55 protein-coding genes, 1 other RNA gene and 1 riboswitch (1 of these 57 cut by a window edge) are annotated in these 56,317 nt (G+C 64.3%); of the genes, 28 read left to right on the top strand and 28 right to left on the bottom strand.

Annotated features, from left to right (window positions below):
* The 5 genes from JJT62_RS15115 to JJT62_RS15095 all read left to right on the top strand — a co-directional run.
* Nucleotides 1–156 carry the final stretch of a class I SAM-dependent methyltransferase gene (locus tag JJT62_RS15115; RefSeq protein ID WP_246744928.1) on the top strand. 567 nt of this gene lie to the left of the window's left edge, so the window shows 156 of its 723 coding nt (coding positions 568–723); its start codon lies off the left edge, out of view; it ends in the stop codon at nt 154–156.
* Nucleotides 157–401: 245 nt separating this feature from the next.
* Entirely contained in the window at nt 402–1,001 is a 600-nt protein-coding gene (locus JJT62_RS15110; protein ID WP_202073611.1) for a LysE family translocator, read from the top strand.
* A 43-nt stretch (nt 1,002–1,044) separates the two neighbouring features.
* Nucleotides 1,045–1,623, top strand: a complete 579-nt coding sequence (locus JJT62_RS15105) for a GNAT family N-acetyltransferase (protein WP_202073610.1) — start codon at nt 1,045–1,047, stop codon at nt 1,621–1,623.
* A 58-nt stretch (nt 1,624–1,681) separates the two neighbouring features.
* Nucleotides 1,682–2,458, top strand: a complete 777-nt coding sequence (locus tag JJT62_RS15100; RefSeq protein ID WP_202073609.1) for an esterase family protein — start codon at nt 1,682–1,684, stop codon at nt 2,456–2,458.
* A gap of 278 nt (nt 2,459–2,736) precedes the next feature.
* Nucleotides 2,737–3,546 (top strand): hypothetical protein, encoded by an 810-nt coding sequence (locus tag JJT62_RS15095; RefSeq protein ID WP_202073608.1) that lies wholly within the window; start codon nt 2,737–2,739, stop codon nt 3,544–3,546.
* Nucleotides 3,547–3,727: 181 nt separating this feature from the next.
* Here JJT62_RS15095 and JJT62_RS15090 read toward each other — a convergent pair whose 3' ends face one another.
* The 3 genes from JJT62_RS15090 to JJT62_RS15080 are packed head-to-tail and all read right to left on the bottom strand — an operon-like array spanning nt 3,728 to nt 6,151.
* A complete protein-coding gene (locus JJT62_RS15090; protein WP_202073607.1) occupies nt 3,728–4,225 on the bottom strand; it encodes a Rab family GTPase in 498 nt (165 codons plus the stop codon).
* Nucleotides 4,222–5,820, bottom strand: a complete 1,599-nt coding sequence (locus tag JJT62_RS15085) for an OmpA family protein (RefSeq protein ID WP_202073606.1) — start codon at nt 5,818–5,820, stop codon at nt 4,222–4,224. Before JJT62_RS15085 ends, JJT62_RS15090 begins: the two co-directional genes overlap by 4 nt.
* A gap of 4 nt (nt 5,821–5,824) precedes the next feature.
* Nucleotides 5,825–6,151 carry a hypothetical protein gene (locus tag JJT62_RS15080; protein ID WP_202073605.1) on the bottom strand — a complete coding sequence of 109 codons (327 nt, stop codon included), beginning with the start codon at nt 6,149–6,151 and terminating at the stop codon, nt 5,825–5,827.
* A 184-nt stretch (nt 6,152–6,335) separates the two neighbouring features.
* Here JJT62_RS15080 and JJT62_RS15075 point away from each other — a divergent pair, with 184 nt between their 5' ends.
* Nucleotides 6,336–6,854: an integration host factor subunit alpha gene (locus JJT62_RS15075; RefSeq protein WP_246744926.1), complete on the top strand. Its 519-nt coding sequence runs from the start codon at nt 6,336–6,338 to the stop codon at nt 6,852–6,854.
* Nucleotides 6,855–6,960: 106 nt separating this feature from the next.
* Here JJT62_RS15075 and JJT62_RS15070 read toward each other — a convergent pair whose 3' ends face one another.
* A complete protein-coding gene (locus JJT62_RS15070; RefSeq protein WP_202073604.1) occupies nt 6,961–8,487 on the bottom strand; it encodes an acyl-CoA synthetase in 1,527 nt (508 codons plus the stop codon).
* Nucleotides 8,484–8,681, bottom strand: coding sequence for a hypothetical protein (locus JJT62_RS15065; protein WP_202073603.1), 198 nt, complete (start codon nt 8,679–8,681; stop codon nt 8,484–8,486). Before JJT62_RS15065 ends, JJT62_RS15070 begins: the two co-directional genes overlap by 4 nt.
* Here JJT62_RS15065 and JJT62_RS15060 point away from each other — a divergent pair.
* The gene (locus tag JJT62_RS15060) at nt 8,669–9,706 is read left to right on the top strand and encodes an acyltransferase family protein (RefSeq protein ID WP_370568566.1); all 1,038 of its coding nucleotides are present in this window, start codon (nt 8,669–8,671) and stop codon (nt 9,704–9,706) included. The two genes, JJT62_RS15065 and JJT62_RS15060, sit on opposite strands and share 13 nt — an antisense overlap.
* Nucleotides 9,707–9,811: 105 nt before the next feature.
* Complete coding sequence (locus JJT62_RS15055) at nt 9,812–10,405, top strand: hypothetical protein (protein WP_202073601.1); 594 nt, start codon at nt 9,812–9,814, stop codon at nt 10,403–10,405.
* A gap of 170 nt (nt 10,406–10,575) precedes the next feature.
* On the opposite strand, the gene JJT62_RS15050 is transcribed toward JJT62_RS15055, so the two are convergent.
* The gene (locus JJT62_RS15050; RefSeq protein WP_202073600.1) at nt 10,576–11,517 is read right to left on the bottom strand and encodes a ribose-phosphate pyrophosphokinase; all 942 of its coding nucleotides are present in this window, start codon (nt 11,515–11,517) and stop codon (nt 10,576–10,578) included.
* Nucleotides 11,518–11,721: 204 nt separating this feature from the next.
* Between JJT62_RS15050 and mnmA the strand changes: the two genes are divergently transcribed.
* The 4 genes from mnmA (at nt 11,722) to JJT62_RS15030 (ending at nt 14,501) form a co-directional block, all read left to right on the top strand.
* Nucleotides 11,722–12,969, top strand: coding sequence for a tRNA 2-thiouridine(34) synthase MnmA (gene mnmA, locus JJT62_RS15045; protein ID WP_202073599.1), 1,248 nt, complete (start codon nt 11,722–11,724; stop codon nt 12,967–12,969).
* On the top strand, nt 12,966–13,688 hold the full coding sequence (locus tag JJT62_RS15040) for a class I SAM-dependent methyltransferase (protein WP_202073598.1): 723 nt from the start codon (nt 12,966–12,968) through the stop codon (nt 13,686–13,688). The genes mnmA and JJT62_RS15040 overlap by 4 nt, the downstream gene beginning before the upstream one ends.
* A 39-nt stretch (nt 13,689–13,727) precedes the next feature.
* Nucleotides 13,728–13,882: non-coding RNA, 6S RNA (ssrS, locus tag JJT62_RS15035), on the top strand.
* A 31-nt stretch (nt 13,883–13,913) separates the two neighbouring features.
* Complete coding sequence (locus tag JJT62_RS15030) at nt 13,914–14,501, top strand: 5-formyltetrahydrofolate cyclo-ligase (RefSeq protein WP_202073597.1); 588 nt, start codon at nt 13,914–13,916, stop codon at nt 14,499–14,501.
* Between the two features lie 117 nt (nt 14,502–14,618).
* Here the strand turns inward: JJT62_RS15030 and JJT62_RS15025 are convergent, their stop codons facing one another.
* From JJT62_RS15025 to cobT, 3 genes are all read right to left on the bottom strand, one after another.
* A complete protein-coding gene (locus JJT62_RS15025; RefSeq protein WP_246744925.1) occupies nt 14,619–15,299 on the bottom strand; it encodes a hypothetical protein in 681 nt (226 codons plus the stop codon).
* 210 nt (nt 15,300–15,509) lie between these two features.
* The gene (locus JJT62_RS15020) at nt 15,510–16,439 is read right to left on the bottom strand and encodes a LysM domain-containing protein (protein WP_202073596.1); all 930 of its coding nucleotides are present in this window, start codon (nt 16,437–16,439) and stop codon (nt 15,510–15,512) included.
* Nucleotides 16,440–16,505: 66 nt separating this feature from the next.
* Entirely contained in the window at nt 16,506–17,528 is a 1,023-nt protein-coding gene (cobT, locus tag JJT62_RS15015; protein WP_202073595.1) for a nicotinate-nucleotide--dimethylbenzimidazole phosphoribosyltransferase, read from the bottom strand.
* 201 nt (nt 17,529–17,729) lie between these two features.
* Here cobT and JJT62_RS15010 point away from each other — a divergent pair, with 201 nt between their 5' ends.
* Nucleotides 17,730–19,091, top strand: coding sequence for an MFS transporter (locus tag JJT62_RS15010; protein WP_210340687.1), 1,362 nt, complete (start codon nt 17,730–17,732; stop codon nt 19,089–19,091).
* A 15-nt stretch (nt 19,092–19,106) separates the two neighbouring features.
* Here the strand turns inward: JJT62_RS15010 and JJT62_RS15005 are convergent, their stop codons facing one another.
* The 18 genes from JJT62_RS15005 to JJT62_RS14920 all read right to left on the bottom strand — a co-directional run bounded on the left by JJT62_RS15005 (nt 19,107) and on the right by JJT62_RS14920 (nt 39,701).
* Nucleotides 19,107–20,543, bottom strand: a complete 1,437-nt coding sequence (locus JJT62_RS15005; RefSeq protein ID WP_202073594.1) for a deoxyribodipyrimidine photo-lyase — start codon at nt 20,541–20,543, stop codon at nt 19,107–19,109.
* Between the two features lie 10 nt (nt 20,544–20,553).
* The gene (locus JJT62_RS15000; RefSeq protein ID WP_202073593.1) at nt 20,554–21,999 is read right to left on the bottom strand and encodes an amino acid permease; all 1,446 of its coding nucleotides are present in this window, start codon (nt 21,997–21,999) and stop codon (nt 20,554–20,556) included.
* A 128-nt stretch (nt 22,000–22,127) separates the two neighbouring features.
* The gene (lpxB, locus tag JJT62_RS14995; protein ID WP_202073592.1) at nt 22,128–23,273 is read right to left on the bottom strand and encodes a lipid-A-disaccharide synthase; all 1,146 of its coding nucleotides are present in this window, start codon (nt 23,271–23,273) and stop codon (nt 22,128–22,130) included.
* On the bottom strand, nt 23,270–24,076 hold the full coding sequence (gene lpxA, locus JJT62_RS14990; RefSeq protein WP_202073591.1) for an acyl-ACP--UDP-N-acetylglucosamine O-acyltransferase: 807 nt from the start codon (nt 24,074–24,076) through the stop codon (nt 23,270–23,272). The genes lpxB and lpxA overlap by 4 nt, the downstream gene beginning before the upstream one ends.
* Before the next feature lie 22 nt (nt 24,077–24,098).
* A complete protein-coding gene (gene fabZ / locus JJT62_RS14985; protein ID WP_202073590.1) occupies nt 24,099–24,563 on the bottom strand; it encodes a 3-hydroxyacyl-ACP dehydratase FabZ in 465 nt (154 codons plus the stop codon).
* Between the two features lie 49 nt (nt 24,564–24,612).
* Nucleotides 24,613–25,674, bottom strand: a complete 1,062-nt coding sequence (lpxD, locus tag JJT62_RS14980) for a UDP-3-O-(3-hydroxymyristoyl)glucosamine N-acyltransferase (RefSeq protein ID WP_202073589.1) — start codon at nt 25,672–25,674, stop codon at nt 24,613–24,615.
* 82 nt (nt 25,675–25,756) lie between these two features.
* Nucleotides 25,757–28,252: an outer membrane protein assembly factor BamA gene (gene bamA / locus JJT62_RS14975; RefSeq protein WP_202073588.1), complete on the bottom strand. Its 2,496-nt coding sequence runs from the start codon at nt 28,250–28,252 to the stop codon at nt 25,757–25,759.
* 292 nt (nt 28,253–28,544) lie between these two features.
* Nucleotides 28,545–29,696: an RIP metalloprotease RseP gene (gene rseP, locus JJT62_RS14970; protein ID WP_202073587.1), complete on the bottom strand. Its 1,152-nt coding sequence runs from the start codon at nt 29,694–29,696 to the stop codon at nt 28,545–28,547.
* A 65-nt stretch (nt 29,697–29,761) separates the two neighbouring features.
* Complete coding sequence (gene dxr, locus JJT62_RS14965; protein ID WP_202073586.1) at nt 29,762–30,994, bottom strand: 1-deoxy-D-xylulose-5-phosphate reductoisomerase; 1,233 nt, start codon at nt 30,992–30,994, stop codon at nt 29,762–29,764.
* Between the two features lie 7 nt (nt 30,995–31,001).
* On the bottom strand, nt 31,002–31,850 hold the full coding sequence (locus JJT62_RS14960) for a CDP-archaeol synthase (RefSeq protein WP_202073585.1): 849 nt from the start codon (nt 31,848–31,850) through the stop codon (nt 31,002–31,004).
* On the bottom strand, nt 31,847–32,623 hold the full coding sequence (locus JJT62_RS14955) for an isoprenyl transferase (protein WP_246744924.1): 777 nt from the start codon (nt 32,621–32,623) through the stop codon (nt 31,847–31,849). Before JJT62_RS14955 ends, JJT62_RS14960 begins: the two co-directional genes overlap by 4 nt.
* A gap of 78 nt (nt 32,624–32,701) precedes the next feature.
* On the bottom strand, nt 32,702–33,262 hold the full coding sequence (gene frr, locus JJT62_RS14950) for a ribosome recycling factor (RefSeq protein ID WP_202073584.1): 561 nt from the start codon (nt 33,260–33,262) through the stop codon (nt 32,702–32,704).
* Between the two features lie 151 nt (nt 33,263–33,413).
* Nucleotides 33,414–34,139, bottom strand: a complete 726-nt coding sequence (pyrH, locus tag JJT62_RS14945) for a UMP kinase (RefSeq protein ID WP_202073583.1) — start codon at nt 34,137–34,139, stop codon at nt 33,414–33,416.
* A gap of 96 nt (nt 34,140–34,235) precedes the next feature.
* Entirely contained in the window at nt 34,236–35,132 is an 897-nt protein-coding gene (locus JJT62_RS14940; RefSeq protein ID WP_246744943.1) for an SDR family oxidoreductase, read from the bottom strand.
* A 143-nt stretch (nt 35,133–35,275) separates the two neighbouring features.
* Nucleotides 35,276–35,938: a hypothetical protein gene (locus tag JJT62_RS14935; RefSeq protein ID WP_202073581.1), complete on the bottom strand. Its 663-nt coding sequence runs from the start codon at nt 35,936–35,938 to the stop codon at nt 35,276–35,278.
* A gap of 2 nt (nt 35,939–35,940) precedes the next feature.
* Nucleotides 35,941–37,341 carry a selenium-binding protein SBP56-related protein gene (locus tag JJT62_RS14930; protein WP_202073580.1) on the bottom strand — a complete coding sequence of 467 codons (1,401 nt, stop codon included), beginning with the start codon at nt 37,339–37,341 and terminating at the stop codon, nt 35,941–35,943.
* A 281-nt stretch (nt 37,342–37,622) separates the two neighbouring features.
* Nucleotides 37,623–38,549: a translation elongation factor Ts gene (tsf, locus tag JJT62_RS14925; protein ID WP_202073579.1), complete on the bottom strand. Its 927-nt coding sequence runs from the start codon at nt 38,547–38,549 to the stop codon at nt 37,623–37,625.
* Nucleotides 38,550–38,684: 135 nt separating this feature from the next.
* Nucleotides 38,685–39,701: a 30S ribosomal protein S2 gene (locus JJT62_RS14920; protein ID WP_202073578.1), complete on the bottom strand. Its 1,017-nt coding sequence runs from the start codon at nt 39,699–39,701 to the stop codon at nt 38,685–38,687.
* Nucleotides 39,702–40,163: 462 nt separating this feature from the next.
* On the opposite strand from JJT62_RS14920, the gene JJT62_RS14915 reads away from it, so the two are divergent.
* The 3 genes from JJT62_RS14915 to JJT62_RS14905 all read left to right on the top strand — a co-directional run bounded on the left by JJT62_RS14915 (nt 40,164) and on the right by JJT62_RS14905 (nt 42,630).
* The gene (locus JJT62_RS14915) at nt 40,164–40,358 is read left to right on the top strand and encodes a hypothetical protein (protein ID WP_202073577.1); all 195 of its coding nucleotides are present in this window, start codon (nt 40,164–40,166) and stop codon (nt 40,356–40,358) included.
* A 242-nt stretch (nt 40,359–40,600) separates the two neighbouring features.
* On the top strand, nt 40,601–41,584 hold the full coding sequence (locus JJT62_RS14910) for a DMT family transporter (protein ID WP_202073576.1): 984 nt from the start codon (nt 40,601–40,603) through the stop codon (nt 41,582–41,584).
* A gap of 5 nt (nt 41,585–41,589) precedes the next feature.
* Nucleotides 41,590–42,630 (top strand): sterol desaturase family protein, encoded by a 1,041-nt coding sequence (locus tag JJT62_RS14905; protein ID WP_202073575.1) that lies wholly within the window; start codon nt 41,590–41,592, stop codon nt 42,628–42,630.
* A gap of 165 nt (nt 42,631–42,795) precedes the next feature.
* Here JJT62_RS14905 and cobO read toward each other — a convergent pair whose 3' ends face one another.
* Complete coding sequence (gene cobO / locus JJT62_RS14900) at nt 42,796–43,413, bottom strand: cob(I)yrinic acid a,c-diamide adenosyltransferase (RefSeq protein WP_202073574.1); 618 nt, start codon at nt 43,411–43,413, stop codon at nt 42,796–42,798.
* Between the two features lie 38 nt (nt 43,414–43,451).
* Nucleotides 43,452–43,643: riboswitch (cobalamin riboswitch) on the top strand.
* A gap of 31 nt (nt 43,644–43,674) precedes the next feature.
* Here cobO and JJT62_RS14895 point away from each other — a divergent pair.
* The 12 genes from JJT62_RS14895 to JJT62_RS14840 are packed head-to-tail and all read left to right on the top strand — an operon-like array spanning nt 43,675 to nt 56,028.
* Nucleotides 43,675–43,857: a CbtB domain-containing protein gene (locus tag JJT62_RS14895; protein ID WP_202073573.1), complete on the top strand. Its 183-nt coding sequence runs from the start codon at nt 43,675–43,677 to the stop codon at nt 43,855–43,857.
* Between the two features lie 18 nt (nt 43,858–43,875).
* A complete protein-coding gene (locus JJT62_RS14890; protein WP_202073572.1) occupies nt 43,876–44,544 on the top strand; it encodes a CbtA family protein in 669 nt (222 codons plus the stop codon).
* Nucleotides 44,541–45,575 (top strand): cobalamin biosynthesis protein CobW, encoded by a 1,035-nt coding sequence (cobW, locus tag JJT62_RS14885; RefSeq protein WP_202073571.1) that lies wholly within the window; start codon nt 44,541–44,543, stop codon nt 45,573–45,575. The genes JJT62_RS14890 and cobW overlap by 4 nt, the downstream gene beginning before the upstream one ends.
* Before the next feature lie 6 nt (nt 45,576–45,581).
* Nucleotides 45,582–49,010: a cobaltochelatase subunit CobN gene (gene cobN / locus JJT62_RS14880; RefSeq protein WP_202073570.1), complete on the top strand. Its 3,429-nt coding sequence runs from the start codon at nt 45,582–45,584 to the stop codon at nt 49,008–49,010.
* Complete coding sequence (gene cobG / locus JJT62_RS14875) at nt 48,994–50,253, top strand: precorrin-3B synthase (protein WP_202073569.1); 1,260 nt, start codon at nt 48,994–48,996, stop codon at nt 50,251–50,253. The genes cobN and cobG overlap by 17 nt, the downstream gene beginning before the upstream one ends.
* Nucleotides 50,238–50,870 (top strand): precorrin-8X methylmutase, encoded by a 633-nt coding sequence (locus JJT62_RS14870; RefSeq protein ID WP_202073568.1) that lies wholly within the window; start codon nt 50,238–50,240, stop codon nt 50,868–50,870. The genes cobG and JJT62_RS14870 overlap by 16 nt, the downstream gene beginning before the upstream one ends.
* Nucleotides 50,867–51,631 carry a precorrin-2 C(20)-methyltransferase gene (locus JJT62_RS14865; protein ID WP_202073567.1) on the top strand — a complete coding sequence of 255 codons (765 nt, stop codon included), beginning with the start codon at nt 50,867–50,869 and terminating at the stop codon, nt 51,629–51,631. Before JJT62_RS14870 ends, JJT62_RS14865 begins: the two co-directional genes overlap by 4 nt.
* Complete coding sequence (gene cobJ / locus JJT62_RS14860; protein WP_202073566.1) at nt 51,628–52,380, top strand: precorrin-3B C(17)-methyltransferase; 753 nt, start codon at nt 51,628–51,630, stop codon at nt 52,378–52,380. Before JJT62_RS14865 ends, cobJ begins: the two co-directional genes overlap by 4 nt.
* On the top strand, nt 52,381–53,583 hold the full coding sequence (gene cbiE / locus JJT62_RS14855; protein WP_202073565.1) for a precorrin-6y C5,15-methyltransferase (decarboxylating) subunit CbiE: 1,203 nt from the start codon (nt 52,381–52,383) through the stop codon (nt 53,581–53,583).
* Nucleotides 53,562–53,969, top strand: a complete 408-nt coding sequence (locus JJT62_RS14850; protein ID WP_202073564.1) for a cobalamin biosynthesis protein — start codon at nt 53,562–53,564, stop codon at nt 53,967–53,969. The genes cbiE and JJT62_RS14850 overlap by 22 nt, the downstream gene beginning before the upstream one ends.
* On the top strand, nt 53,966–54,730 hold the full coding sequence (cobM, locus tag JJT62_RS14845) for a precorrin-4 C(11)-methyltransferase (protein ID WP_202073563.1): 765 nt from the start codon (nt 53,966–53,968) through the stop codon (nt 54,728–54,730). The genes JJT62_RS14850 and cobM overlap by 4 nt, the downstream gene beginning before the upstream one ends.
* On the top strand, nt 54,727–56,028 hold the full coding sequence (locus JJT62_RS14840) for a cobyrinate a,c-diamide synthase (RefSeq protein ID WP_202073562.1): 1,302 nt from the start codon (nt 54,727–54,729) through the stop codon (nt 56,026–56,028). Before cobM ends, JJT62_RS14840 begins: the two co-directional genes overlap by 4 nt.
* Nucleotides 56,029–56,317: the final 289 nt, after the last annotated feature.

Below are 56,317 nucleotides of genomic sequence, written 5' to 3'. Positions count from 1 at the left end.
TCGTATATGAAAGAACTGCTTGCGCAGGGCCTTACGCTGACTTTCTTCGATGAACCGCAGCCGCAGTCGGGAGACGACCCTGAACGGGAGGCAAGATATCGCCGCGCTCCTTGGTTTCTCGTCATGGAATGGCGGCTTCCGCAAAACTCCCCTTAGGGTCCTGTGGGGGATCGGATGCACGAGCGCGGCGACTTACCGTGCAGGAGCTTGCCAATCTTACGTGATCTAGTGATTTTAATTGGGTAGCGCTCCGATACAGTTCGGTTTTCTGACATTCAGGCGCATCGGAAGCTCCCTTGGATCGTGCTTTCCCTCGGCCTCATAAAGCCACTATCTTGCGGCGCGCTTGCATTTGCGCACCCGGACAGAGCGGGCGATACAGGCGCTATCGCAACGGTAATATGCAAATCAAAATGGATATAACCGGTTTCATGGCTGCGATTTTACCAATCGCTTTGTCCCCCGGAGCCAGCTTTGCGATGGCCATGAGCAACGCGGCGCGCTCTGGCATTCGCGGTGTAGCGCCAGTAATAGCGGGGACGGCGACCGGCATCTACATTCACGCGACATTGGCAGGTTTGAGCGTCTCGAATCTCTTGGCCCGATCATCAGCTGCGATGTGGACCCTCAAAATCGGCGGAACAATCTATCTGGTGTGGTTGGCGCTCCGCATGATCGGAGAGGGGCTGTCTAGAGTGACGCGCGTTGAAGTGACCCGCCTCGACTCTGTAAAGATGACGAGCGCTATCACCGCCAATCTGCTAAACGTAAAGCCGCTCCTTCTTTATTTGACGGTTGTCCCTCTTTTTGCGGGCGTGAATTTGAGTTCCTATTTCCTCGCCGCTTCGATCCACGTCTCGATTATGGCGCTATTCCTGACGCTTTGCGGTGCGGCTTTCGCGACGGCCGCGAAAACCGCGAGAAGCAGCGATGTGATGGCCGCTTTCAATATCATTGCGGGCATTTTCTTGCTGACGCTCGCTGCGAAAGCGGCGTGGTAATCGAAGCGGCAGACTGCCTACGCGCGCAGGATCAGCGCCTGCGATGTCGATCTGTGGTATCTGTCAAAGTATGGAAAGCGACCCATTTCAACCATTGGAGACGACCCGACTCCTCCTACGCTGTGTCGACGCCGAAGATGCGGCAGCGACCGCCACGATGATGACGCCGGACGTCAGCCGACGGGTGGCTTATTGGCCCGTCCCTTTTACCTATGAAATGGCTGTCGCGTGTATCGACGCCGCCTGTGAACGGGCGCACCGGGGCGATGCACTACCTTTCGCCGTGATCGAAAAAGCCAGCGGCGAGCTGACCGGGTGGGTTATGCTCCTCCGCGACGAAGACAACCGCCGGCGCGGTTCTCTTGGTTATTGGCTCGGCGAGAAGCACCATGGCAAGGGTTACATGAGGGAGCTTGCCCCGGTAGCATTGGCGACCGGTTTCGACCTGCTCGACCTCGACGTGATCGAGGCGGCGGTTCAACCGGGAAATGCAGCGTCGATTGCCGTTCTGAGAGCTTGTGGAATGAAGCCAACTGGGGAGGGCATGGTCTACGCACCCGCCCGTGAGCGTTACGAGCTTTGCCACTTTTTCGAGATTCAGCGGCCTCACTCCCTGGCTTGAAGATCCGATATCCGTTTCAGTTCGCGGCAATCCCGGATTTTAACCGTCGGGTCGTGTAATGAAAGAAACAGAGCATACTTTAAAGAGCATCCACCTTGCGAATGAGCGGACGGTATGGGTGCGTGAGCCGGAGCATAGGGCCACGAACGTGACTGTGTTTCTGGATGCGGAGCTTTACCGAGACCGTGTTGGCGCAACGTCGATCATCGACGCCCTCGATTCCAAGGGCGACATCGCTAATTCACTTTTTGTCTTTGTCTCGATGGAAAGCGCCGCATCCAGATGGGTGGAGTGCCCCTGCTATTCTCCGTTCGCTCGGTTCATCGAAGAAGAGTTATTCCCGTGGCTGGAGAGCGCCTATCCTAGCGCACTCGAGGCCCAGGAGCGCGTGATCGCGGGTCTTAGCTATACCGGTTTGGCCGCAGCTTATGTCTCGATGGTGAATCCATCCCGATTCACAAAAGTGATCGCCCAGTCTGGCTCATTCTGGTCGAACGATTGTTGGATTATCGATTATTTTGAGAAACTGGATCCCAAGCCAAAAACAGAATTTTACCTGGATGTGGGTCTTCAAGAAACGCAGGAAGGCGTCCTGCACAAAGAGGATGTTTTGCAGGCAGTCTCCCAGATTGAAGCCGTGAGGAGATTTCGAGATGCATTGCTGCGACACGGCTACAGACCTCATTATGTCGAATTCGATGGAGGTCACGATTTCACAGCATGGAGCCTTACGCTGCCAGATGCACTGCGATGGGCGCTGCCTTCTACAAGGAACAAGGCCGACCATGCCGCCCAGCGAATGCAACAGAGCTGCATCACTGACGGCCGCCGCTGAAGGGATGCTTTCGGCAAGCCATCAACGATCGCAGAAAATCAGAAGCAGACATTCCCTTCCGTCATGGACGGGCAGCCGGTCTGGCGGCCATGCGCGCGCCCATCGCCGCCTATGTGAACTAAGTTCTTGATTTACATGCTTTTAATTGAATAGCGCTCCGGTATAGTTCGCTTGCGACGTCGATTCGAAAGCTTCAAACCCCGCCCATCCTGTCTCGCGCTTGTTTCCCACGAGCGCGCAAAGCCGCCATAGCGCCCTGGCGTTTCCGAAGGTGTGATATGAGCAAAATCGTCCGGGTTCTCTCCAGAATCGTCTGCTGCTTCTCTGTAACGACATCCTCCGCCGTCTTTGCGCAAGGACCGGATCAATTTATCGCCTCGCAGGTGAAGCCGCATTTTGCGGCTTATGCCGACTGCGCCAAGCAATATCTGAGACAGGCCGCCAAAAAAGACCCTGCGGCGACCTTCGACCACATCGAGAGCTCGCTTCGCCCCGCTTGCGGCAATCACATCGATCTGGCGCGCGACGCGCTTTTCCGTGGCGATTTTGGTCGTAGCGAAGCGAACGCGATCATTCGATCCGCCTATGCTTCCATGCAGCCCGGGCTCCGTTCTTTGTTCGACCAAGCCGCCTCCTCCGAAAGGCAACGCCATCAAGTCGAAAAAGAGCAAGCCGCTCAAGCGCCACGCGGCGACGAGGCGGCGAGCGTTGCGCAAGATCGGATCAAAGCGGTGGAGTTCGAACGCACGAAGCTTTTGAGCGAAGCGTCGAGCGCCTTCGATAGCTGTCTCGTCTCGGAGTCGAAGAGCCTTGTGCCGTTATCGAATGAGCCAGCCGAAACACTGGTGAAAGTCATCGAGATAAAATGCGGTGAGCTGGAAAAAAGAGTCGCGAGCCTCGGCGTCGCCTTCTATGGCGCGTCGAAAGATGATTACCAAAAAATCGTCAAGGAGCCGCTCGACGAAAGAAAGAAGCGGCTCGTCGCCGATATCGTGACGCTCAGAGCCGATCTCGCGAAGGAAGCGGCAAAGCAACAAAAGGACGTTCCGGAGGCGGCTGCGGGCTCCAAGCCAGCCAACGGCAATTGATGCGCGATCCACTCGGTTGATTTGGTCGTCACTCGCGCAGCGCTCGATCACCAGCGATTGTGGCTCTGGATTCCCGGTCGGGCTTTCAGCCCGCCGAGAATGACAAGGCCCGACGCGAGCTGCTCAAACGGAAATGGAACGGTCACTGAAAAGCTTCGGGCGATCATTTGCGCCCCATGCGCTACATCGCGCGCCGCCAGATCGCACGGCCGAGCGAGAGAAACATCTCCGCCACCCCCTGCCCCGTCTTGGCGCTCGTATAAACGACGTCGTGTCGCGACGGCGACGCGTCGCTTGCGAGCTCGGGGGCGAGGTCGATTTTATTGACGATCGCCGCCACCGGGCGGCCGGGAAATCTTTCTTCGAAATGCGTGGCGAGGCCTGCCATTTTCACGAGCGTCGCCGGCCGCGTCGCATCGGCGACGATGATCGCAGCAGAAGCGCCCGCGAGATAGACCGTCTCGAAAATGCGCAGGCCGAAATCCCCGTCCGTATCCCATAAGACAAAACGTAAGGTTTCATGGTTGGCGTCGGGCCCGAGGGCGACGTCATGCGTGAGCACATCGACGCCGATCGTCGTCTTGTAATCGCTCTCGAAGCGATCGAAGACGAAACGGCGCGCCAGCGACGATTTCCCGACGCCGATGTCCCCGAGCAGCATGACTTTCGCCGAGATCACTTCGCGAACTCCCCGGCGAAGGGCATTTCGAACGACACGCGGCGGCTGTGCAGCTCCGCATTGGGATCGCCGATGGGATTATATGTCGAGCGCCAAACGAGCGCGAGACGGTTGCGCGCGACGCCGCGCTCGACGAGCATCGCGATGACCCTCTCGGCGCGCTTGCGCGAAACGAATCTATTTCGCCCCGTCGTACCCACCTCGTCGGCATAGCCGACGACGCGCACGCCCTCGCCGCTCGCTTTGAGAAGCGACGCCAGCTCGTCGAGGCCGGCCGCGGCGGCGGCGGGATCGAGAAAGGTGTCGAGCTCTGTGAAGAAGACCGCGAAACTGTCGGTGAAACGCCGGAGCTTGGCGCGCGGCTCTTCCTGTTCGGCCTTGAGGCGCTGCAAGGCCGCGTGCGCTTCGCCGAGCGCGTCGCGCAGCGCCTCCATCTGCGCGACAGGCGCAACCGCGGTGACGTCGCTGGCGACGCGATAGGGTTCGGCCGCTTCGATGAGTTCCGCGGCGAGCGTCCGAGGTTCTGTTTCGTCAGCGGCGAGCCCGCGCAGAACGACGATTTCCGCTTGATGGTCGACCTCGAGACGGAGCGGATATTTGCCCAAGGCGGGATGGCCGGCCATCGCCACGACATAGGCCTCGCGGATGCGCCTTTCGCGCCATCCGTGCAGCATCGAGTCCCAGGCGAGCCAGGCGCCGAGAAACGCCAGCGCGGCGCTGAAAATCATCAAAGGCGCTTTGCTCCGCCTCGATTTCTCTGCGGCGAGCGCTTCATTCAACATATCGCCCAAAGCGGTGGACGTGCAGGAAGCTTCGTCCGCCTCGTGCCGCTCGACAATCGTGAGAAAGGTGTCGTCGAGACGGCGCTCCATCCGGCGCGACAATTGGCCGCCGAATTCGCCCGCCACGATCACGCGCGGAGAGGCGCGCAAGAACACGATGCCCGAGCCGATGTCGAGCATGCGCAATTCGCCGCCTCGATAGGCGTAAACATTCGCGGCGAATTCGGTGATGGCGGCAATCAGCCCGCTTTGCAGATCGGCGTTGCCGGCCTCTCCGTTTTCTTCCGCCGGCCATATCGCGAGCAGGCGGCCGCTGCCCCGCTCGAGCAGCAGCGCGCGCTTCAAACGGCCTGCCTCGGCTTCGGCGAGCGCGACTTCGGCCATCGAGCGGCCGGTCAGCAGAGCGCGCAGCCGCATACGCCACGAGTTCGCGGAAATGAGCGCTTCGATGCGCGCGTTGAGGCTCTCGACGAGGTCACGGAAAGCGCTGGCGACGGTCACCGTCACGAGACGGCCCATGATCGGGTACAAGGCCTCGATCATCATATCCTTGGAGCTGCGAATCTCGGCGCGGACGATCGAGACGACCGAAGGCGCCAGCGCGGCGGTAAGGTCACGCGGGCGTTTATGTTCCGCGCGCTTGAACGCCTCGACCATGACGTCGCCTGACGAAATGGCGAATTTCTCCTCGTCTCCGACGCGCGCGTCGATCCTGTCGAGACGTGCGTCTGTCTCGTCGAGGCGACGGACGGTCTCTCCAAGTAAAAGCGACTTTACTTTCTCGAAGGCCTCGATCCCACTTGGCGCAGACATCGCGTCAAGCCTTCCGCTTCTCGCTCATCGCCTTGATGATGTAGCCCAATTCGACGATCGCGCCGCCGATGGCCTCTATCGTCTCCAGCCGGTTTTTCTCGGTCTCCTGAGACAGTTCCAGGATACGGGAGTCGAGTTCTTCGAAGCGCGTCAGGAATTCCCTACGCGTCTCTTCCAACTTGGCTTCCAGAATGTTGAATTGACGCTCGGTCTCTCGCTTCGTGGCGCCGAAGAGCAGCTCGCGCATCTGCTCCATCGGATCGAACATCAGTCCGATGGGGAGATTATCGGGAAGCTGCTGCGGTTTGTCGTCGTTAATGCCGTTATCCATTGTATTTCTTGAGACTCCCTGCACGCAACGCAAATAATTCGAGACTCCGGATGAGAGCCCTCTACAGCCATGTTTGTATCACGCAACTTGTAAAATGCGACATACCCTGACGAAAGTCATGGAGTCATGGTGACCAACAGCACTGTTGGGAGGCGCCGAAAGCGCTCTAATGCGCTCCAAGTCAATGTCGCTGCTTGTTTATGGACCTGTGGCGCAAGACGCTGGAGAAGGCGCCATGCTGATGTCGACAGCAGACGAACCCATCAAAACGCGGCTGAAAGCCGCGGCAAGCTCCTCCGAAGAGCAGGAAGAAAGCCAGCGCGGCGCGCTCACGCGACAAGACATCGCCCTGGCGATCTTCGAGCGCGTGAAGGGGATCTCGCGGCGCGAGGCAAAGCGCCTCACGGATTGCGTCATCGACGAGATGGTCTCGACGCTGGTTTCGGGCGAAACCCTCAAGCTGCACGACTTTGGCTCTTTCGTCGTGCGCGAGAAGCACAAGCGCTCGGGCCGCAATCCGCGCACGGGCGCGCCTGTGCCGATCGACGCGCGCCGGGTCGTCATCTTCAAAGCCTCGCCGACGATCAAAGCCGCGATCAGCGGTTCGACGCCGCGCCAAGGCGCGAAGCCGTCGCGACGGCAGCCGCTGGCGCATAGCGCCGGCGACATGCCGTCCTGCGCGCCGACACTGGAAAAAGAGTGATCCATCCGATCGCATTGCCCCGCGACGGATGAGCGCCCGACCACGCCGACTTGCCCCCGGCGCGGTCGGGCCATTTTTCTTTGCTGAGGCTATTCAGGCCAACGCCTCAAACGGGCAAGGCTTTCCGATTCAACTTGCCGTTGGCGTTACGCGGCAAGGCCTCCAGAAAGACGACGGCGCGCGGCCGCTTGTAAGCAGCAAGATGTTCGTGGCAATGCGCCAGGATCGCCGCTTCGTCGCAGGGCGCATTGTCGCGCATCACCACATAGGCCTTGATGATCGACGTATCGGCGTCGCGGCCGGGGCGCTCCGCCGCGGCGGCTTCCGCGACATGGGGAAAGGCGAGAAGGCATTTCTCCACTTCCGCCGGGGAAACGCGATAGCCGCCGGCGTTCATGACCTCATCGGCGCGGCCGTGATGGTGCATGTAGCCCTCCGCGTCAAATTCGACGAGGTCGCCGGAGACAAACCAGTCGCCGCGAAACGCCTCGCCCTCTTCATCCGGGCGGTTCCAATAACCGAGCATCAGGCCCGGCTCGTCGCGGCGCACGGCGAGCACGCCGGTCTCGCCCGCCGGCAGCGGCGTTTCGCCGCCCTCATGCGGCAGCGCCGCCACCACCCGGCCCGGTTGCGGACGGCCGGGCGAGCCCGGATGCACCGGGGTCGTCGGGCCGCTCGAAATGAAGGTCGAGCATTCGCTCATGCCGAAAGCTTCGTAAATGTCCTTGCCGGTGCGCGCCCGCCATTCCGCCAACAGGCTCGGCGGCAGCGCGGCGCCGGCCGAGAGACAATGGCGCAGGCTGGCAAGATCGGCGATCTCCGGCGCAGCGTATTTCAGCATCTGCCGGTAAACGCCCGGCACGGCCGCGAAAACTGTGGCGCGGTGCTCGGCGATGAGCCGCGGCCAAACGGCGGGGTCCGGGTGGCCGTTGTAGAGGACGGCGGAGCCCCCCGCCGACAAGGGATCGACGATCCCGACGCCCAGCGTATAGGTCCAGTTGATCGCGCCGGCGTGTAGCATGACGTCGCCGGGCCCGAGCCCCGTCCAATGCGCCCGCATGGGGCGGCGGCCCCAGGCGGCGCGATGGGCGTGGAGCACGCCTTTCGGCCGGCTCGTCGTGCCGGAGGTGTAGACGAGATAAGCGGGGTCATCCGCGCCCGTGTCGGCGTAATCCTCTAACGGCGCGCTTTCGGCGAGCTGCGCGAGATCGGCGCCGCGCAGCACGATGGCGTTCCCCTCATGCGCCTCCCCTTCAAAGGCGGCGCCAAGCGCCAATACGGCGGCGCCACAATCCTTCAGCAGGAAATCCGCTTCCTCGAAGGTGAGCTGCGAGGACGCGAGCAACGGCACATAGCCTGCGGCGATCGCCGCGAAATAGGCGAGCGCCGCATTGGCTTCATTGCCCATGCGGATCATGACGCGGGCGCCGGGCGCGAGCCCCAGCGCGCAAAAGCCCGCCGCGAGCCGGCGCACTTTCAGATCGAGCTCCGCATGGGTCCAGCGCAACGCGCCTGCGTCGCCGACGACCGTGATCGCGGTGGCGTCCGGCCGGAGGCGGGCGTTTTCCGCCAGGCAGTAGCGGGCGAGATTGAAACGGGCGGGAACGGGTTCTCGAACGAAGGTCTGCGTCATCGGCGCCTTTTCGCACCAGCCGAGCCGCCTTCGCAAGCCTTGCGCGTTTCGGCTGTGATCGCGCGCGGGCGCGCCATTGCTGCTTGGCTCAATAATTCTTTTTTAGCGAAGCCCAATTCAAACTGGATCAACGGCAGCCTTTCGCCCGTCTTAATGCATTTCTTCAGGACATATCTTAACCATGACTGGATCATTGCGGTTTTTCCTCGCCCTCAGTGTCGTCATTTCCCACCTTTCTGGCTCAACTTATTGTGAGCACATCGGATATTACTCCGTCCGCAGCTTTTTTATATTGTCGAGCTACGCCATGACGGCGGCGCTTCACGAGCACTATCGCTTCGACGCCAAGAGCTTCTGGCTCAACCGGTTTTTGAGGCTGGGGCCGACATATCTGGCGGCCTGCCTGTTAACCTTCCTCGCCGTCGAGATTTTTCCCCTCCAATCGGCGAGCTTCATGCCACGGTGGGGGTTTCCGGCAACCTTCGCCGACATCGTGCAAAACCTTCTCGTGATCCCGATCGTATTTTTCAGGGCCGATCAGTTCATCTTCATCGAGCCAGCCTGGTCGCTCTCGATCGAGATCATGATGTACGGGGCTCTGTTTCTCCTCCTCGCGCGAGGCCCCGCTTTTGCGTTCTTCGGCTTTGCGCTCGGCTTTTATTTGCATCTCGTCGCGACGCTGAACGACGTGCCCTTCGACCGAATCTATTTTTCAGTTAACGGCCCGATCATGAGTTTCTCGGTCGGCGCCCTCGCCTATTTCTGGCGCCGCCAAAGCACGCTGCGCATCCCGCCCATCGCCGCCGTCCTTGCGCTTGGCCTATGGATGACCAATTTCTTCGCGGAAGCCGCCCTGGCCCCGGCGAATTACCCGGTCAGAGCGGGTTTCTATTTTAATATCTTCCTCACCATCCCGGTCGTCGTGGCGCTCTCGGAATTGAAAACCGGGCCGGCCCTCGCCCGTGTCGACCGCCTGCTCGGCGATTTGAGCTACCCGATCTATCTCGTGCAATGGCTGGGCGGCTTCGCCGGCTACATGCTCTTCGCCAGCCCGGCGATGCGCGGCTGGGAGCTGTTCTTCGCCTCGGTCGCACCGATTCTTCTGATCTCCGGCGCGCTGTCCTGGCTGCAAGGTCTCGTCGTCGAACCTCTCCGATCGAAAATCCGTGAGGGCGCGACAGAGGCGCGAGTGGGCGCCGTCCTGCAGCCAGCCGAATGATTGGGCTTCGTTAACCCAACGGCAAGCATGGCGAGAGGCGGACCTTTCGCGGCCTGACATTTGGCGCGAGTTTTCGTCAAAAGCGATTCATGCAGGAGCCGCCGCGTGGCGAAGAAGAAACCGCAAGCTTCGAAGACATCCGCCGCCGGATTGATCGTGGCGGTCGGGCTCGCCTGCGGCGCCGCCGGCTATTTGCTCGGGAAAAACAGCGCGTCGGTCGAACACAGCCTTTCGGCTTTGGTGAGCGCCGAGAAACCGGCTGCGCCGGCGGCCAAAACGGCTCCCGAGCAAAAACGTGCGGAGGCGCCCGGCGCGATCAAACCGGCCGAGAAGTCGGAGCTGTCGCGCCTGCTGAAGGGCGCGACAGCGAAGCCAGCCGAACCCAAAGGCGCCGTCGAAAATGTCCCCACGCCGCCAGCGAAGCCCGACCTCGCCGGCAAAGCGATCCGCGCCTTCGAGGGCGTCATGAAGCTCACCGACCAGCAGGACAGAGCCGTCTACAGCACAAAAATCGCCGTGAGCGCGCTGATCTCCGGAGGCGGCGCGATCCGCTGGGACGAGCAAATCGACGCGGGCAAGCTCGACGACAAGGGCCGGCGCCTCGTGAGCGAGGACAGGGAAAATCTGAAGGCGGTCTTTCTGGTGAAGAAAGTGTTCTTCGCCGACGGCAGCGTGCGGACCTTCGACGCGCGGGGCTAGGCCGAAGAAGCTTGATACGACGTCGGTGTCATTCCCGACGCTTGCAAAGCAAGCGATCGGGAATCCTGTCCTGGCGTGGATGCCCGCGACAAGCGCGGGCATGACGCGGCAGCGTAGGGGTTGTTATTCCTCCCGCCGGGAATGACATGCGCCCACTGCAGGCGTCGCCGCTAATCGAACAGGCTCGACACGCTCTCCTCGCGCGCCGTGCGGGCGATCGCTTCGCCGATCAGCGGGCCGATGGGGATCACGCGGATATTATGCGCCGCCTTCACGGCGTCTGTCTCGCGGATCGTGTCGGTGATGACGAGCTCCTTGAGCTTCGAGGCCGTGATGCGTTCGACCGCCGCGCCCGACAGCACGCCATGGGTGATATAGGCGTGGACCGATTCCGCCCCCGCCGCGAGCAGCGCGTCGGCGGCGTTGCAGAGCGTGCCGCCCGAGTCGACGATGTCGTCGACCAGAATGCAGTTATGGCCCGCGACGTCGCCGATAATGTTCATCACTTCCGACTCGCCTGCCCGCTCGCGGCGCTTGTCGACGATCGCCAGCGGCGCGTCGATGCGCTTGGCCAGAGCGCGGGCGCGCACCACGCCGCCGACGTCGGGCGAGACGACCATCACGTTCTTCAACTGCCGATGCGCCTTGATGTCGGCGACCATCACCGGCGCGGCGAAAAGATTGTCGGTCGGGATATCGAAGAAGCCCTGCACCTGCCCGGCGTGGAGATCGACCGTCAGCACGCGGTCGGCGCCGGCGCGGGTGATGAGATTGCTGACAAGCTTGGCCGAGATCGGCGTGCGCCCGCCCTGCTTGCGATCCTGGCGCGCGTAACCAAAATACGGGATCACCGCGGTGATGCGGCGGGCCGACGCGCGGCGGAGCGCGTCGATCATGATCAAGAGCTCCATCAGATGGTCGTTCGCCGGGAAGGACGTGGACTGGATCACGAAAGTGTCCTGGCCACGGACATTCTCCAGAACCTCGACCCAGATCTCCTGATCGGCGAAACGCCGCACATGCGCGCGGCAGAGCGGAATCGAGAGATGCGCCGCTATGGCCTCGGCGAGCGCCCGGTTCGAATTGCCCGCCAGAAGTTTCATCGCCGCCATGGACCTATCCTTACACCGCTACAGTTTGCGGCGTCTTAGCAGCCATGCGGCCCAGGAACAATATGACGCTGATATGGGCGCGCCTTTCCCCGATACGATTGCCTCACGGCCCGGTAATGCTCTAAATGGCAGCTTGCCGGGGTTTTTGCCGCGACGCGGCATAGGCGCCGGCTCCCCATCACTCCAAGGCGTAACCTCCAGACTATGACGATTTGCACCAGCGCTGCGGATGACGTTTCGACCCTACCGGCGTCGCCGGGCGCAACGCGCGCCGTCGTCGCCATGTCGGGAGGCGTGGATTCGAGCGTTGTCGCGGCCCTTCTCAAGGAGCAGGGCTACGACGTCGTCGGCGTGACGCTTCAGCTTTACGACCATGGCGAGGCCACCCACCGCAAGGGCGCCTGCTGCGCCGGCCAGGACATTCAGGACGCCCGCGCCGTCGCGGCGCGCCTCGGCATTCCGCATTTCGTGCTCGATTACGAGCGGCGCTTCCAGGAGCGAGTGATCGGGGAATTCGCCGCCTCCTACGCCAGCGGCGAGACGCCGGTCCCCTGCATCGCCTGCAACCAATTCATCAAATTCGCCGATCTTTTCGAAACCGCCAAGGACCTCGGCGCCGATATTCTGGCGACCGGCCATTATATCTCCTCGCGCGACGACGGCGCCGGCGGGCGGGCGCTCTACCGCGCCAAGGACGCCTCGCGCGACCAGAGCTACTTCCTCTTCGCCACGACGCGGGAGCAGCTCGCGATGCTGCGCTTTCCGCTCGGCGACTACACCAAGGCGGAGGTGCGCGACATGGCCCGCCGCTTCTCTCTCGAAGTGGCGGACAAGCCCGACAGCCAGGACATTTGCTTCGTGCCGAGCGGACGTTACACCGACGTCGTGCAGCGGCTCGCGCCTCAGGCCGTGGTGCCGGGCGAGATCGTCCATATCGACGGGCGGGTGCTCGGCCGTCATGCGGGCGTCGTGCATTATACGATAGGTCAGAGACGAGGCCTTGGTCTCGGCGCCGCGGTCGCGGGCCGTGACGCGCAGCCGCTTTATGTGGTGCGCATCGACGCGGCGAAAGCCCAAGTCATCGTCGGCCCGCGCGAGGCGTTGGAAACGCGCGCCGTCGCCTTGCGGGGTGTGAACTGGATCGGCCCTGGCGCGTTGTCTCAATTGCCGCCGCAAGGGATCGACATTATGGCCCGCGTCCGCTCCACTCGCCCGCCCGTCCCTGCGCGGCTCATCGCGCGTGAAGGCCAGGAGGCGACGGTCGTCTTCGCGACGGGCGAATTCGGCGTGTCGCCGGGGCAGGCCTGCGTCTTCTACGACCCTATCGACGATGGCGATGGCGCGCGCGTGCTGGGCGGCGGCTTCATCGCCGCGGTCGAGCCGGCGAGACAGAGCGTTCCCGTCATGGCGTCGCCGCCGCGCGCCGCAACCGCGCAAAGGGCGCCGAGATGACCGAAGCGACAGATTCGAGCCGCGAGATCGAATCGCTGGACACTGGCGACGTCGAGGCCGCTTACGCGCGCTGGGCGCCGATCTATGACCTCGCTTTCACGGCCGTGTTCCGTCCCGGCCGCCGCGCCCTCACAACTGCGGCCTCCAAGGCGGACGGCCCAATTCTCGACGTCGGCGTCGGCACAGGGCTCGAGCTTCCCATGTTCGAGCCGCATAACCAGGTCTATGGCGTCGATCTATGCGAGCCGATGCTGCGCCGCGCCAGCGAACGCGTGCGCCGGCAGGGGCTGAGCCATGTGGTGGCCCTCTGCAAGATGGATGCGACGCGCATGGGCTTCGCCGATTCGACCTTCGCCTGCGTCTGCGCGCCTTTCGTGCTGACAGTGGCGCCGGAGCCGGAAGCCATGCTCGATGAATTGGGACGCGTGGTGCGGCCGGGCGGCGAGATCATCCTCGTCAACCATGTCAGCCGCAAGGACGATCCCTTCGCGATATTCGAGCATTGGCTCGACCGCCATGTCGCGCCCAAGCTCGGCTGGCGCCCGCAATTTCCCTGGGCGATTATCGGCGACTGGATCGACCGGCGCCCCGAGATGCGGCTGGTGGAGCGCCGGCGGCTGGCGCCTTTCGGCCTCTTCACCTTCGTGCGCATCAAGCGCCTGCCGGTCAGCCAGATCGCAGAAACGCCCGAGACGCAAGCCGAACTCGAATACGCCTGAGCACTGGCGCCGAGGCGCGGGGCGCGCTAAGTTGTACAAGCGGCGCTGCGGGGTGCGTGCAGGACTATTATTCCCCGGGGCCTTATCGATCCTTATGGGAGCTGTCCCTGGCCTTGCCCGTGGGCTTGGCCACACGGCGCCCACCTACGTTGTAGGTTCCCGGGATCGATGTCCCACGGCTCACGTGGCCCGCGCTTTCACTCTCGCTTTCCCGGCCCCTTCTCCATGACCGATGTGAAGACAGAATTGCGCCGGCGCGCGCTGGCGCGCCGCGACCTCGTGACTCATGCGGAAGCCCATGACGCCGCTTTGGCGGTGGCCCGCCGCGGCCTCGCGCTCGTTGACGAGCTGTCAGCGAGAACCGGGCTCGAAACGCCGGTCGTCTCGGTCTACTGGCCGATTCGCAGCGAGCTCAACACCCGCCCGCTGATCGAGGCTCTCGCGCGAAAGGGATACCGGGTCGTGCTGCCGGTGATGCACAAGGTCCGGCATCCTCTGGTCTTCCGGGATTTCGCGCCCGGCGACGATCTCGTGAAAGGGCCCTTCGGCCTTTCCGAGCCGGCCGAAGACAAGCCGGCGCGCGACCCCGACGTCATCTTCTCGCCGCTGGCGGCCTTCGACCGCAAGGGCTTCCGCCTCGGCTATGGCGGCGGCATTTACGACGCGACGCTCGCGCAGCTACGCCCGAAGAAGCCGGTAACGGTCGTTGGCCTCGCCTATTCCTGCCAGGAGGCCGACCATGTGCCGACCGAGCCGCATGACGAGCGCCTCGATTATCTGATGACCGAGCGAGAACTGATAATTCCGGCGTAAAGCCGCCCATCATTGCGAGCCTCGCCCGTCATTGCGAGCGAAGCGAAGCAATCCAGGGCCGCAACACGGCTCTGGATTGCTTCGTCGCTTTCGCTCCTCGCAATGACGGTTATCGACTTAGTCGGACGCCGAGCCCGCTATAGCGGTGAGCCGTCGGAGCCCGGGGATGTATATCGTGAACAGAAACACGCCCCACCATTCGACGCCGGCGTCAAAGTAGGTCGACGTTTCAGGCAGCCGGGGAAAACTCCAATCGTAGATTTCATGGGTGCAGTTTGGAGGCAGGATAAAATTTTTGACGGCAAGAAAGAGTTGCTCGATTTCACTCGGCCGAGCCGAAAGAGGGTAAGGAGGCGATGAAAAAGCGTAGGCGAACTGGCCACCTTCGCCCGTGTCGGGAATGTACCAGCCGCCCGAGACGATTTCCGTCTCGCAAAGATCCCGAAGCTTGGGGTCGACCAGCTCCAGCCCATCCTTGCTTCTGAATACGCCGCGCCGAACGAGAGCGTTGTTTTCAGGATCGTACCAATCTCCCAGAAACGTCCGATCGTCGATGCGCCGAAAACCGAGGGCGCTAAGAGCAGCTCCGTCGATGTCGGGCACGATCGCTGAGATCGACGCGAGAAACTCCTGTTCACTTCCGTCGGAGTCCTCGAATGTCGCGAAGCCAAGGACGCCGCCGATTTCCCAGAAGCGATCAAAGGCGGGTGGCAAATCTTTTATAGCGCGCATGTTTCCGCCCGGTTGCGGAGCCGTTGAATCGGTTTGGTTTGCGTCTGTTCGATCGTAAAACAGCAATGCGTAGGGTAAGAATTAAGTTGAACGAGGATCGTAAGGATTCGACGCTCTATCAGGCCCTGTTCACAGATTCGAAACTACCCTGAGAAGTCGACGTGCTGCGTCCGTCCAAGCTGGTGGAAGGCGGCGAGGGTGGCAATTGACGGCCGCCTCGAGAGGCGCGCCGGCAATCCAGTGGCCCAAGATCGCCGGCGCAAATAACCATCTGCACTACTTCGCAGGCGGCTCAGGCAGCTTGATCACCTGCCCCGCCTTGAGCTTCGCGCCCGGTTTGACCCCCGGGTTGGCGGCGGTAAGCGCGCGCAGCTTGTCCGCCTTTCCATAGAGCTTCCTGGCGATCGTCTTCAGCGTCTCGCCCGCCTTCGCGGTATAAGTATCCTCAGACGCGGCTGGCTTTTCCGCTGGCGCAGCGTCGGGCGGCGTCGTCGCCTCGGGCGCCTGGGCGGTCTCGGCCGGTTTCAACTCCTCGGAAGGCGCCGGCGCTTCTGCGGTCTGGTTCTCGGCGGGCGCAGTTTGGTCGCTGGCGGGCGACTCTGCGGTCTGCTGCTCGACATTCGCCTGCTCTTCGGGAGCCGGGGGCGCCGGAACTTTACCCGTGCCCATGGCAAAGACATAGGCAAGCGCCGCCGCCGCGCCCGCGAGAGCCATTTCCCTAGCGCCACGCACCCGCTTCGGCGGATAAAGGGGCGGACGGTTGTCCGTGGACGCGGCCGCCGTTGCGCGCGTCTCCTCGCGGCCCTTGAGCCAACTGAAAAGCTCGAGCAGGAAGTAGAGCAGCAGCAGCGCCGCGAGCGGCGGCTTCCAATAGGCCCCGGGCGCGAAAATATAGGCCATCGCGCCCTGCTCGATCAGCAGACCGATCCAGGGGATGTCTTCGCCCTTGCCGCGGCGCAGGAGCGCCGCGCCGGCGACGGCGACGAACAGCGCCGCATAGACCGCCAGTAGGACGTCGCGCGGGACGAAGCTCCAGCCGAGAGCTTTCTCCCCGAAAAGATAAAGCAGACCCGCTGCCGTCGCGGCATAAACGCCATGCAACAGGCGGCGCCTGGTCGCGAGCTGGGTCAGATGCGCAAGAAGCGCAGCCGCGATAATTGCCATAAAAGCAAGGGAGAGGTTTGCGGACAAAAGGTCCGGGTTCATTGGCGACAGGCTCCTGTTTCACTGCCAAGCTGTGCACGCCGATGTGACAACAGTTTGTAAGCCGGCCTAAGCGTCCTTGCCGCTTACCCCGGCGCTCTCGAAAGTAGCCATGTCGCGGTGGCAGGCGAGCGCCGTCTTGACGATAGCGATCGCCAAGCCGGCCCCCGACCCCTCCCCAAGCCGCATCCCCAGATCGAGCAATGGTGTTTTGCCCATCCGCGCCAAAACCTCGCGATGCCCGCCCTCTGGCGAAACATGGCCCGCGACGCAATGGGCGACAGCGTCCGGCGTCATGGCGTGAAGCAAGGCGGCGGCGGCGCAAACGACATAACCATCGAGCACAACGGGCACATGATTGAGCCGCGCCGCCGTGATCGCGCCCATCATCGCCGCGATCTCGCGTCCGCCGAGGCGGCGCAGGATTTCCAGCGGATCGGAGAGATGCGGCCCGTGCAGCGCGAGCGCCGCGTCGATTGCCGCATTTTTGCGCGCGAGGCCCTCTTCATTCACGCCCGTGCCGCGCCCGGTCCAGCGCGAGGCCGGCCCGCCATAGAGCGCCGCATAAATGGCGGCGGCGCTCGTCGTATTGCCGATGCCCATCTCACCGGGCGCGAGCAGGTCGATCCCGCCCTCTACGGCTTCGAAACCATAGGCGAAAGTCGCCGCCGCCTCGCGTTCGTCCATGGCGGGCGCCAGCGTGAAATCCTGGGTCGGCCGCTCCAACGCCAGCTCATAGACCTTCAGGCCGATGTCATGCGCCTTGCAGATTTGATTGATCGCGGCGCCGCCGCTCATGAAATTCTGCACCATTTGCGCGGTGACGCTCGCCGGAAAGGCGGAGACGCCCTGCGCCACGACGCCATGATTGCCCGCATAGACGGCGACGAGCGGTCGCGCGATCGCCGGCTCGGCGACGCCCTGCCAGGCCGCGAGCCATTCGACGATCTCCTCGAGCCGGCCAAGCGCGCCCGGCGGCTTGGTGAGCTGCGCGTCGCGCGCCCGCACGGCGGCGACGGCCTCTTCGCTCGGCGCCGGAAGATTGGCGAAGAGCATGCGGATTTCTTCAAAGGGACGGATGTCGTGAGCCATGCGCGGGGTGTAGCGCCTGGAGAGGGAAATGGCGAGTTGAGAAAGAGCGTTCTTCAGATGCGTTGACGCCGCAGCGTCGCAGTCCCTAGCGCGCTTTCCGCTCGCATGGAATCATGCGAGCGATGAGAAAGCGCGCAGAGTCAAAAAGCTGGAGCGCATTCTTATCGCAAAAGTCTATCAACTTTTGCGGAATGCGCTCTAATGACGCGCAACCCTTCTAGAGGCTACGCCGTGCACGACATCGCAGCGCCCCGCGACAAGACGTCCTTCCTCACGCATTTCAACAATGATCCCCGCCGCATCGGCGCGGCGATCCTGCTCGGCTTCTCGACCGGCCTGCCCTTTCTCCTGGTCTACAGCACGCAATCCGCCTGGCTCTACGACGCCAGAGTGCCGATCGAGACCATCGGTCTCTTAAGCGAAATGACGCTCGCCTATAAGTTCAAATGGCTCTGGGCACCTTTCCTGGATGAGTATGACGCGCCGATCTTTTCCAGGCTGCTCGGGCGCCGGCGCGACTGGGTCCTCGTCTCGCAGATTGCCGTCATCATCGCGCTGATCGGCGTGGCTTATGGCGATCCGGGAAGCTGGCTTGCCTGGACGATTTTCTTTTCCTTTGCGCTGGGCGTCGCCGGCGCGACACAGGACATCACCGTCGATGGCTGGCGCATCACCGTCGCGCCAAAGGAAAAGCTGGCCTTCATGACCTCGGTCGCAGAGATGGGCTATCGCGTCGGCACGGCGGTCGCCGGCGCCGGCGCGCTGTATCTTGCGAATTTCTACGGCTGGCGGGCCGCCTATCTCGGCATGGCTGGCGTGATGACGCTGGGCCTCGTCGCGACCTTCCTCGCACCCGAGCCGCCCTCTGATTTCGAGCCGCATCGCGCGCGGCCGAGCATCGCTTTCACCGTGACCGAGCCGATCAAGGAACTCTGGCGCCGTCTCGGGCCGATGGCGCTGGCGATCCTTCTGCTTGTCGCGGGCTTTCGCATGCCGGGCTATGTCTCCACCGCCATGGCCATGCCGCTGTTCAAGAACCTGCATTTCTCGGAAGCCGACATCGCCACGGTCACCAAGGTTTTCGGCTTCTGGATCGCGCTCGGCGGCACCATTCTCGCCGGCCTTGTCGTGCGCAAGTTCGGCATGTTGAAGAGCCTCGTGATCGGCACGATCGCCGGCTCGGCCTCGCATCTGTCCCTGGCCTGGCTCGCGGCGCATGGCCACGACTTCACAGACTTTGCGCTCGCGGTGGGAATCGAGGGTTTCGCCTACGCCTTCGCGCAGGTGGTGCTCATCATTTACATGTCGTCGCTCGTCTCAACGGAATTTGCGACGAGCCAGTTTGCGCTGCTCACCTCGCTTTGCGCCCTGCCCGGCAGCCTGCTGGCGGGAACGTCCGGCTTCATCATCAAGCACACCGGCTTCGAGACGTTCTTCGTCGGAACGTCGCTGATGGGGTTTCCGGTCGCCATCCTCGCCTGGTGGGTCTGGCGCAAGCAGGAGCAGATCGGAGAAGGCGCTCTGGCGGAGACATCGGCGGAAAGAACCGCCGAGACGGATTGATAGAAGCGCCTGCCCTTAGGTTTTAAAATCGGCGCCGCTCGCCCGCATCTCCTCGAAGGCGGCGAGCGCACGTGCGCGCGCTGCGGCGTGATCCACGATGGGAAGCGGATAGGTCTCTCCCAACGTCACGCCCGCCGCCGCGAGCACATGCGCCGGCGCCTCCCATGGCCGGTGTATCCACCGCGATTCGAGCCCCGCCAGCTCCGGGACAAAGCGGCGCACATAAGCGCCGTCGGCATCGAATTTCTCGCCCTGCAAAACCGGATTGAACACGCGGAAATAAGGCGCGGCGTCGGCGCCGCATCCAGCGACCCATTGCCAGTTACCGCTATTGTTGGCGAGGTCGGCGTCGACAAGCGTGTCCCAAAACCAGCGCGCGCCTTCCTGCCAGGGAAGCAGAAGATGCTTCACCAGAAAGCTCGCGGCCACCATGCGCGCGCGATTGTGCATAAAGCCGGTGAGCCACAGCTCGCGCATGGCGGCGTCGACGAGCGGGTAGCCTGTGCGCCCCCTGCGCCAGGCCTCGAGCGCGGATGGATCGTCGCGCCAGGGAAAACCGTCGAAACGCCTGTCGAGCGCGCGCTCGGGCATCTCCGGGTTGGTCACGAGCAGATGATGAAAGAACTCTCGCCAACCGAGCTCGCGTAGATAAGGCAGGCCGGCCTCGCCGGCTGACTGAATGATCTCGGCCCAGACACGCCGCGGCGAGATTTCGCCAAAATGCAGATGCGGCGAGAGGCGCGACGCGCCCTGCCCCGCAATGCAATCGCGCGCGTTCTTGTAATCCAGAACGCGAATCTTCGCGAAGTCGGAGAGACGTGCGCGAGCGCTCGCTTCACCCGGCTTCCAAGCGTCGCGCAGGCCCCGCGCCCAGTCAGGCTCTTTGGGCAAAAGGCCCCAGTCGTCCAATCTGTCGCTCGCCGGCGCCGGAGCCGCGCTGAGCTTAGTCGGCGCCGGCAAGGACGCTGGCGACCCTCCCGCAGCAAGACATGCGCGCCAGAAGGGCGAGAAGACCTTGAAGGTCTCGCCCTGCCTGTTGCGCATATGAGCGGGCTCGAAGAGCAACGAGCCGTTGAAGCTCTCGACCGTAAGGCCGCGCCCGCCCAGACCCGCCTTGATCTCGTTGTCGCGACGCACGGCCCAGGGTTCGTATAGCCTGTTCCAATAGGCGGCGCCCGCGCCCGTCTCGGCGATCACGGCTTCCAGCGCGAATTCCGCGCGGCCGCGCCGCAGGATCAACGGAACGCCGAGCCGCGCGAGATCGGCGGCGAGCGAAGAGAGCGAATGGTGAAGCCACCAGCGGCTCGCGCCGCCCATGCGCCACTGGCCGGCGCTGTCGTCGTCGAGCACATAAAGCGCAACCAGCGGCGCGCCAGAGCGCGCCGCCGCCATCAAGGCAGGATTGTCGTCGAGGCGAAGATCGTTGCGAAACCAGACGATCGCCGGCGCCATGGCGCCTCCTTTATCGCCTCGCGTGCGTGATCCCGTAGAAGGCGTAGATGGCGAGGCCGATGCCGGTCCAGACCAAGAGCCGCAGCCAGGTATCGAGCGGCAGAGCGACCATGAGCGCGATGCAGGACAAAATGCCCAGTATCGGCATCACCGGAATGCCGGGCGCCCGGAAGGGTCGGCGCAATTCCGGATGGGTTCGTCTCAGTTGGAGGACGGCGAAACAAACCAGCGCGAATGCGGCCAGCGTGCCGATGCTCACCATCTCTCCCAATATATCGATCGGAAACAGGCCGGCCGCGAGGGCCACCGTGACGCCGACGAGGATCTGGCTCGCCGCCGGCGTGCGATAGCGGCGATGAAGCTTGGCGAAAAAGGCCGGCAGCAGGCCGTCGTGCGCCATGGTGAAGAAAACGCGCGTCTGGCCGTAGAGCAGCGCAAGAATGGCGGTAGTCAGCCCGGCGAGCGCGCCGAATTTCACGACCCATGCGAGCCAGGCGACGCCCGTGTGATCCATCACCAGCGCCATCGGATCGGGCACGCCGAGATCCTTGTAATTCACGACGCCTGTCGCCACCGCCGCAACCGCCACATAAAGCAGGGAGCAGATGACGAGAGAACCGATGATGCCGATCGGAATGTCGCGCTGCGGCGTGTGCGCCTCCTGCGCCGCCGTCGAGACGGAGTCGAAGCCGACATAGGCGAAGAAGACGACCGAGGCGCCGCGCGCCACGCCGCTCCATCCATAGACGCCGAATTCGCCGCTGTTCTCGGGAATGAGCGGCGACCAATTGGCGACGTCGACATGCGCCGCGCCAACCGCGATCACCATCAGCACGACAACAACCTTGAGAGCGACGATCACATTGTTGAACCGCGACGACTCATGCGTGCCGCGCACCAGCAGCATGGTCAACAAAAGGACAATGCCCGCGGCGGGAAAATTGAAGAACCCATGCACGGCGGGATCGCCCGGGGCGGCAAAATAGGCGGTCGTGTATTGTGACGGAACGCTGATCCCCAACCCATGCAGCACGCGGTTGAAATAGCCCGCCCAGCCGACAGCGACGGTCGCGGCGCCGGCGGCATATTCCAGGACGAGATTCCAGCCGATGATCCAGGCGAAAATCTCGCCGAGCGTCACATAAGTATAGGTGTAGGCGCTGCCGCAGACGGGCAGAAGCGCGGCAAGCTCGGCGTAGCAGAAGGCGACGAAGGCGCACGCAATCCCTGAGAGCGCGAAGGAGACCATGACGCCCGGCCCGGCGTAATTCGCCGCCGCTGTGCCGGTCAGCACGAAAATGCCCGCGCCGATGATGCCGCCGATGCCGAGCGCCATCAGCGACGCCCAGCCCAGCGCCCGCTTCAGCCCGTCGCCTTCTTTCTCGGCGTCATGCGCCGCGAGGATGGCGACCACGGATTTGCGCGTGAGGTAAATCTTCCGCTCGACCTCGGACAATGCGCCGCCCTTTCGCGAATGCGCGGCGCATCTCTTTGGCCGCTCGGGAGTTTGCGCCGATTATGGTTGCGGCGCCGTAAGATACAAGTGGAAATGCCCCGTCCCGCCTATGCGACCCCGCACGGCGCTCAAGGGCGCCGGAAAGCTGCATATTCGAGGACAATCTCAGCCGCCCGCGCGCTCGGGCGCGCGCCTGCCTGCATAAGACGCGCGCGCACGCGCTCGAAGGCGGCCAATTGCGCCGCGCGAGGCGGCGTTTCGGCAAGGAGCGGCGTAAGCGCCTCCGCCAAGGCGCGCGGCGTCGCGGCCTCCTGCAAAAATTCAGGAACCGCGTTCTCGCCGATCACGAGATTGGGCAGCACGATGGAATGCGCCTTCACGAGAAAGCGCAAACAGGATTCGAGCGGCGAAACGCGATAGGCGACAACCATCGGCGTTTGCGCCAACGCAAGCTCCAGCGTGGCGACGCCGGAGGTGACGAGCGCCGCTCGGGCCGTTCGGAACGCGGCGAATTTCTCCGCCTGCAAGATGAGGCGCGGGACGATCGGCCAGCCACGCAGCGCCTCCCGCAACGGCGCCTCCATATGCGGCGCGACGGGGATCGCGACATCGAGATGGGGGCAATCGCGCATGAGCCGTTCCAACGTCCGCCCATAGAGCGGCGTCATGCGCGTGATCTCAGCGAGGCGCGAGCCCGGAAGAACGAGGAGAAGCGGCGCGCGAGACGGCCCGCTTTCGCCGTGAGGCGCAAGCTCGTCGAGCGCTTCGACAAGCGGATGGCCGACATAGACGCAGCGCGGCCCGCCGAGCTTCTCATGCGCCCGCGGCTCGAAGGGCAGCAAAGCGAGCACGCAATCGACATAGTCGCGCATCTTCCGCGCGCGGCCGGGACGCCAGGCCCAGACCGTCGGGCTCACATAATCGACGATGGGAATATCGGGCCGCGCCCGTCGCACCCGGCGCGCGACGCGGTGGGTGAAATCGGGCGCATCGACGATCACCAGGCAATCGGGCTCGGCGGCAAGGACGGCGCGCGCCGTCTCGTCGATGCGCGCAAGGATTTTTGGCAGGCGCGCCAAGGGGGACAGAAGCCCCATGACGGCAATATCGGTGATGGAGAAAAGCGAAGCGAGCCCTTCGCCCGTCATCGCCTTGCCGCCGACGCCGATGAAGTCGACGTCGGGCGATCTTTCGCGCAAGCCGCGCATCAGGGCCGCGCCCAGCGCATCGCCGGAGGCTTCGCCGGCAATGACGAAAATACGGGGGCCGCTCATGCCCGCTCGCCGCGCTGACGCGGCGCGCAGAGCGGGCGTCGAGACGGCGCGCGCAGGAAGGCGACAATTTCTTCGACCTCGGAAACGCCGACATAGGTCGTCGCGACTTTTTCGACCCGGTCGCTCAAAGTTTCCAGAGCGTCGTCGCCAGTGAAAAGCCGCCGATAGGCGTCCCGTAACCGAGCCACTCGTTCGGTCGAATAGCCGCGCCGGCGCAATCCGACGATATTTACGCCGAAGAGATGCGCGCGATTGCCGCTTGCGAGACCAAAGGGGATGACGTCACCCTCGACGCCCGCGAGTCCGCCCACAAATGCATGCGCGCCGATGCGCACATTTTGGTGCACCGCCGTTCCGCCGCCGACGGAGGCGTGATCGCCAATAATGACATGGCCGCCAAGCAAGACTTGATTGGCGAGAATGACGCGGTCGCCGAGGCGGCAGTCATGCGCGACATGCGAATAGGCGAGAAATGCGCAGCCCGCGCCGACCCACGTGCCCTCGCCGACGCCGGAGTTGATGGTGACGCCCTCGCGAATGACGCAGTCGTCGCCGATCGAAAGATCGCCTTCGGCAAGCGCGGCCTTGAGATCCTGAGACGGCGCGCCGAGCGAGACGAAGGGAAAGATCCGCGCGCGGGCGCCGATCTTCGTGCGGCCGGCGACGACGACGTGGGATTGCAGCACAGCGCCGGCGCCGATCTCAACGCCCGCGCCAATGTGGCAAAATGGCCCGACGACGACGCCGTCGTGCAGATACGCGCCCTGCTCGACGATCGCCGTCGGATGAATGATCGCCGTCATGGCGGGCTTGCGAGCCTTTGTGTCAGACGCCCATCATGGCGCTGATCTGCGCCTCGCAGACAAGCGCGCCATCGACCAGCGCTCTACCCTGATACCACCAGATATTGCGCTTCTGCGCCGTCTTGGTCATGTGGAATTCGACGCGGTCGCCGGGGGTGACCGGCTTGCGGAATTTGGCTGCGTCGATCGTCATGAAATAGACGAGCTTGGGCCGCTCGCTCTGCGCATTCGCGCGCATGACGATGACGCCGGCCGTTTGCGCCATGGCTTCGATGAGCAGAACGCCTGGCATGACCGGCCGTTCGGGAAAGTGCCCGGTGAATTGCGGCTCGTTGATCGTGACGTTCTTGATGCCGACGCAGGACTCATCGCCGCGAATATCGACGATGCGATCGACGAGCAAAAATGGATAGCGATGGGGCAGGCTGCGCATGATGTCGAGAATATCTGCGCTCTCGAGCGTCGCGCCGGCTTCCGTCCCTGACATAGTTTCCGTCCCCTGATAGCTGAGCGTCTAACGCGCTCCTCGGGGTCTTTTATATCGCCTTATCGGGCTTGTCGCGTCGCGCCTGCTTATCGAGCAGCGCCTCCGCTCGGAGAAAACGCCGCAGGGGCCGCGCGGGGGCGCCGCCGAAGCGCGCGCCCGGCGGCACGTCGCGGGCGACGCCAGACTTTGCCGCAATGGCGGCGCCCTCCCCGATCGTAATGTGGCCGGCGAGCGCCGACTGACCGCCAAGCATGACATAATCGCCGATCTCGCAGGAGCCAGCGATGCCCGTCTGCGCGGCAATGGCGCAGAATCGGCCGATCACAACATTGTGCGCGATCTGCACGAGATTATCGATCTTGGCGCCCTCGCCGACAATCGTGTCGCGTGTCGCGCCGCGGTCGATCGTCGTATTGGCGCCGATCTCGACGTCATCCTGGATGATGACGCGGCCGAGTTGCGGAGTCTTGAGCCAGCCCTTCTCGCCCCGCGCGAAGCCGAAGCCGTCCTGGCCGAGACGCGCGCCCTGGTGAATGATGACCCGATCGCCGATCAGCGAGCAGATGATGCTGACATGCGCGCCGATGGCGCAATCGCGGCCGATGCGCACGTCGGGGCCGATGACGGCCTGCGGGCCGATGATGGAGCCTGCGCCGATCTCGGCGCCCGGCCCGATGATGGCGCCGGGATCGACCGTCACGCCGGGCTCCAGCCGCGCCTGCGGATGGATGATCGAGCTCGGGGAAACGCCGCTCGCGCGGAACAGCGACTCGGGCCGCAAGGCGTGCGGGAAGAGCTTCGACGCGGCGAGCGTCATGGCGCGCTGAGGGTCTGGGACAATCAGTCCGCTGATGCGTTCGGGCAGAAGATGCGCGTCCCGCGGCCGAATGAAACATGCCGTCGCGCGGCAGGTTTCGAGCGCGTCGACATAGCGCGCAGAGGCAAAGAAGCACAGATCGCCGACATGGCCCGCCGCAAGCGGCGCAACCCCGGTGATGAGCGCTGGCGGGGTCTCGAAACCGCGGCCCTCGGCGATGCGGGCCCCAGTCAGCTCGGCAATTTCAGCGACGGTGTAAGGGCGTGAGAGATGGAAAAAGGCCGCAACGCTCATATGCGTAGCCTGCCAGACTTTCGGCGCTCGAGATACAAAAAAGCGCGCCGGACGGAATCCGCCCGACGCGCTTGTGCGAAGATCAGAAGTTGGTGCCGCCCGAGAAGCGGAAGTTCTGCGTGATGTCGGCGTTCGCCTTCGAGGTGATGACCGCGTAATCGAAGCGGATCGGACCCATCGGCGAGTTCCACAGCACAGAGGCGCCGACCGAAGAGCGAAGGCGGAAGGCGTTCGAATTCGGCACCACGCAGGTTCCCTGGCCGAACCCGGCCGCCGCCGTATAGGCCGCCAGACAGGTCACGCCGGGAATCGTCGGGAGATTATTGCTGTAGTTGGTGCGGCCCTCAAAGTTCCAAAGGCTGCCCGCGTCGGCGAAGAGCGCGCCTCTGAGGCCCAGATCCTTCGGCAGACCCCAAAGCGGGAACTGCACTTCGAGCGAGCCACCGACATAGTCGGAGCCGCCGAGCGAGTTGCCGTAACGCGCATTGTAGGTAGTGAAGATATTCGAGTCGCGCGGACCGATGCCACCCGGCGCGAAGCCGCGGACAAGGCTCGGACCAAGGTTGAAGTTATCCTGAATGCGGGGCGTATAGCCGCCGAAGGGCAACAGATTGCCGCCTTGCAGACGCGCGATGCCGACCACATCGTCGAGATAGGGAATCTCGTGGAAGTAGCGGACGTCGCCGGTCGTGCGGAGGTAGCGCGAATAGCCGCCCAGTCCCGCCGCGTCCTGGCTGAAAGTCGCCATCCAGCCGTTATGCGGGTTCCGGAAGTCGTCGATCGTATTGTAGTTCAGCGAATAGCCGATCGACGACGTCACGATCGTGCCCTGCGATTCCTTGATCGCCAGCGACGCCTCGCCATTCGATTGGCAGTTGTAGAAGAGATTCGGATAGCCCTGCCAGCTCGGGAAGAAGACCGAATAGCCGGGCGTGATCGCGGTCGGCACCGAACAGTCGTTGTAAGGCCGAGCGATCGTATTCGGGATCGAGATCGTCGTCTGATAGATCGAGTAACGCGGCGAGAAGCTGAGCTCGTCCGTGATCGGCACGCCGAGGCGCAGCGTGCCGCCGATCGAGGTCGAGGCGTAGATCGAGTAGTTATAGGCGTCCTGCCGGCGCGCGAAGACGTCGAAGCCCGCCGAGATGCGCTGATCGAGGAAATAGGGCTCCGTGAAGCTGAAGTTCACGCCGCGCGCGATCTGGCCCGCCTGCACCGACAGACGAACGGCCTGACCGCGGCCCATGAAGTTGCTCTCGGAAACCGAGACCTCGGCCAGGAAGCCCTGGTTCGTCGAATAGCCGCCGGAGACGCCGAAATTGCCCGTCGGTTGATCCTCGACGTCGACGTTCAGCACCACGCGGTCAGGCGACGAGCCCGGCTCATTGGTGATCTTGACCTTCTTGAAGTAGCCGAGGCCGTTCAGGCGGCGCTCGGCGCGATCGATCAGAACGCGGTTATAGGCGTCGCCCTCGCCGATATCGAACTCGCGGCGGATGACATAGTCGCGGGTGCGGGTGTTGCCGTGAATATTGATGCGCTCGATGTAGACGCGCGGGCCTTCATCGAGAACGAAGCGAATCGCGACGGTCTGCGCGGCGGGATTGCGTTCGCCGCGCGGACGGGCCTGCGTGAAGGCGTAGCCCTTCTTGGCGACTTCGCGGGTCAGCGCCTCGACCGTCTTCTCGACGGCGTCGCCATTGTAGACATCGCCGGGCGAGAGCCGCAGCACGCCGTTCAGCGCTTCGCCGTCGATATCGGGAAGATGCGATTCGACGCCGACGGAAGAAACCCGATATTGCGGACCTTCTTCGACGACGATGTTGATGACGTAGCCCTGCAGCGCGGGGTCGTATTGGGCATCCGAGCTGATGACGCGGAAATCGGCGTAGCCGTTCTTGAGGTAGAAACGGCGAACGAGCTCGAGGTCGGAAGCGATGCGGTCGGGATCGTAGACGTCGCTGGTCTTCAGGAAGGAGAGGAAATTCATCTCCGTCGTTTCCATCATCCCGACGAGGCGGCGCGTCGAATAGACGTTATTGCCGACGAAACGGATCTCCTTGACGCCGGTCTTGTCGCCCTCGACGACCGTGAACACGACGTCGATACGGCCATTCGGCAGCTCGACCGTGCGATAGGAAACCTTGGCGGCGGCGCGGCCGGCGCGGCGATAGATCTCGGTCAGACGGGCGACATCGGCCTCCGCGATCTGCGGGCTGAAGGCGCCGCGCGCCTTTGTGCGCAGTTCGGGCTGCAGGTTCTCGGTCTTGACCTTGCTATTGCCCTCGATGACCACGCGGTTGACCTGATTGCCTTCGGTCACGCGGATGATGACAGTGCCGCCCTTGCGGCTTGCGGAAACAGTCGCGAAGCGCCCGCTCTGGCGAAGCGCCTCGAGCCCTTTTTCGACCTCTTCGGGGCTCGAGCCCGTGAAATAAGAGCGAATCGTCTCGGCGTCGGTGCGGGCGTTGCCCTGCACCACAATGTCCGCCGACGCCGGCGCGGAAAAGAGGAGAAGCGCCGCAAGCGCGGCCATAAGAAGTGACGAAGATTTCCAAATGCCGCCAGTGGATTGCATGTAATGCTGGTCCTCGTCCGCAACTTCCGCCGCCCGGAGCGCGGCGAATGACAACCTATTTGTGCAAGGCGAAACACGCCTTTCCGGGGTCCCGCCAAATCTTCTACAGGGTTTAACCACCCCTGCAAATCCAGAATGAATTCTGTTCGGGCAATTTGTCGAAGGCGTGGCGTCAAAGCCACTATTCATGGCTAGCAGACGGTTAACGGACCGCGAATGCGGTGAATAAAAATGAAGAAACCGCGACGCGCGTCGCGGTTCCGCCATAAACTTCGTAACTGCGCCGCTTGCGTCAGGACGCGCCAGCGAAGCGGTGGATGAGCCGCGCGATGTCATTGTAGGTCGAGAAGATCATCAACACCCCGACCATGGCGAGCCCGACCCGGAAAGCGAACTCTTGCGCCCGCTCGTTCAACGCCTGGCCACGGATGGCCTCGATGGAGAAGAACAGCAAATGGCCGCCGTCGAGCATCGGAACCGGCATCAGATTCAGAAGACCGATCGATACGGACAGGATGGCGATCAGATTGAGGAAGGGCGCGAGGCCGACCTTGGTCGCCGCCTGCGCCATTTTGCCCGAAATCTGCGCAATTCCGATTGGACCCGAGAGCTGATCGGCGCTTTCGCGGCCGCTGACGAGGCCGCCGAGATAGGAGCCGGTGCGATACACCACCTGCCAGGTCTCGCTGAACGCCAGCCTGACCGACTCGAGCGGCCCATAGCGCTCCTCCCGCACGTCGCTGGCCTGGGTCGACGCCTTGAGCCCGAGCATGCCGATTCGCATCTTTCCGGCGGGGCTCTCGACCTCGCGCCAGGCGGGCGTCGCCAGGATCGTCACGTCCTGCCCGGCGCGGCGCACCACGAAGACAAGCTTGGAGTCGGCGGAAACCGAAACCATTTCCTGCATTTTCGAGAAGGCGTCGATCGGCGCGCCGTCGATCGACAGGACGAGATCCCCCGGCAGGAAGCCGGCGGCCGCCCCCGCCCCGCCCTCGACGACCGAGCCGACGCGCGGCGCCAGGATCGTGCGGCCGTAAAAGTTGAAGATGCCTGCAAAAATCGCGATGGCGAGGACAAAATTGGCGAACGGCCCGGCAAAGACGATGGCGGCCCGCTTCCAGACCGTCTGCGCTGCGAAAGTGACGTCGCGCTCGGCCGCCGGCATCGCCTCGACGGCGTCGGGGTCCGGCAGGCTCGCGCCATTGGCGTCGCCATGGAATTTCACATAGCCGCCTAGCGGAATGGCGGCGATGCGCCACCGCGTGCCATAGCGGTCCGTCCTGGCCCAAAGCTCGGGACCAAAGCCAATCGAAAAGGCGTCTACCTGGACCCCGCACCAGCGGCCGACGATGAAGTGGCCGAATTCGTGGACAAAGACCACGATGGTCAAGATGAACACGAAGGGGATGACGTAGGTCGCAAAAGTCGTCAACAGGTCCAGCACGGTCTCGTCTCCAACGCGTCACGCGGGCCAAGCTCCCCGCGCAACCTGGGGCGCGGGGCGTTTGGTTACTGAAGCGTTAAAATGCCCGAAGGCGCATCGACGGCCAAGACCGCCCGCGACCTTTCTCTGACAATATGGTCAACGCCCAGCGCTTCCTCCACATTTTCAGGAGCCCGAGCATAGCCTTCGCGCAGCGCCGTCTCGCAGGCCTCCGCCACGTGGCGGACGATTCCCGCAAAAGAAATGCGGCCGCCGAGGAAAGCCTCGACCGCGATCTCATTCGCCGCGTTGAGCACATTGGTCAAGCCGCCGCCATGCGCCAGAGCGTCGAGCGCCAGCCTGAGCGCGGGGAACCGCTCGAAATCGGGCGCTTCGAATGTGAGCGTCGCGATTTTCGCGAAGTCGAGCCGATGCGCCGGCGTGGTGAGGCGCTCGGGATAGGCCAGACAATGGGCGATCGGCACGCGCATATCCGGCGGCGCCATGCCGGCGGTGACGGAGCCGTCCGAGAAAGCCACGAGCCCGTGCACGATCGACTGAGGATGCACGACGACCTCGAGCTTTTCCGCCGGCACCCCGAAAAGATGGTGCGCCTCGATCAGCTCGAGGCCCTTGTTCATCATTCCTGCCGAGTCGACCGTAATCTTGGGGCCCATCGCCCAGTTCGGATGGTTGAGGGCCTCCTCGACCGTCGCGTTGGCGATGCGCTCCTTGCTCCAGGTGCGGAACGGGCCGCCCGAAGCCGTGACGATCATGCGCTCGATCCGCGACGGATCCTCGCCGCCCAGCGCCTGGAAGATGGCGTTGTGCTCGCTGTCGACCGGAAGGAGCATCGCCTCCATCTTTTTGGCGGTGCGCATGAACGGCGCGCCGGCGCAGACGAGGCATTCCTTGTTGGCGAGGGCGACGTCCCGGCCGAGAGACAGCGCGGCGTGCGTCGGCTCGACGCCCGCGGCGCCGACGATGGCCGATACGACGAGATCGGCGTCGCGCACGGCCGCCTCGATCACGGCGTCACGGCCGGCCGCCACTTGCGTATTCGTGCCCGCGAGCGCGTCCTTCAGCTCCGCATAGGCGTTTTCGTCCCGAATCGCCGCAAATTCCGCCTTGGTGCGGCGGGCGACGTCGGCAAGCGCCTTGGCGTCGCGCCCGCCGGCGACGGCGGTGACCGAAAACCCCTCCGGATCGCGTTCCAGGAGATCGACCGTCGAGCGGCCGACCGAACCCGTTGCGCCGAGCAGGACGATACGGCGCGGCGCCCGGGCGCCCCCGTTTGCATGTCCGTTCTTCAAACCCATGAGCGTTTCACCAGAAAAAGAGGTTGGCCGCCGCCGAGGGATCGCCCCGGACCAAGCCGATCGCCGCCGCGAAAACGCAGGCGAAAATGAAACCATCCAGACGGTCCATCACGCCGCCATGACCGGGAATGAGCTGGCTCGAATCCTTGACGCCGAAGCGGCGCTTCACGGAGGATTCGAACAGATCTCCCATTTGTGAGATGCCGGCCGCCGCCAGTCCGACCAGAAACACCTGAACGCTAGCAAGCGCCGGGCCGCCGCCGAGATAGGCGGTCGCAAGGCCGAGCAAGGCGCCGCTGACGACGCCGGTGATCGTGCCCGACCAGGTTTTCCCGGCGGAGACGCGGGGCCAAAGCTTGGGACCGCCGATCAGCCGCCCGCCAAAATAGGCGAAAATGTCGGTTCCCCACACGATTGCGAAGAGGAAGGCGATCGCCAGAATTCCGAAGTCGAATGATTCCCGCAGCCAGCAGACCGAAAAGGCCAGCGCCCCGGCATAGACGACGCCCCCGGCCGCCCAGGCCCGCCGCGCCGGCCCGGCCAAAACGGCGGCGGTCGCTGCAAAAAAGAGGATATCCAGAGCCGCATAGCCAGCGAGCCCGTTCCGCCCGAAAGCCGCCGCCGTCGCCGTCGCCACGCCGCCGGCGGCGACTCTTGCGACGCGACGCTCGCCGCCAATCAGCCCCTGCCACTCCCAGTTCACGGCAAATGCCGCCACGAGCCAGAAAGCGGCGAAAATAGCGCCCCCGAAATAGAGCGTCGCCACCGCCGCCGCGACGAGGACAACCGCAGAAGCGACGCGCGGCCCGAGATCGGCGAAGCCGCCGCTTTTTTCCTTGGACAGCGGGCTCGTCATGACGCCGTCTTGGCGCTGCGCGGCGACTCGACCCGGCCAAACCGGCGCTCCCGATGAGCGTATTCCTCCAAAGCGGAGACCAAAGCGGCCTGATCGAAATCGGGCCACAGGATCGGCAGGAACACGAATTCGGCGTAGGCCGCCTGCCACAAAAGGAAATTCGAGAGCCGCTGTTCGCCGGAGGTGCGGATGATCAGATCCGGGTCCGGTATGTCGGCGGTGTCGAGGCGCGCGGAGATGGCGTCGGCGTCGATTTCATGCGGCGCAAGCCGCCCCTCCGCCACCATCTCGGCGAGCGCGCGCGCCGCCGCCGCAATTTCCTGCCGCGCGCCGTAATTGAAGGCCACGACGAGCGTCAGCCCGGTGTTGGCCGCCGTCACCTGCTCCGCCTCCTTGAGCAGGGCCAGAATCTCCGGCGCGAGATCCTCGCGCGCGCCAATAACGCGCACCCGCACGTTGTTGTCGTGCAGCTCGGACAGGTCGTTGCGAATGAACCGATGCAGCAATCCGAGCAGGCTCTGCACCTCTTCACGCGGGCGCGACCAGTTCTCCGCCGAAAAGGAATAGACCGTGAGATAGGAGATACGGAGCTCGATCGCAGCCCGGACGGCCCGACGAAGCGCCTCGACGCCGCGGCGATGGCCCTCGAAGCGCGGCAGGCCGCGGGCCGCCGCCCAGCGGCCATTGCCGTCCATAATGAGCGCGACGTGGCGCGGGACAATCGTTATGCCGAGCGTGGTCGTCGCCATCTCCAAAAAATCGCCTTCCGCCATATGTCGTTCCGAATCGCCGGCCGATCTCAGCAATGGAGGCAGACGGTCGCCGCCGCGCTCGCGTCTCCAGCACGGCCCTTAGACCTGCATAATTTCCTTTTCCTTGGCGGCCAGGGCCGCGTCGATTTCCTTCACAGAGTCGTCGGTCGCCTTCTGCACCTCGGTTTCGTGCCGCTTGCCGTCATCCTCGGGAATGGCGTGATCCTTCAACAACCTCTTCAGCGTGTCGATGCCGTCGCGCCGGACATGGCGCACCGCGACGCGGGCCTCTTCCGCATATTTATGGGCGACCTTCACCAGCTCCTTACGGCGCTGTTCGTTGAGCTCCGGCATGCGGATGCGCAGGATCTGGCCCTCGACGGTCGGCTGCAGACCGAGATTGGCTTCGCGAATCGCCTTGTCGACGGCGATGACCAGCGCCTTGTCCCAGACTTGGACGGCGAGCATGCGCGGCTCCGGCACGCTGACGGTCGCCACCTGATTGAGCGGCGAGATCTGCCCATAGGCGTCGACATGCACGGGGTCGAGCAGGCTCGCGGCGGCGCGGCCGGTCCGCAGGCCGCCGAACTCATGTTTCAGAGTTGCGATCGCGCCCTGCATGCGGCGCTTCAAATCCGCCAGATCGAATTTATCCGTCATGACCTCTACAACCTGCTTTCGTCGCCAGCAGCGCGAGGGCGCGCGCCCGGCCGGCGTGGTTTCTCAACTGGCCCGCGGACGCGCAGGTCCGCGATCAAAGCCCCTTATGGCATGTTTTTAGGCGTCGTGCGCAAGTTAAAGACGCGCGGGCTTATGGCGCGACGAGGGTCGAACGCCCACCCCCGGCCAGCACCGAGGCGATCGCGCCGGGTTCGCCGATCGAAAAGACGATGATCGGAATTCGATTTTCCCGCGCCAGCGCGAAGGCGGCCGTGTCCATGACGGCGAGATTTTGGGCGATGGCCTCGTCATGGGTCAAGCGCTCGTAACGCTTGGCCGCGGGATCGCGCTTGGGGTCGGCGGTGTAGACGCCGTCGACCTGGGTCGCCTTCAGCACTGCGTCGGCCGAAAGCTCGGCCGCGCGCAGCACGGCGCCCGTGTCGGTCGTGAAGAAGGGATTGCCGGTGCCGCCGGCCGCGATCATCACCCTCCCCTTGGCGAGATGATGCAGCGCCGCGCGGCGCGAGAAGGATTCGCACAGCGAGGGCATCGGCACGGAGGAGAGGCAGCGGGCCGGGCGCCCCTGCATTTCGATCGCTTGCTCGAGCGCCAGCCCGTTCATGACGGTCGCGAGCATGCCGATCGAATCGGCGCGCGCCCGCTCGATGCCCGTATCGGCGCCCTTGATGCCGCGGAAGAAATTGCCGCCGCCAACGACCACCGCGACCTCGTGGCCGTTCTCGGAGGCCGTGGCCAGGTCCTTGGCGATGCGCTCCAGCGTCGTCGCGTCGAGGCCATAAGGCAGCGATCCTTGCAGCGCCTCGCCGGAAAGCTTCACGACCACGCGTTTATATCGCTTCGAGGCGTGGTCGGACATGACGGGTCTCTCTGATGGCTTGGGCGGGGGCGCGACTTAAATACGAATGGCGCGCCCCCGCCGCAAGTGACCCTTTCGAATCTCCAAAGCGAAAGGTTACGGTCCGACCTCGCCGCCTGTCGCCCCGAACACCTGCCCCGTCGCATAGCTCGATTCCGCCGAGGCCAGCAGGACGTAAAGCGGCGCAATCTCCGCCGGCTGGCCGGGGCGGCCGAGCGGCGTGTCGCCGCCGAACTGGGTGAGATGCTCCTGCGTCTGCCCGCCTGAAGGTTGCAGCGGCGTCCAGAACGGGCCCGGCGCGACGGCGTTGACGCGGATGCCCTGCTTGGCGAGCTGCTTGGCCAGTCCCCAGGTGAAATTCAGAATGCCGGCCTTCGTCACCGCATAATCGAGCAGATGCTGCGACGGCTCATAGGCGTTGATCGAGGTCGTATTGATGATGGTCGAACCGGGCCGCATATGGGGAACGGCCGCCTTGGTGATCCAGAACAGCGCATAGAGATTGGTGCGGAAGGTCCAGTCGAGATCTTCCGTGGTGATCTCCGTGATCGATTCATGCACATGCTGGCGGGCGGCGTTGTTGACCAGAATATCGAGCCCGCCGAGCTCGTTCACGGCGTCATCGACGAGACGCTTGCAGAACATTTCGTCGCGAATGTCGCCAGGAATGGGCGCGGCCTTGCCGCCCGCGTCTTCGATCAACGCCACAACCTCCCGGGCGTCCTCCTCCTCTTGCGGAAGATAATTGATCGCGACATCGGCGCCCTCGCGCGCGAAGGCGATCGCCGCCGCGCGGCCGATGCCGGAATCGCCGCCCGTGAGCAGCGCCTTGCGGCCCTTGAGCCGCCCCGAGCCGCGATAGCTCTTCTCGCCGTGATCGGGCAGCGGAGTCATCTTGCAGGCGAGGCCCGGCCAAGGCTGCGGCTGCTTCTCGAAAGGCGGCTTGGGATAAAGCTCGCGCGGATTTTTGAGCCCGTCCCCCTGCGTCTGCATATCCGGCAGGGGGGCGGCGCTCTCTATGCCGGTTACCGAGATATTCTCCCGGATCGCTTCCGTAATCGATTGTCCCTGCGCAGGCATTGAACCCTCCCGGCGCCCCGCCAGCAGGGCGAAACGCGGGGGATGAAGGGAATGTTTCATAAGGCCGTCACGAGCCCGGCGGCGCCGACGAGCATCAAGCTCAGCGCCCAAACCAGGTCGAGGTTGAACCAGCTCCTGGAGATAAAACTTGGGCCGAGCCAGCCGTGGACAAGGAACGCAATCAAGCCGCCAGCGGTCACCATCGAGACCACATGGAGGAGCGAAACCAGGACCGCGGTTGCAAAGTTGCGCCCCATCAGGCTCGCTAGTCCCTGATGGGCCGCGTCGACCTCTCCCGCCGAGCAAAGGCCAAGATAGATGGGCAGCAGCATCAAACCGGCCCCATGCGCGATCGCGATAGCGAAGGACCACAGCGCAAGCTGCGTGGGCCTGATTCGGGCGAGCGCGCGCGGATGTCGCCGGTTGACGAGGCGGTAGGCGCCATAGGCCATCACGCCGACGCCGACGCCGATCCTGATGACGCGTCCCCATTCCACCAGCGCGGTCATCAGCGCGAAGGGCAGCAGAATGACCAGCATGGCGGCTAAGTGCCCGGCCGCAAGCGACGCAAGCGCCAAGGCGAGGTCCCAGCGCCCCCTGCCCATCAGGCCGGCTGAAACGGCCAGAGGCCATCCCATGCCCGGATTAACGCCGTGGTAGAGGCCGCTGGCGACCACGGCCAGCCAAAGGTCAGCCGTGCTCCATTGAACGTGGCCCACCTTCAGACGGACGGATAGCAGAAGGAGTCGGTCGAGCAGTCGCCGCCTTCCAGGCGTATTTGGTGCGACCTGTATCCATCCGGAAATTCAACCCAAAATTCCTTGTCTAGTGTGACGCCGCCATCGGTCCCGACGTCGGCTTTGACCATCGCGCCTGGCACTCCCTCAGGAAAGAACTGGTCGTCCCAGGTCGAATAGAGCGAGTTCGTCCAGTAGACCCGCTTCCCGTCGCGGCTGATCTCGATCATCTGCGGGCCGCCGGCAAATGCATCGCCATTCGGATGGGGCGTCCGTCTGACAATGCCGCCGATATGCGCCGAGCCAACCAGCTTGGGCGCCCTCGGGTCGCTGACGTCATACTGGCGCATCTCGCCCGTGCCCCAGCAGGACACATAGAGGAACCGATCATCGAGGGAGAGGTCGATGTCGGTGACCAATGGCGGAACGGCGGCGAAGGCCTGTAGCAATGGGGGGAGCTGATCTTTATCCGCCGGCTCGGGCGCAATGACGGCTGTCTTCTCGCAACGGAACGTGCCGCCCTCGCGCCACCAGGTCCAGATCGACCCCTCGAGGTTGGTCGTGTCCACCACGACGCCGACGAAGCCATATTCCTTTATCGGGTCGTGCGCCGGCCGGACTTCAAGGGCCATCTGATGGTTGGCGCCAAGGTCAATTGTTTGGACGTTGCGTCGCGCGCGCAGATCCCAGAAATGGAGTCTATGCCCATATTTGTTGCCGAGCAGATCGTCGGGAACCAGGCCGTTCTCGAACTGCGGCGGCAGCCCCCATTCGCTCGTCACCATGTAATCCCGCGGGAGGTTCCACCAGAAATCGTAATGCTTGTCCTGCGGCCCTCGGTCGATCTCCCAGCGGCCCAGCACGTCGAATGTTTCGCAATCCATGATGAAGATACCGGGCGGGCTATCGGTCCCATCCGGTCCGCCGCCGCCGAGGGTGGAGACATAAATGCCCTCCGGCCCGCAATGGACCGTGTGCGGTCGCGAATAGCCGGTCTTGTGGAAGACTTCCTCCGGCTCGATGATCTTGTGGATCTTTGCCTGCGTGGGGTCCGGCTTGGTGTCGATCACATAGATCCGCGACGACCGCAGACCTGGGATGATGAGGTAGCGGCGTTCCAGAAAGGCGTGGCCCGACATGGGCGACAAGGCGGATGAGCAGGCGTTCCAGCCGAAATGATGAAATTCATCGCCCTTATTCGGCATCATCACCGTGTGGACGATTTTTCCATAGGACGAAGAATTTGAGTCGACGTCGACCACGCCCAGGCAGTCGGGCCGCGACAAATCGGGACTGAGCATCAGGACGTAGGCATATCGCTCAGGGGGCGCTTCCATCGCCAGCTTGGGGGTGGCGTGGAAGGTGGGGTCCGGACGGATCGTCATTTTTCTCCCTCCGTGATCCGGCCTCCCAGCCGAGGCGGGAGCGTGGTCGCCGGATTAAACAGTTCGGAGATAACGCCCGTTCAGGCGCCCGCAATGGCTCATCAGCGCGGCGCCGACTTATGCGCCACAGCGAGCATGTCTGCTTGGGCTGAAAAGCAACCAAGCGTTAGACCAACAAAAAAGGCCGAGGTTGGAGCCTCGGCCTTTTAGTTTCTGTTCATTACGCCTTGCGAAGCGCCCTCCCCTTTAAGGGAGGAAATGGCGTGGAAGCCCGTTCTGGCTCAGCCCTTCGCAGCCGCCGCGACTTCCGCGGCGAAATCGCTGGTCTGCTTCTCGATGCCTTCGCCGAGCGCATAGCGGACGAAGCCCTTGATGGCGATCGGCGCGCCGGCCTTGCCTTCGAGCTCCTTCACCGCCTGGGCGACGGTCTTGCCATTGTGCTCGGGGTGGTTCGAGGGCTGGTCGAGCAGGCAGACTTCCTTGGCGAAGGTCTTGACGCCGGACTCGACGATCTTCGCCAGCACATTCTCGGGCTTGCCGGCGTTCTTCTCGCGCAGCAGATTGGCCTCGCGCTCGACAATCGCCGGGTCGAGGCCAGAGGCGTCCATCGCCTGCGGATTGGCCGAGGCGACATGCATGGCGATCTCGCGCGCGAGCTTGGCCAGCACTTCCTTGTCGCCGGTCGATTCCAGCGCGACGATCACCGCGATCTTGCCCTGGCCGTCGACGACCTGGCCGTGCACATAGCGGCCGACGACGCCGTCGGACACCGTCAGCGCGGCGGCGCGGCGCAGCGTGAGGTTCTCGCCGATCGTGGCGATAGACGTCGTGATGTTCTCGGCGACCGTGCCGCCGCCCGGATAGGCCTCTCCGCCGAGCTCAGCGGCGTCGGTCTTGCCGGTCGCCAGCGCCACTTCGGCGATGTTCTTGACGAGCGTCTGGAAGTCGGCGTTGCGGGAAACGAAGTCGGTCTCGGAGTTCACCTCGACGACGACGCCCTTCTTGTCGCCGGTGAGCGCGGCGACGAGGCCCTCGGCGGCCACGCGGTCGGCCTTCTTGGCGGCCTTGGACAGGCCCTTCTTGCGCAGCCAGTCGACAGCCGCCTCGAACTCGCCATCGGTGGCGGTGAGCGCGGCCTTGCAGTCCATCATGCCGGCGCCGGTGCTCTCACGCAGTTCCTTGACGAGGGCGGCGGTAATCGTGGCCATGGTCGAAATCCTTCTGTTGGGGCCGGCTGGAAGCCCGCGGCGACGGCTTCCCGGCTCTCGGGGGCTTTATGGCGACGGGCGCCGGCTCTGGATGAGCCGGCGCCCGAGGTAATGGCGAAAGATGACAGTCAGTCTTTAGGCGGACAGAAGCGCGCGCGCCTGATCCACCCAGCCGTCGCGGGCGATGCGGCCGCTGAGCTTGAGATCGGCGTCGACCTTTTCGACGTCGGCCGGCGTCATCGCGGCGATCTGCCAGTAATGGAAGACGCCGGCGTCGTTGAGCTTCTTGACGACCTGCGGGCCGACGCCATTCAGCTTGGCGAGATCGTCGGGCGCGCCGCGCGGCGCGGCGAGCAGCTCGAAGACCTCAGCCGACTCGTAAGCCTCGCCGCTTTCGGCGCCGGCCACGGCCGGCTCGACGGCCGGCGTCTCGGCTTCGCCGAGATCGACGCCCAGCGCGCCCTGGCTGCGGGAGATGCCGTCGATCGCGGCGCGGGCGATCAAGTCGCAGTAGAGCTGGATGGCGCGGCCGGCGTCGTCATTGCCCGGGATGGGATAGGTCACGCCATCCGGATCGCAGTTGGTGTCGAGGATCGCCACCACCGGGATCTTGAGGCGGTTGGCCTCCTTGATCGCGAGCTGCTCCTTATTGGTGTCGATGACAAAGATCAGGTCGGGCGTGCCGCCCATGTCCTTGATGCCGCCGAGCGCCTTTTCCAGCTTGTCGCGCTCGCGGGTGAGGAGCAGGCGCTCCTTCTTCGTCACGCCCTGGGCGCCGGCCGAGAGCATCTCGTCGAGCTTGCGCAGGCGATTGATCGAGCCCGAAATGGTCTTCCAGTTGGTCAGCGTGCCGCCGAGCCAGCGGGAGTTGATGTAATACTGCGCGCTGCGGCGGGCCGAGTCGGCGATCTGATCCTGCGCCTGACGCTTGGTGCCGACGAACAGCACGCGGCCGCCCTTGGCCACCGTGTCGGAGACCGTCTTCAGCGCCTGATGGAGCAGCGGAACGGTCTGGGCGAGATCGATGATGTGGATGTTGTTGCGCACGCCGAAAATGAAGGGGGCCATCTTCGGGTTCCAGCGATGCGACTGGTGGCCGAAGTGAGCGCCCGCCTCGAGAAGGCCGCGCATGGTGAAATCAGGAAGCGCCATTTTACTTTTCTCCGGTTGAGCCTCGGCGAAAGCAAGGTGAAGAGGCCGGAAACCGGCCACCGGAAACGACGTCTTGGATCAGACGCCGCATAACCTTCGCCTGTGGGATGCGCGCGCTTATATGCGAAGCGCCCGCAGGGAGCAATAGGGATCGCCGCAAGGTTTGCAAGAGGATTTGCAAGAAGGCCGCCCCGAGGCCGCCTGCCCGGGGTGGAAACAACCTGCGGCGGGGCTTCGGAGAGGCCTCTCAAAGGCCTCGAATCTTCGGGTTCCACGGCCTAAAAAAATTTTTTGTCCGCGACCAGTTGTCGCACATTAAGTTATTGATTATACGCTTTAATATCGCATTTTTGGCCGTCAAAATTAGGCTCTCCCCGCAGATTGCCAAGCGGTTTGAATCGGGCTAGGGTTACCTCGATGCGGCAAGCATTCTGGTAGAAAAAACAAACAGGGGGAAAACGCATGGCTGTCAACGTTCACAGCTCCGGCGACATCGGCAAGATGCTCATCTGGGTCGCCGCCTTCGTCGGCTTCGTCGTCGTCGCTCTTACCTGGGTTCCGGACTGGATCTCTCCCGAGGGCACCAACGGCACGGGCAACAACCGCGAGGCTCTCGGCACCGCCGGCACCGGCTCTACCGCGCGCATGATTCAGTAATACCCCTGCTGAACGACTTGCCGGGGGGTGATCTCCCGGTCTTGTCGTCTGGGAGCACGATCGGCCCGGCAACGGCGCAGATCGATTTGGAGCCGACGCTCTCGACTTGTTCGGGCGTCGGCTTCAGCATTTTTGGCCGCCGATCGCACTTTTGCGGGGCTGGCCGCGACCAAGCAGCCGGGCCGGCGCTGTCTCCTCGAGATGGAACGCCCGCCGCGGCCCTCAAACGGCAAAGGAAGCTGATGTCCCGAATGCGCGCCGATCTGTTGCTTATGGCGGTTTCGATCATTTGGGGAACGGCTTTTATCGCGCAGAAACACGCCAACGAGGCCATGGGGCCCATCAGTTTCGTCGGCGCGCGTTTTTTGGTTTCCTGGATGGCGCTGGCGCCGTTCGCCTTCTACGAGCGCAGTAACAAGGCTCGAGCGCGGTTGAGAAGACAGGATGTGGCGCTTGCGGGCCTGATCGGCCTCTGCCTGTTTGTCGGCTCCACTTTGCAGCAGACCGGCCTCGTCACGACCACGGCGACGAACGGCGGTTTTTTGACCGCCCTCTACGTGATTTTCGTCCCCTTCATCGTCTGGATGATTACGGGAGCCAAGCCGAGACCCGTGGTCTTGGGCGCGATCGCCGTGTCCGTCGCGGGGGCCTGGCTCCTGACGGAACATGGGCGTTTTCAGGGGCTCAACGGCGGCGACGCTTTGGTTCTGATCGCGGACGTCGCCTGGGCGGCCGGGATCAGCCTCGTTCCGGTCTTTCTGGCGCGCGCCGACCGGCCATTCTTCCTGGCTTTCGCGCAATATGGCGTCGCCACTCTTCTCGGCCTGATGATCGGGCTCAGCGTCGAGCCTGTCTCACAGGAGGGATTGGCCGTGGCGCTTCCGGCCATCCTCTATGCCGGCCTCTGCTCCGGTGGCATTGCCTTCACGCTGCAGATCGTCGCGCAAAAATATACGCCCCCGGCCGAAGCCGCTCTGATCATGTCGCTTGAGTGCGTCTTCGCGGCCTTGTCGGGCGCCGCGCTGCTCTCGGAACGCCTGACGGGCCCCGCCATCCTGGGCTGCCTTCTCATCCTGCTCGGCGTCCTTATGGTCGAGGCCGGTCCTGCCGCGAAAAATATCAAGCTGCGCAGCTACTTGCGGAAGTCCGTCCTCGGAAAGCGCCTTGGCGCCATCGCGCCTTACGAATACGCTTCGCCGCGAGCCGACTTCGAGCCGCCCAGATAGCTCCGATGGACCTGAACAGCGCGATCCGCTTTTCCGTAAGGCAAGTTTCGTCGGAGCTGTTTTCGGCAGGTTCGATTTTCTCGGTCTATTCGCTGGCGTCGTCCTTCGCTTTGGGTTTCGCCGCATTGGCTTATCGACGCTTGCGGCGCCGGGGGCGCGCCAATCTGCGGGCTGTTGCGCGCGCGATTTTCTCCAAGAATTTCGCGATGCGCGAGTCTGTTCACGCAGATCTGAAGCTCTTCGTTCTCAGCGTCATCTTCATGCCGGCGGTGATCGGCGGCCTCGTCATTTCGTCGAACGTCATTGCGATGGGCGTCAGTTCAGTCCTCGGCGAAGCATTCGGGCACATGGGGAACACAAGCTTCAGCGATTTGCAGATCAAGGCGATCTCGACCGTTATTTTGTTCCTGGCCTATGAGATTGGCTATTTTCTCGACCATTATCTCAAACATCGGGTTGCTTTCTTGTGGGAGCTTCACAAGCTCCATCACACGGCCGATGTCCTCACGCCGCTGACCAACTTCAGAAACCACCCGATCGACAACGTCATCTTCGGCTATATGCTTGCGACCTTCATCGGCGCCGCGTCCGGCACATTGCATTGGCTCTTCAACCGGCCGACGGATATGTTTGCCGTCGACGGCAAGAACATCCTCTTTCTCTGCTTTCTCTGGACCATCGGGCATCTCCAGCACTCGCAGTTCTGGATACCCTTCTCCGGCGCCTGGGGCCGCCTGATTTTGAGCCCAGCCCACCACCAGATCCATCATTCGAACGACCCGAGGCACTTCAATCGCAACCTCGGCAGCGTCCTCGCCGTGTGGGACTGGATGTTCGGAACGCTCGAGATCCCCACGGAGAAAAACCCGCACCTGACCTATGGCGTCGATGAAAAAGGCGTCGACCCGCATTCGGTTGCCGGCATGCTGCTGACGCCCGTGGTCAAATCAGCATCTGCGCTTTGGCGCGCGCTCGTCTCGGCGCCGCAGTTCTTCTTCAATGCCCGCGGCGCCGCGGTGGAGCGGATGCTACGACGCCAAGGCTGAGCTTTTTCGGTTTGAGTAGCTTGCGTTGGCGCTTGTCATTCCCGACCGGCCGAAGGCCCGATCGGGAATCCAGAGCCGCAAAAGCGCTGGTTTTGCTCTGGATTCCCGATCGCTCGCTGCGCGAGCGTCGGGAATGACACCGAACCAATCAAAGCGGAACTCATATTAAAATTCGATGCCTTCCTGCGCCTTCACGCCCGCCGCGAAATGGTGCTTCACAAGGGTCATTTCCGTGACGAGATCAGCGGCCGCGATCATTTCCGGCTTGGCGTTGCGTCCAGTCACGACGATATGGAGACCTTCTCGACGAGCGGCCAGTCTTTCCACAACCTCGCCCAGCGGCAGGTGCTCGTAGCGCAGCGAAATATTCAGCTCGTCGAGCACCAGCAGGCGAATCTCGGGATCATCCATCAGCGCGCAGGCCGTCTCCCAGGCGCGCCGCGCCGCGGCCTCGTCACGCGCCCGGTCCTGCGTCTCCCAGGTGAAGCCCTCCCCTAATGTGTGCCAGGAGACCTGCCCGAGCTTCTCCAGCATCTCGCGCTCGCCCGACCGCCAGCCGCCCTTGCCGAATTGCACGACGCCGACCTTCCAGCCATGGCCGAGCGCCCGCAGCGCCAAGCCGAAGGCCGCCGTTGACTTGCCCTTCCCAGGGCCGGTGTGAACCATCAGCAGGCCCTTTTGCGCGATCGTCTTGCGGGCGACCTCGGCGTCCTGCACGGCCTTGCGCTTTTCCATCTTCTCGCGATGGCGGCGCGCCGCGTCCTTTTCCTGCTCTTCTTCCAAGACGCGCTCCTTGGCGTTTGACGTAAAGGTGACGCGCGCATATGACTGAGCGTGACGGTCCTTCGCAAGGAGGCGAAAAGGGAACGCGGTGCGGGAGTCCCCAAAACCGCGGCTGCCCCCGCAACTGTAACCGGGAAGGCTGCGCCATCGGCCACTGAGCCAAAAGCTTGGGAAGGCGGCGCGGATGGAACCCGGAAGCCAGGAGACCTGCCGTCACTTGTCGGAATTATGCGCCGCCGGTGGGGCGGCAGGGAGACCCTTATGACGACCAAGACCGCCGCTATTCGTTCGATTTCCGGCTCTCGCGCGGAGACGCTGAAGGCCGCTTTCGTTGCTTTCGTCGTCGGCCTCGGCCTCGTCTATGGCGCGGGTTTCGCCAACTCCGAGACCGTGCACGACGCGGCGCATGATTCGCGCCACGCGCTCTCCTTTCCCTGCCACTGACCGCCTTTCACGCGACCCGTGATCGCGCGCCTGTTGGCGGCCGGCCTCATCGCCGGCATTGTTGCGGGCCTTGCGGTTGCGGGTCTGCAGCACATCACGACTACGCCGCTCATCCTCGCCGCCGAGGTTTATGAGGCGGCGCAGCACGCTCATGACACGGCCGAGGCTGCGGCCCCGGCCTTGGAGGGCCTGCGCCGCACGGCTGCGACAAGCCTCGCGACCATCGCCGTCTCGGCCGGCTATGCGCTGATCCTGCTCGCCTTCATGCTTTTTTCGGGAGAGTCGATCGGCCCGCGCCGCGCCGCGCTTTGGGGCGCCTGCGCCTTCGCCGCGACCGGACTTGCGACGAGCCTCGGCCTTGCGCCGCAACTCCCCGGCGCCGCCGAAACCGACCTTGCAGGCCGCCAAATCTGGTGGCTGGCCACCGCCGCCTCGACCGGCGCCGGACTTTTCGCTTTGCTGCGCCTCGACGCGCCTGCCGCCAAAATCTTCGGCGCCGCGCTGATCGTCGCGCCGCATTTCTTCTGGCCGACGCTCGCCACGCCGGAAAGCACCGTCCCCGCCGAGCTTGCCGCGCGCTTCGCCGCCGCCTCGCTCGCCGTGCAGGCCGCAAGCTGGGTGCTCGCCGGCACGCTCGCGGGGCTGGCCTGGCGTCTCATCTCGCGCGACGAAACGGAGGCCGCATGAGCGCCGCCAAAATCCCCGCGACCATCGTCACCGGCTTTCTCGGCGCCGGCAAAACGACGCTCATCCGCCATGTGCTGGAGAACGCCCGCGACCGCCGGCTGGCGCTTGTCATCAACGAATTCGGCGATGTCGGCGTCGACGGCGACATCTTGCGCGCCTGCGGCGTGGAGAACTGCCCCGAGGAAAATATCGTCGAGCTCGCGAATGGGTGCCTGTGCTGCACCGTCGCCGACGACTTCGTGCCGGCAATCGAGGCGCTGCTCGCGCATGAGAAGCGGCCCGACCATATCATCATCGAAACCTCCGGCCTCGCGCTGCCGAAGCCTTTGGTAAAGGCCTTCGACTGGCCCGCCATCCGCTCGAAGCTCACGGTCGACGGCGTGATCGCCGTCATCGACGGCAAGGCGGTCGCAGAAGGCCGTTTTGCCGATGACCTCGACGCCATCGCGCAGGAGCGCGCCGAAACCGAGACGATCGATCACGACAATCCGCTCGAAGAAGTCTTCGAGGATCAGCTCGCCTGCGCCGATCTCGTCATTCTTAACAAGACCGACCTCCTCGACGAATCTGAAGAAGCGACGGTCGCCGCGCAGCTTTCGCAAGGCGCGCGCGAGAGCGTGAAAGTCGTGCGCGCGCGCGACGGCCGCGTCGATCCGCTCGTGCTGCTCGGCCTCGCCGCGGCGGCGGAGGATGATCTCGCGAACCGCCCCTCGCATCACGACGCCGAGACCGAGCATGATCACGACGACTTCGACAGTTTCGTCGTCAGCATTCCCACAGTCTCCGATCCCGCCGCGCTCGTTACGAAACTCGTTGAAGCCGCACGCGCCCACGACGTGCTGCGCGTAAAAGGCTTCGTCGAGGTCGCCGGCAAGCCGATGCGTCTTCTCGTGCAGGGCGTCGGCGCGCGCGTTCAGCATCATTTCGACCGCCCTTGGAAGTCTGGCGAAGAACGCGCGAGCCGTCTCGTCGTGATCGGCGAAAAGGGACTCGATCGCGAGTCGATCGCCGCGATGCTCGCGCAGCCGTGAGGCGCCATGCATCTCCTGCCGCGCGATCTCCATAGTCTCGACGACGCCGGCGCGGCGACGGATCTCGGCCAGACTCCGGCCGACGTGGTCTTTCTGTCCTTTTCTGATTCAGAGCTGCGCCTGCTCGCGCGGCTGCATGCGCGCGGCGAGCAGCTTGCAAGCCTGCGCTGCGCGCCGCTCGCGCAACTGAAACACCCCTACTCCGTCGATCTCTATCTCGACACAGTCGCGCGCCACGCCAAGGTCATTTTGGTGCGGCTTCTCGGCGGCAAGGATTATTGGGCCTATGGCGTCGAGCAGCTCGAAGCCCTCGCACGCTCGCGCAATATTGCGCTCGCGATCGTGCCGGGCGATACGGTCGAGGATCTGCGACTCTCTCAGGCTTCGACGCTAGACGCCCAGGCCCTCAATCGCATCTGGCGCCTCTTCCAGGACGGCGGGCCCGATAATCTCCGTTCGTTCCTGGCCTATGCCTCGACGCTCGCCGGGCGCCCGGCCGATTGGCGCGAGAGCGTTCCGGTCGCCAATGCCGGCCGTTTCACGCAGGCCTGTCGCGCAGCCGAGGGCAAGGCGCCGCGCGCGACGATCGTCTTCTATCGCTCGCTTCATCTTGCCGACGACGTTGCGCCGATCATCGCGCTCGCAGATGCGCTCAATGATCGTGGTTTCGCCATTGACGCAATCTATGTCGCAAGCCTCAAGGAGCCCGAGAGCGAAGCTTTTATAACGCAGGCGCTCGACGCATTCGCTCCGGACATTATTCTCAACGCCACCGCCTTCTCCGCACGCCGCGACTCGGGCTGTGTGCTCGACCGCGCCGACGCGCCCGTCTTGCAAGTCGCGCTCGCCACCTGCACGCGAGACGCATGGGAAGCCTCCGCACGCGGCGCCAACGCCGCCGACCTCGCGATGAATGTCGTGCTGCCGGAGGTCGACGGCCGCATCTTCACCCGCGCCATCTCCTTCAAGGAAACGGCGCCGCGCGGCCCGGCCGAATTGGACGAGCCCCGCCATGCGCCGGAGCAGTCGCGCATCGCTTTCGTTGCGGAGCTCGCCGCGAATTGGGCGCGCCTGCGCCGCAAATCGAACGCCGAGAAAAGCCTTGCGCTGATTCTCTCCGATTACCCCGCGCGTCGCGGACGCAGCGGATATGCGATCGGCCTGGACGCCGAAGCGAGCGTCGTGGAGATCACCGCAGCGCTGGGCGACGCCGGCTACGTTGTAGAAGACCCTCCGTCATTGAGCGACGCCACGAACGCAGCGGAAATCCCCTCTCCCGCCTGCGGGAGAGGGTGGCCCCTGCGTAAGCAGGGGTCGGGTGAGGGCCGCCCTCATCCGACCTTTGCTGACGCAAAGACCACCTTCTCCCGGGAGAAGGAGGGATCACGATCAATCATTCGTGCGCTCGAAGAAAACTCGTATGTCATCGAGTTAGCGCTCACCGACTACACGCGCCTACTCGAAACGCTTCCCGCAATCTTCATCGCAACTCTCAACGACGCATGGGGCGCGCCACAAGACGACCCCGCGGTCATCAACGACGCCTTCCGCTTCTCCTGCCTCATCAACGGCAATCTCGTCATCGCCCTGCAGCCAGATCGCGGCGCGCGCGCGGAGCGCTACGAAACCTATCACGACATGCAGCGGCCGCCGCGCCACGCCTATGTCGCCTTCTATCTCTGGCTGCGTCACATTCGCAAAATCGACGCGCTCATACATCTTGGCGCCCATGGCACGCTCGAATGGCTGCCGGGCAAGTCCGTGATGCTTTCGCAGGAGTGCGCGCCCGAAGCCGTGCTGGGCCCTACCCCGCTCATCTATCCTTTCATCGTCAACGATCCCGGCGAAGCCGCGCAAGCCAAGCGCCGCACGAGCGCCGTGACCATCGGCCATCTCACGCCGCCGCTCGTCGAGGCCGAGCTTTTCGACGCCGCCGCGACGATCGAGACGCTGCTCGACGAATATGCGGCCGCGGCGTCGCTCGATCCACGCCGCGCGCGCCTTATCGCCGGCGCCATTCTCGACGAAGCCGAACGCAGCGGGCTCGCGCAGGAATGCGGCGTAACGCGCGAGACCGACATCGCCGAAACGCTGACGCGACTCGACGCCTGGATGTGCGATCTAAAGGAAATGCGCATCGGCGACGGGCTGCATGTCTTCGGCCACGCCGACGACGACGCAACGCGCAACGCCTGCGGGCTAAGCGAACGCAAGGCGCTCCTCGCCGCGCTTTCGGGCCGCTTTGTCGAGCCGGGCCCGGCCGGCGCGCCGTCGCGCGGCCGCGCCGACGTCATCCCCACCGGCCGCAATCTTTTCTGCATCGACCCACGCCACGCGCCGACGCAAACGGCTTACGACATCGGCCGGCGCGCCGCGCATGAAGTGATGACGCGCCATGCGCAAACGCATGGCGAATTCCCGCGCCGCATCATGCTCGATCTCTGGGGCAGCGCGACGATCCGCACCGGCGGCGAGGATTTCGCGCAGGCGCTCGCGCTTCTCGGCGTCCGGCCGACATGGGATCACCAAAGCGCACGCGTCATCGGCTTCGAGATATTGCCGGAGGCAAAGCTCGATTTTCCGCGTGTCGACGTGACGCTGCATGTCTCGGGCCTATTCCGCGACATGTTTCCCGGACTCATCGCCCTCTTCGACGACGCCGTGCGCGCGGTGGCGGCGCTCGATGAAGACGCTGGTTTCAATCCACTCAAGGAAGCGCAAGACCTCACACGCATCTTTGGCGCGGCGCATGGAAACTACGGGCTCGGCGTCAGCGAGACGATCTTGCGCGGAGAGTGGTCGTCGCCGGACGATCTTGCCCGCGCTTATCTTCAAGCCGGCGGCCATGCGCTCGACCGCGCCGGCGAAAGTGCGCCCGCTTATGACGCGTTCAGCGCGCAAGTCGCCGGCGCCGACGCTCATGTCCATGCGCAGGACATGGCGGAAGTGGACGTGCTGACCGGCCCCGCCTTCGCTGATTTCGAAGGTGGCTTTGCGGCGGCCAACAAGATGCTCGGAGGCGACGCTGCTCTCGTGCATCTCGACGCGACGCGGCCGGAGCGCCTGACCGCGCGGCCGTTGCAAGACGAGATCGCCCGCGTGCTGCGCATGCGCCTCGCCAATCCGCGCTGGCTCGAAGGCCAGATGCGCCACGGCCATCGCGGCGGCGCGGAGATCGCGGAAGGCATCGACAATCTTTACGCCTTCGCGGCGACAAGCGGGCTCGTCAGCGACGCGCAATTCGACCTCGCCTTTTCAACGACGCTCGGCGACGACAAAGTACGCGATTTTCTCACGCACGAAAATCCGCGCGCCCTGGAGGCAATCGCACACGTCTTCAACGAGGCGCTCTCGCGTCAACTGTGGCGCACTGGCCGGAACAGCGTACGCAGCATTTTGGTGAGTGTCGGAGGGACCCATGCAGCCGACGCCTGAGATCAAAGGCTGGTGCCCAGGGGCCTACGCCCCCATGGCGAGCAATGACGGTCTGCTCATCCGCGCGAAGATCGTGGGCTCACGCATAGGCGCTGCGCAGCTTGCAGCCGTCGCAGCGATTTCCGCCGATTACGGCAATGGCCTTGTGGATCTCTCGCAACGCGCGCAGCTGCAGATCAGAGGCGTCAGCGAGGCAACTTTGCCCGGGGCTCTACGCAGACTCGACGCCGCATATCTGCTTCCGCGCGACGCCGCGGCCGAGCGCGTCACCAACATCATCGCTGCGCCGCTCTCTGACGACGCCAATGCGATGGCGCACGAACTCGCCGACGCCATCCAGGCGGATCAGGCGCTCCGCGCCCTCCCCGCCAAATTTCTTTTTGCTATAGACGGCGGAGCACTGCCGCTGTCGAACGTCGAAGCGGATATTCGCCTTTCCGCCGTCCAACTGAACAACGTTGCGATAAGCGTAGCGGGAGCCGACGACCTCGCGATTATCGTCGATCGAACCGAAGCCGTCGCCACCGCGCTCAAGCTCGCGCGCGCCTTTGTGGCGCTCCGCAACGGCGCCTTCGAGCTGCGCCGTATGGGGCGGCTCGTCAAAGCGTTTGGAGCCACTCGCCTGTTTAGCGAAGCCGGGCTCGTCGCAGCGCGTTCGCGGCGTCCAGAGTCTGCGCCGCGCCCATTCCTCGGCGCGCAAGAAGCCGGCGGCCTCTGTTTCGCCGGCGTCGCCGCGCCGTCGGGCCGTTGGCGCGCAAGCGCGCTTGAAGAGCTTGCGTCGCTCGCCGCGTCGCAAGCAGGCGACGAATTACGCCTCACGCCCTGGCGCGCCATTCTCATTCCCGCGCCATCGGCCGACGCAGCGCGAAGCATCGTCGCCGCCGCCCGCGCGCTCGACCTTATCGTCTCCCACGAAGACCCGCGCCTTGCCGTCGTGGCGTGTCCCGGCGCGCCGGAATGCCCGCAGGCGCGCGGCGATACGCGCGGCGCTCTTGCGCGGCTCGCGCCGCTGGCGCAAAAGCTTGCAGGCAAGGATGGCGTCGGCCTTCATATCTCCGGCTGCGCGAAAGGCTGCGCGCGGCCCGGAAACGCGCCGGTGACGCTTATCGCCGATGACGGCCGCTTCAACCTCGTCGACACGGGCGGCGCGAGCGACGCGCCACAGTCGAAGGGGCTCGACATCGACGCCGTCGAAAGCGCGCTCGCCGCGCGCGCAAGGGAACATCTATGTCAGACGCATTGAGTTACATCCGCGACGGCGCGGCGATCTATAAGCGCTCCTTTGCGATCATTCGCGCGGAGGCGAATCTCGCGCGCTTCACGCCGGAGCAGGAAAAGGTCGCCGTGCGCATGATCCACGCCTGCGGCATGGTGGAGCTCGCTGACGATATCGACTTCTCGCCAAGTTTTGTGTCGGACGCCAAAGCCGCGCTGCGCAAGGGCGCGCCCATTCTCTGCGACGCCAATATGGTCGCGCATGGCGTCACGCGCGCGCGCCTGCCGGCGAATAATCCCGTGGTGTGCACCCTCGCAGACCCCGCTGTTGCGGCGCTTGCCGCGGAACTCGGCACAACCCGCAGCGCCGCCGCGATGGAGCTGTGGCGCGATAGGCTCGATGGCGCCGTCGTTGCGATCGGCAATGCGCCGACCTCCCTCTTCCGCCTGCTCGAAATGCTCAATGAAGGCGTTGCGCGCCCTGCAGCGATCATCGGCATGCCAGTGGGCTTTGTCGGCGCGGCGGAATCGAAAGAGGCGCTTGCTGCCGATAAGCGCATTCCTTTCGCCATCGTGAAAGGCCGCAAGGGCGGCAGCGCCATGGCCGCCGCCGCCATCAATGCGCTGGCGAGCGACGCCGAATGAGCGTGCTTCCCATAACCTCGCAACAAGGCGCCACGAAACTCGGCGCGCTGATCGGCATTGGGCTTGGCCCCGGCGATCCTGAGCTTGTGACGGTGAAAGCCGCCCGCCTCATCGGCGAAGCGAAAACGATCGCCTATTTCGCCAAGCGCGGCCGCGTGAGTCATGCGCGCACAATTGCCGAGCGCTATGTCTCGAAAGGCTGCGAGGAGCTGCCGCTCCTCTATCCGGTGACCACGGAGATTGCCTTCGACGCGCCCGAATACGTCTCTGCGCTTGCGGGTTTCTACGAAGAAAGCGCGAAGCGTCTCGCTGCTGTGCTCGAACAGGGCCGAGACGTCGCCCTGCTCTGCGAAGGCGATCCGCTGCTCTACGGCTCCTTCATGCATATGTTCACGCGGCTTCAGCAGCGTTTTCGCGTCGAGGTTTGCGCAGGCGTTTCCGGCATGTCCGGCTGTTTCGCCGCAGCCCGCCAACCCATGACATGGGGCGACGATATTCTCACCGTCATGCCCGCGACGCTCGATGAAGACGCGCTTGCCGAGCGTCTTGCTGCGACAGACGCCGCCGTCGTCATGAAACTCGGCGGCAACTTCCCGAAATTGCGCCGCGCCATGACGCGCGCAGGCGTCATCTCCCGCGCCATTTACGTCGAGCGCGGGACCATGGCGGGCGAGAAGATTATGCCCTTCGCTGAAAAGCGCGACGACGATGCGCCCTATTTCGCCATGGCGCTCGTGCCGGGCCAGGGTCGCCGTCCATGAGCGGGATACTCTATATCGTCGGCCTGGGGCCGGCCGATGAAAAATGGCTGACGCTGGAGGCGCAAGAGGCGCTCGCACAAGCGCAGGACATCATCGGCTACGACCCCTATGTCGCCCGCGTGCTCATGCGGCCCGGACAGATGCGACTGGCGAGCGACAATCGCGTCGAGATCGACCGCGCGCGTGAGGCGCTCGCGCGAACGGCGCAAGGCCGCGTCGTCGCGGTCGTCTCTGGCGGCGATCCGGGCGTTTTCGCCATGGCGGCGGCGGTGTTCGAAGCTGTCGATCACGGCCCGAAGGAATGGCGCGCTCTCGACATTCGCGTGCTGCCCGGCGTCTCGGCGATGCAGGCGGCGGCAGCGCGTCTCGGCGCGCCGCTCGGCCATGATTTCTGCGCCATCTCGCTTTCGGACAATCTCAAGCCATGGAGCGTGATCGAAAAGCGGCTGGAACATGCGGCGCGCGGCGACTTCGTCATCGCGCTTTACAACCCCGCCTCGCGCGCGCGGCCGACGCGCATCATAGACGCCTTTGCGCTGCTGCGCCGCTTGCTTCCCGGCGAAACATTTGTGAGCTTCGCGAAGGCGGTCGGCCGCGAAAAGGAAGAGATCATTCTCACGCGCCTCGATGAAGCGGACACATCGCTGATCGACATGTCGACGCTCGTCGTCATCGGGGCGAGCGGCACGAAGCGCATCGCGCGCGACGGCGCGCGCGACTGGGTCTATACGTCGCGAAAGGCCGAGTGAATGGAGAAATGGCTCTCCATCATCGGCATTGGTGAAGATGGCGTCGAGGCGCTGGCGCCAGCCGCGCGCACGCTGATCGAGCAGGCGACACTTATTGTCGGCGGCGCGCGCCATCTCTCGCTCATAGGTGAAAGCAAGACCGAGCGCCTGCAATGGCCCTCGCCGCTGACTGACGCCATTCCGCCTATTTTGGCGCGGCGCGGCGCACCGGTCGTCGTGGTCGCCTCTGGCGATCCCTTCTTCTATGGCGTCGGCGATCTCATCTCGCGCCACGTCGCGCGCGACGAAATCTTCTGCATTCCCTCGCCTTCCGCCTTCTCTCTCGCCGCCGCGCGGCTCAATTGGAGCCAGCAGGACTGCGCGCTTGTCTCACTGCATGGCCGCGCCTTCGAGCGCATCACACCCTATCTCCAGGCGCGCGCGCGCATCATCGCGCTGTCATGGGACGAAACGACGCCGGGGCGTCTCGCCGAGCATTTGACAAAGCTCGGCATGGGCGCTTCGCGACTCTTCGTGCTCGAACATCTGAGCGGCTCGAAGGAACGCGTTCGGGAGAGTCGCGCAGACACATTCGATCTGCAAGACATTGCGGCGCTCAACACTGTCGCGATCGATGTCGTCGCAGAGCCCGCCGCACGCATCATTCCCCGCGCGCCTGGCTTACCCGACGACTGGTTCGAGAACGACGGCCAGCTCACAAAACGTGAGATCCGCGCCGTGACACTCTCCGCGCTCGCGCCGCGCAAGGGCGAGACGCTGTGGGACATCGGCGCCGGCTCGGGCTCGATTTCGATCGAATGGATGCTGAGCGATCCCGCCAACCGCGCCATTGCGCTGGAGCGAGACGAAACGCGCGCCGCGCGTATCGCGCGCAACGCAATCGCTTTGGGCGCTCCCGATTTGGAGATCGTGAAAGGCGCCGCTCCACAGGCGCTGGAAGACCTTCGCTTGCCCGATGCGGTCTTCATCGGCGGCGGCGCCAATGAAGCGACGATGGAGGCCGCATGGCGCGCGCTTCCTTCGCAAGGCAGGATCGTCGTCAACGGCGTGACATTGGAGACGCAGGCGCTTCTCACGCAGGCGTTCGAAGCCAAAGGCGGAGATCTTACACATTTGCAGATTTCTCGCGCCCGTCCGGTCGGCCGCTTTCATGCGCTCGATCCCGCCATGGCGGTGCTGCAATGGCGCGCGGTGAAGCCATGAGATACGCCGCCGGCATTGGCGCGCGCCGCGGCGTCGCGGCCGAGGCGATCATTGATCTCGTGCGCGCCGTCGCCGCGCAATATGGCGCGCCGCTTTCCGAGATCACGCTCTGCACGCTGGAAAGCAAAGCGGATGAGCGGGGTCTGCATGAGGCCGCAAAGACGCTCGGCGTCGCGCTTGTTTTTCTACCGCTCGATGCTTTGAAAGCGCGCAAGGGCGCCGCGCCCACCCATTCGCCCCGCGTGCAAGCGATGTTCGGCGTGGGCAGCGTCGCCGAAGCCGCCGCGCTCGTCGGAGCAGGCCCCGGAAGCCGCCTGTTGGGGCCGCGCATCGCCACGCCTTACGTCGCCTGCGCGCTCGCCATCAGCGCCGAGGAAAAAGAATGACCGTGCATTTCATTGGCGCCGGCCCCGGCGCCGCCGATCTTCTCACGCTACGCGGCCGCGATCTCATCGCGCGCTGTCCTGTCTGTCTTTACGCCGGCTCGCTCGTGCCGGCGGGCGTGCTCGCCCATTGTCCGGAGGGCGCGCGCATCGTCGACACCGCGCCCCTCTCGCTCGACGACATCATTGCGGAAATGAAGGCCGCGCATGACGCCGGCCACGACGTGGCGCGGCTGCACTCCGGCGATCTCTCCATCTGGAGCGCCGTCGGCGAACAGACGCGCCGTCTGCGCGCGCTCGGCATTCCCTATACGATGACGCCGGGCGTCCCCGCCTTCGCCGCCGCGGCAAGCGCACTCGGGCGCGAGCTGACGCTGCCGGAAGTGGCGCAATCTGTCGTGCTCACCCGCACCTCGGGCCGCGCCTCGGCCATGCCGGAGCGCGAGAAGCTCGCCACCTTCGCGCAGTCCGGCGCGACGCTCGCGATCCATCTCTCCATTCACGTTCTCGGCCGCGTCGTCGAAGAGCTCACGCCGTTCTACGGCGCGGACTGCCCCGTCGCCCTAGTCTATCGCGCCTCCTGGCCCGAGGAGACGATTATCCGAGGCCCGCTTGCGAACATTGAAGCCCGCGCCGCCGAGGCGCCGATGGAGCGCACGGCGCTGATTCTCGTCGGCCCCGCGCTCGACACCGAGGACTTCCGAGAAAGCGCCCTTTACGACGTCGGCTACGATCGCCGCTTCCGGCCGCGAGGCGGCGTATGAGCGCTCCGGGCATATTGATCGCGGCGGCGCGATCGGGCTCGGGCAAGACAACGCTCGCGCTCGGCCTGATGCGGGCGCTCACGCGGCGCGGGATGCGCGTCACCGCGGTGAAATGCGGACCGGACTATATCGACCCGGCCTTTCACGCCGCCGCGACGGGACGCGAGGGAATCAATCTCGATTCCTGGGCCATGGAGCCTGGCTTGATAGCGGCGCTTGCCGCGAGGGCGGGCGCGGAAGCCGACATCATCATCGCCGAAGGCGCCATGGGGCTTTTCGACGGGGCGCCCGAGGGCGCCGGCGGCACAGGCGCCAGCGCGGATATTGCCGCGCTGCTCGGCTGGCCGGTGCTGCTGGCGCATGACGCTTCCGGCCAGGCACAGACCGCGGGCGCTGTCATCCGAGGTCTCGCCTCCCATGATCCGCGTGTGAAAATCACCGGCGTCGTGGCTAATCGCCTCGGCAGCGACCGGCATCGCCGTCTGGTGGCGGAGAGCGTGGCGGCGCTTGGGCTTCCGCTTTTTGGCGCCCTGCCCCGAAACGACGCCGTCAAGCTGCCGGAGCGGCATCTGGGGCTCGTGCAAGCGCGAGAAACGGAAGGGCTGGACGCGCGGCTAAACGCTCTGGCGGATTTTGTCGAAGCCCATGTCGATGTGACTGCAATCGTCAAAGCCGCGTCAAGCGCGCCGCAGGCCGACGACGCATCCGCTATGCCGAAGCCCCCGGCGCAACGAATTGCCGTCGCGCGCGATGCGGCCTTTTCCTTTTTCTATCCCCATCACGCGCAAAGCTGGCGCTCGCAAGGCGCAGAGCTTGTCTTTTTCTCCCCCCTTGCCGACGAGCCGCCGCCGCAAGACGCCGACCTCTGTTGGCTTCCCGGCGGCTATCCGGAGCTCCATGCCGGCGCGCTCGCGCCGGCCGAGTGTTTTCTCTCTGGCCTGCGCCGCTTCGCCCAATCCAAGCCGGTCCATGGCGAGTGCGGCGGCTATATGGTTTTGGGGCGTCTTCTCACCGACGCCGACGGGCGCGCGCATCTGATGGCGGGATTGCTCGAGCTGGAGACGAGCTTCGCCAGCCGCAAGCTTCATCTTGGCTACAGAATCGCGGTTCTTTCGGCGGATCACTGCCTCGGTCCGAAAGGACGCATTTTACGGGGGCATGAATTCCACTACGCTACGGTCACGCGCGAGGAAGGCGAGGCTTTCGCGCTGGTGCGGGACGCCTATTCCCCCACGCAATCGCCTTCCGGCCGACGCGCGGGCTTGGTCTCCGGGACCTTTTTTCACGTCGTCGGCTGAGTTTCCCCCGAGACAAAAAAAGGGGCCGCCGGAAAGCCAGCGGCCCAAGTCAAGGGAGGAAACGCCCAAGGAGGGCTACGAGAGCGAGAACCATCTCGCTGTCGTCTCACTGTTGTATTGCTGCATTGCACAAGTGTCAAGCCGATTTTTGCTGCAGCGCTCCCAAGAGCCCGCGCATTTTGTCGCGGCGCGGCGAAAAGGCTTTTTATTACAGGGATCTGCTGGGGAAACGTAAGCTTGGATGCGGGGGCAGGATTTGAACCTGCGACCTTCAGGTTATGAGCCTGAC

This window comes from Methylocystis sp. Sn-Cys (genome assembly GCF_016745395.1).
GTDB classification, from domain to species: domain Bacteria; phylum Pseudomonadota; class Alphaproteobacteria; order Rhizobiales; family Beijerinckiaceae; genus Methylocystis; species Methylocystis iwaonis.
The sequence above is the reverse complement of the archived record's forward strand: the minus strand, read 5'-3'. Positions and strand labels throughout refer to the sequence as shown.

Coding starts and splice junctions, on each gene's coding strand:
- JJT62_RS14850 (WP_202073564.1), top strand. CDS start 53,562: ATGGCGCGCGGTGAAGCCATGAGATACGCCGCCGGCATTGGCGCGCGC.
- cobG (WP_202073569.1), top strand. CDS start 48,994: ATGCAGCCGACGCCTGAGATCAAAGGCTGGTGCCCAGGGGCCTACGCC.
- JJT62_RS15050 (WP_202073600.1), bottom strand. CDS start 11,517: ATGGCGGCGATGAAACTTCTGGCGGGCAATTCGAACCGGGCGCTCGCC.
- JJT62_RS14955 (WP_246744924.1), bottom strand. CDS start 32,623: ATGGCGGAAGGCGATTTTTTGGAGATGGCGACGACCACGCTCGGCATA.
- cobM (WP_202073563.1), top strand. CDS start 53,966: ATGACCGTGCATTTCATTGGCGCCGGCCCCGGCGCCGCCGATCTTCTC.
- JJT62_RS15075 (WP_246744926.1), top strand. CDS start 6,336: ATGTCGCTGCTTGTTTATGGACCTGTGGCGCAAGACGCTGGAGAAGGC.
- lpxD (WP_202073589.1), bottom strand. CDS start 25,674: ATGAGCGTTGCGGCCTTTTTCCATCTCTCACGCCCTTACACCGTCGCT.
- JJT62_RS15080 (WP_202073605.1), bottom strand. CDS start 6,151: ATGGATAACGGCATTAACGACGACAAACCGCAGCAGCTTCCCGATAAT.
- JJT62_RS14840 (WP_202073562.1), top strand. CDS start 54,727: ATGAGCGCTCCGGGCATATTGATCGCGGCGGCGCGATCGGGCTCGGGC.
- JJT62_RS14940 (WP_246744943.1), bottom strand. CDS start 35,132: ATGCAGACGCAGGGGGACGGGCTCAAAAATCCGCGCGAGCTTTATCCC.
- lpxB (WP_202073592.1), bottom strand. CDS start 23,273: ATGAGCGGCCCCCGTATTTTCGTCATTGCCGGCGAAGCCTCCGGCGAT.
- JJT62_RS14865 (WP_202073567.1), top strand. CDS start 50,867: ATGAGCGTGCTTCCCATAACCTCGCAACAAGGCGCCACGAAACTCGGC.
- JJT62_RS15040 (WP_202073598.1), top strand. CDS start 12,966: ATGACCGAAGCGACAGATTCGAGCCGCGAGATCGAATCGCTGGACACT.
- JJT62_RS15100 (WP_202073609.1), top strand. CDS start 1,682: ATGAAAGAAACAGAGCATACTTTAAAGAGCATCCACCTTGCGAATGAG.
- JJT62_RS14895 (WP_202073573.1), top strand. CDS start 43,675: ATGACGACCAAGACCGCCGCTATTCGTTCGATTTCCGGCTCTCGCGCG.
- mnmA (WP_202073599.1), top strand. CDS start 11,722: ATGACGATTTGCACCAGCGCTGCGGATGACGTTTCGACCCTACCGGCG.
- JJT62_RS15010 (WP_210340687.1), top strand. CDS start 17,730: ATGACGCGCAACCCTTCTAGAGGCTACGCCGTGCACGACATCGCAGCG.
- JJT62_RS15020 (WP_202073596.1), bottom strand. CDS start 16,439: ATGAACCCGGACCTTTTGTCCGCAAACCTCTCCCTTGCTTTTATGGCA.
- JJT62_RS15095 (WP_202073608.1), top strand. CDS start 2,737: ATGAGCAAAATCGTCCGGGTTCTCTCCAGAATCGTCTGCTGCTTCTCT.
- JJT62_RS14960 (WP_202073585.1), bottom strand. CDS start 31,850: ATGACGAGCCCGCTGTCCAAGGAAAAAAGCGGCGGCTTCGCCGATCTC.
- cbiE (WP_202073565.1), top strand. CDS start 52,381: ATGGAGAAATGGCTCTCCATCATCGGCATTGGTGAAGATGGCGTCGAG.
- JJT62_RS15085 (WP_202073606.1), bottom strand. CDS start 5,820: ATGTCTGCGCCAAGTGGGATCGAGGCCTTCGAGAAAGTAAAGTCGCTT.
- JJT62_RS14910 (WP_202073576.1), top strand. CDS start 40,601: ATGTCCCGAATGCGCGCCGATCTGTTGCTTATGGCGGTTTCGATCATT.
- cobW (WP_202073571.1), top strand. CDS start 44,541: ATGAGCGCCGCCAAAATCCCCGCGACCATCGTCACCGGCTTTCTCGGC.
- JJT62_RS15065 (WP_202073603.1), bottom strand. CDS start 8,681: ATGATCCAGTCATGGTTAAGATATGTCCTGAAGAAATGCATTAAGACG.
- cobT (WP_202073595.1), bottom strand. CDS start 17,528: ATGGCTCACGACATCCGTCCCTTTGAAGAAATCCGCATGCTCTTCGCC.
- tsf (WP_202073579.1), bottom strand. CDS start 38,549: ATGGCCACGATTACCGCCGCCCTCGTCAAGGAACTGCGTGAGAGCACC.
- JJT62_RS14920 (WP_202073578.1), bottom strand. CDS start 39,701: ATGGCGCTTCCTGATTTCACCATGCGCGGCCTTCTCGAGGCGGGCGCT.
- JJT62_RS15110 (WP_202073611.1), top strand. CDS start 402: ATGCAAATCAAAATGGATATAACCGGTTTCATGGCTGCGATTTTACCA.
- lpxA (WP_202073591.1), bottom strand. CDS start 24,076: ATGACGGCGATCATTCATCCGACGGCGATCGTCGAGCAGGGCGCGTAT.
- JJT62_RS14905 (WP_202073575.1), top strand. CDS start 41,590: ATGGACCTGAACAGCGCGATCCGCTTTTCCGTAAGGCAAGTTTCGTCG.
- JJT62_RS15060 (WP_370568566.1), top strand. CDS start 8,669: ATGACTGGATCATTGCGGTTTTTCCTCGCCCTCAGTGTCGTCATTTCC.
- bamA (WP_202073588.1), bottom strand. CDS start 28,252: ATGCAATCCACTGGCGGCATTTGGAAATCTTCGTCACTTCTTATGGCC.
- cobN (WP_202073570.1), top strand. CDS start 45,582: ATGCATCTCCTGCCGCGCGATCTCCATAGTCTCGACGACGCCGGCGCG.
- frr (WP_202073584.1), bottom strand. CDS start 33,262: ATGACGGATAAATTCGATCTGGCGGATTTGAAGCGCCGCATGCAGGGC.
- dxr (WP_202073586.1), bottom strand. CDS start 30,994: ATGGGTTTGAAGAACGGACATGCAAACGGGGGCGCCCGGGCGCCGCGC.
- JJT62_RS14930 (WP_202073580.1), bottom strand. CDS start 37,341: ATGACGATCCGTCCGGACCCCACCTTCCACGCCACCCCCAAGCTGGCG.
- fabZ (WP_202073590.1), bottom strand. CDS start 24,563: ATGTCAGGGACGGAAGCCGGCGCGACGCTCGAGAGCGCAGATATTCTC.
- JJT62_RS15105 (WP_202073610.1), top strand. CDS start 1,045: ATGTCGATCTGTGGTATCTGTCAAAGTATGGAAAGCGACCCATTTCAA.
- JJT62_RS15030 (WP_202073597.1), top strand. CDS start 13,914: ATGACCGATGTGAAGACAGAATTGCGCCGGCGCGCGCTGGCGCGCCGC.
- JJT62_RS15070 (WP_202073604.1), bottom strand. CDS start 8,487: ATGACGCAGACCTTCGTTCGAGAACCCGTTCCCGCCCGTTTCAATCTC.
- JJT62_RS15005 (WP_202073594.1), bottom strand. CDS start 20,543: ATGGCGCCGGCGATCGTCTGGTTTCGCAACGATCTTCGCCTCGACGAC.
- cobJ (WP_202073566.1), top strand. CDS start 51,628: ATGAGCGGGATACTCTATATCGTCGGCCTGGGGCCGGCCGATGAAAAA.
- JJT62_RS14870 (WP_202073568.1), top strand. CDS start 50,238: ATGTCAGACGCATTGAGTTACATCCGCGACGGCGCGGCGATCTATAAG.
- JJT62_RS14915 (WP_202073577.1), top strand. CDS start 40,164: ATGGCTGTCAACGTTCACAGCTCCGGCGACATCGGCAAGATGCTCATC.
- pyrH (WP_202073583.1), bottom strand. CDS start 34,139: ATGTCCGACCACGCCTCGAAGCGATATAAACGCGTGGTCGTGAAGCTT.